At 42.2% G+C, this 57,671-nt stretch carries 46 protein-coding genes, 1 pseudogene and 1 riboswitch (1 of these 48 running past the window's edge); of the genes and pseudogenes, 10 read left to right on the top strand and 37 right to left on the bottom strand.

Features of this window, described 5'->3' with window-relative positions:
• Nucleotides 1-297 precede the first annotated feature (297 nt).
• The 7 genes from F9Y84_RS11705 to F9Y84_RS11735 all read right to left on the bottom strand — a co-directional run bounded on the left by F9Y84_RS11705 (nt 298) and on the right by F9Y84_RS11735 (nt 10,351).
• On the bottom strand, nt 298-882 hold the full coding sequence (locus F9Y84_RS11705; protein ID WP_147390347.1) for a GNAT family N-acetyltransferase: 585 nt from the start codon (nt 880-882) through the stop codon (nt 298-300).
• Between the two features lie 139 nt (nt 883-1,021).
• Nucleotides 1,022-2,233 carry a DUF418 domain-containing protein gene (locus F9Y84_RS11710; RefSeq protein ID WP_147390346.1) on the bottom strand — a complete coding sequence of 404 codons (1,212 nt, stop codon included), beginning with the start codon at nt 2,231-2,233 and terminating at the stop codon, nt 1,022-1,024.
• Between the two features lie 4 nt (nt 2,234-2,237).
• Nucleotides 2,238-3,578, bottom strand: coding sequence for a M23 family metallopeptidase (locus F9Y84_RS11715; protein ID WP_147390345.1), 1,341 nt, complete (start codon nt 3,576-3,578; stop codon nt 2,238-2,240).
• Between the two features lies 1 nt (nt 3,579).
• Nucleotides 3,580-4,905: a M23/M56 family metallopeptidase gene (locus tag F9Y84_RS11720; protein ID WP_147390344.1), complete on the bottom strand. Its 1,326-nt coding sequence runs from the start codon at nt 4,903-4,905 to the stop codon at nt 3,580-3,582.
• A gap of 9 nt (nt 4,906-4,914) precedes the next feature.
• A complete protein-coding gene (locus tag F9Y84_RS11725) occupies nt 4,915-5,298 on the bottom strand; it encodes a BlaI/MecI/CopY family transcriptional regulator (RefSeq protein ID WP_147390343.1) in 384 nt (127 codons plus the stop codon).
• 246 nt (nt 5,299-5,544) lie between these two features.
• Nucleotides 5,545-9,246 (bottom strand): S8 family serine peptidase, encoded by a 3,702-nt coding sequence (locus tag F9Y84_RS11730; protein WP_147390342.1) that lies wholly within the window; start codon nt 9,244-9,246, stop codon nt 5,545-5,547.
• Between the two features lie 253 nt (nt 9,247-9,499).
• Nucleotides 9,500-10,351, bottom strand: a complete 852-nt coding sequence (locus F9Y84_RS11735; protein WP_147390341.1) for a GNAT family N-acetyltransferase — start codon at nt 10,349-10,351, stop codon at nt 9,500-9,502.
• Nucleotides 10,352-10,669: 318 nt separating this feature from the next.
• Between F9Y84_RS11735 and F9Y84_RS11740 the strand changes: the two genes are divergently transcribed.
• A complete protein-coding gene (locus tag F9Y84_RS11740; RefSeq protein WP_225740725.1) occupies nt 10,670-11,236 on the top strand; it encodes a hypothetical protein in 567 nt (188 codons plus the stop codon).
• A gap of 231 nt (nt 11,237-11,467) precedes the next feature.
• Here the strand turns inward: F9Y84_RS11740 and F9Y84_RS11745 are convergent, their stop codons facing one another.
• From F9Y84_RS11745 to F9Y84_RS11765, 5 genes are all read right to left on the bottom strand, one after another.
• Nucleotides 11,468-12,463 carry a hypothetical protein gene (locus F9Y84_RS11745; protein ID WP_147390339.1) on the bottom strand — a complete coding sequence of 332 codons (996 nt, stop codon included), beginning with the start codon at nt 12,461-12,463 and terminating at the stop codon, nt 11,468-11,470.
• Nucleotides 12,464-12,563: 100 nt separating this feature from the next.
• Nucleotides 12,564-13,208, bottom strand: a complete 645-nt coding sequence (locus F9Y84_RS11750; RefSeq protein WP_147390338.1) for a DUF6058 family natural product biosynthesis protein — start codon at nt 13,206-13,208, stop codon at nt 12,564-12,566.
• A complete protein-coding gene (locus tag F9Y84_RS22185) occupies nt 13,209-13,382 on the bottom strand; it encodes a hypothetical protein (protein ID WP_225740727.1) in 174 nt (57 codons plus the stop codon).
• Nucleotides 13,383-13,784: 402 nt separating this feature from the next.
• The gene (locus tag F9Y84_RS11760) at nt 13,785-14,627 is read right to left on the bottom strand and encodes an alpha/beta fold hydrolase (RefSeq protein ID WP_147390336.1); all 843 of its coding nucleotides are present in this window, start codon (nt 14,625-14,627) and stop codon (nt 13,785-13,787) included.
• Entirely contained in the window at nt 14,624-15,592 is a 969-nt protein-coding gene (locus tag F9Y84_RS11765; protein ID WP_244297305.1) for a calcium/sodium antiporter, read from the bottom strand. The genes F9Y84_RS11760 and F9Y84_RS11765 overlap by 4 nt, the downstream gene beginning before the upstream one ends.
• Before the next feature lie 344 nt (nt 15,593-15,936).
• Between F9Y84_RS11765 and speA the strand changes: the two are divergent.
• Together speA and speB are read left to right on the top strand one after the other, a co-directional pair.
• A pseudogene (speA, locus tag F9Y84_RS11770) lies at nt 15,937-17,849 on the top strand (biosynthetic arginine decarboxylase).
• A 3-nt stretch (nt 17,850-17,852) separates the two neighbouring features.
• A complete protein-coding gene (gene speB, locus F9Y84_RS11775) occupies nt 17,853-18,773 on the top strand; it encodes an agmatinase (RefSeq protein WP_147390334.1) in 921 nt (306 codons plus the stop codon).
• Nucleotides 18,774-19,162: 389 nt separating this feature from the next.
• Here the strand turns inward: speB and F9Y84_RS11780 are convergent, their stop codons facing one another.
• The 3 genes from F9Y84_RS11780 to F9Y84_RS11790 form a co-directional block, all read right to left on the bottom strand.
• On the bottom strand, nt 19,163-19,606 hold the full coding sequence (locus F9Y84_RS11780; RefSeq protein WP_147390333.1) for a GNAT family N-acetyltransferase: 444 nt from the start codon (nt 19,604-19,606) through the stop codon (nt 19,163-19,165).
• 164 nt (nt 19,607-19,770) lie between these two features.
• The gene (locus F9Y84_RS11785; protein ID WP_125254106.1) at nt 19,771-20,181 is read right to left on the bottom strand and encodes a GNAT family N-acetyltransferase; all 411 of its coding nucleotides are present in this window, start codon (nt 20,179-20,181) and stop codon (nt 19,771-19,773) included.
• A 128-nt stretch (nt 20,182-20,309) separates the two neighbouring features.
• Nucleotides 20,310-20,792: a MarR family winged helix-turn-helix transcriptional regulator gene (locus tag F9Y84_RS11790; protein WP_147390332.1), complete on the bottom strand. Its 483-nt coding sequence runs from the start codon at nt 20,790-20,792 to the stop codon at nt 20,310-20,312.
• Between the two features lie 116 nt (nt 20,793-20,908).
• Between F9Y84_RS11790 and F9Y84_RS11795 the strand changes: the two genes are divergently transcribed.
• Nucleotides 20,909-21,796, top strand: a complete 888-nt coding sequence (locus F9Y84_RS11795) for a DMT family transporter (protein ID WP_192503263.1) — start codon at nt 20,909-20,911, stop codon at nt 21,794-21,796.
• A gap of 71 nt (nt 21,797-21,867) precedes the next feature.
• On the opposite strand, the gene F9Y84_RS11800 is transcribed toward F9Y84_RS11795, so the two are convergent.
• The 4 genes from F9Y84_RS11800 to F9Y84_RS11815 all read right to left on the bottom strand — a co-directional run bounded on the left by F9Y84_RS11800 (nt 21,868) and on the right by F9Y84_RS11815 (nt 26,525).
• A complete protein-coding gene (locus F9Y84_RS11800; RefSeq protein ID WP_225740728.1) occupies nt 21,868-22,398 on the bottom strand; it encodes a GNAT family N-acetyltransferase in 531 nt (176 codons plus the stop codon).
• Nucleotides 22,399-22,485: 87 nt separating this feature from the next.
• Nucleotides 22,486-24,072 carry a sensor histidine kinase gene (locus tag F9Y84_RS11805; protein ID WP_147390349.1) on the bottom strand — a complete coding sequence of 529 codons (1,587 nt, stop codon included), beginning with the start codon at nt 24,070-24,072 and terminating at the stop codon, nt 22,486-22,488.
• 30 nt (nt 24,073-24,102) lie between these two features.
• Nucleotides 24,103-24,909 carry a phosphate/phosphite/phosphonate ABC transporter substrate-binding protein gene (locus F9Y84_RS11810; RefSeq protein ID WP_147390348.1) on the bottom strand — a complete coding sequence of 269 codons (807 nt, stop codon included), beginning with the start codon at nt 24,907-24,909 and terminating at the stop codon, nt 24,103-24,105.
• Nucleotides 24,910-25,661: 752 nt separating this feature from the next.
• Nucleotides 25,662-26,525, bottom strand: a complete 864-nt coding sequence (locus F9Y84_RS11815) for a LysR family transcriptional regulator (RefSeq protein ID WP_147391216.1) — start codon at nt 26,523-26,525, stop codon at nt 25,662-25,664.
• Nucleotides 26,526-26,631: 106 nt separating this feature from the next.
• Here F9Y84_RS11815 and F9Y84_RS11820 point away from each other — a divergent pair, with 106 nt between their 5' ends.
• Nucleotides 26,632-27,309 (top strand): FMN-dependent NADH-azoreductase, encoded by a 678-nt coding sequence (locus tag F9Y84_RS11820; protein WP_147391215.1) that lies wholly within the window; start codon nt 26,632-26,634, stop codon nt 27,307-27,309.
• A gap of 163 nt (nt 27,310-27,472) precedes the next feature.
• Here F9Y84_RS11820 and F9Y84_RS11825 read toward each other — a convergent pair whose 3' ends face one another.
• The 6 genes from F9Y84_RS11825 to F9Y84_RS11850 form a co-directional block, all read right to left on the bottom strand.
• Nucleotides 27,473-30,157 carry a DUF349 domain-containing protein gene (locus F9Y84_RS11825; protein ID WP_147391214.1) on the bottom strand — a complete coding sequence of 895 codons (2,685 nt, stop codon included), beginning with the start codon at nt 30,155-30,157 and terminating at the stop codon, nt 27,473-27,475.
• On the bottom strand, nt 30,147-30,428 hold the full coding sequence (locus F9Y84_RS11830) for a YeaC family protein (protein ID WP_125254388.1): 282 nt from the start codon (nt 30,426-30,428) through the stop codon (nt 30,147-30,149). Before F9Y84_RS11830 ends, F9Y84_RS11825 begins: the two co-directional genes overlap by 11 nt.
• A 2-nt stretch (nt 30,429-30,430) precedes the next feature.
• Complete coding sequence (locus tag F9Y84_RS11835) at nt 30,431-30,757, bottom strand: hypothetical protein (protein WP_125254389.1); 327 nt, start codon at nt 30,755-30,757, stop codon at nt 30,431-30,433.
• Nucleotides 30,758-30,865: 108 nt separating this feature from the next.
• Complete coding sequence (locus F9Y84_RS11840) at nt 30,866-32,536, bottom strand: alanine/glycine:cation symporter family protein (RefSeq protein WP_128732238.1); 1,671 nt, start codon at nt 32,534-32,536, stop codon at nt 30,866-30,868.
• 129 nt (nt 32,537-32,665) lie between these two features.
• Entirely contained in the window at nt 32,666-33,793 is a 1,128-nt protein-coding gene (locus tag F9Y84_RS11845) for a M14 family metallopeptidase (RefSeq protein WP_147391213.1), read from the bottom strand.
• Nucleotides 33,794-34,251: 458 nt separating this feature from the next.
• Nucleotides 34,252-35,697 (bottom strand): glyceraldehyde-3-phosphate dehydrogenase, encoded by a 1,446-nt coding sequence (locus F9Y84_RS11850; RefSeq protein WP_125254392.1) that lies wholly within the window; start codon nt 35,695-35,697, stop codon nt 34,252-34,254.
• Between the two features lie 188 nt (nt 35,698-35,885).
• On the opposite strand from F9Y84_RS11850, the gene F9Y84_RS11855 reads away from it, so the two are divergent.
• Nucleotides 35,886-36,686 carry a DUF2989 domain-containing protein gene (locus F9Y84_RS11855; RefSeq protein WP_125254393.1) on the top strand — a complete coding sequence of 267 codons (801 nt, stop codon included), beginning with the start codon at nt 35,886-35,888 and terminating at the stop codon, nt 36,684-36,686.
• A 281-nt stretch (nt 36,687-36,967) separates the two neighbouring features.
• On the opposite strand, the gene F9Y84_RS11860 is transcribed toward F9Y84_RS11855, so the two are convergent.
• The 4 genes from F9Y84_RS11860 to nhaD all read right to left on the bottom strand — a co-directional run bounded on the left by F9Y84_RS11860 (nt 36,968) and on the right by nhaD (nt 41,992).
• Nucleotides 36,968-38,293 (bottom strand): sodium-dependent transporter, encoded by a 1,326-nt coding sequence (locus F9Y84_RS11860; protein ID WP_128732240.1) that lies wholly within the window; start codon nt 38,291-38,293, stop codon nt 36,968-36,970.
• A gap of 79 nt (nt 38,294-38,372) precedes the next feature.
• Nucleotides 38,373-38,903 carry a DUF924 family protein gene (locus tag F9Y84_RS11865; protein ID WP_128732241.1) on the bottom strand — a complete coding sequence of 177 codons (531 nt, stop codon included), beginning with the start codon at nt 38,901-38,903 and terminating at the stop codon, nt 38,373-38,375.
• A gap of 91 nt (nt 38,904-38,994) precedes the next feature.
• The gene (gene lysC, locus F9Y84_RS11870; protein WP_125254396.1) at nt 38,995-40,341 is read right to left on the bottom strand and encodes a lysine-sensitive aspartokinase 3; all 1,347 of its coding nucleotides are present in this window, start codon (nt 40,339-40,341) and stop codon (nt 38,995-38,997) included.
• Nucleotides 40,342-40,429: 88 nt separating this feature from the next.
• Nucleotides 40,430-40,600: riboswitch (Lysine riboswitch) on the bottom strand.
• A 144-nt stretch (nt 40,601-40,744) separates the two neighbouring features.
• The gene (nhaD, locus tag F9Y84_RS11875; RefSeq protein WP_125254397.1) at nt 40,745-41,992 is read right to left on the bottom strand and encodes a sodium:proton antiporter NhaD; all 1,248 of its coding nucleotides are present in this window, start codon (nt 41,990-41,992) and stop codon (nt 40,745-40,747) included.
• 156 nt (nt 41,993-42,148) lie between these two features.
• Here nhaD and F9Y84_RS11880 point away from each other — a divergent pair, with 156 nt between their 5' ends.
• From F9Y84_RS11880 to F9Y84_RS11895, 4 genes are all read left to right on the top strand, one after another.
• Nucleotides 42,149-43,393, top strand: a complete 1,245-nt coding sequence (locus tag F9Y84_RS11880; RefSeq protein WP_125254398.1) for a hypothetical protein — start codon at nt 42,149-42,151, stop codon at nt 43,391-43,393.
• A gap of 4 nt (nt 43,394-43,397) precedes the next feature.
• Nucleotides 43,398-43,946 (top strand): condensin complex protein MksE, encoded by a 549-nt coding sequence (locus tag F9Y84_RS11885; RefSeq protein WP_125254401.1) that lies wholly within the window; start codon nt 43,398-43,400, stop codon nt 43,944-43,946.
• A complete protein-coding gene (locus F9Y84_RS11890) occupies nt 43,943-46,720 on the top strand; it encodes a coiled-coil domain-containing protein (RefSeq protein WP_147390902.1) in 2,778 nt (925 codons plus the stop codon). The genes F9Y84_RS11885 and F9Y84_RS11890 overlap by 4 nt, the downstream gene beginning before the upstream one ends.
• 108 nt (nt 46,721-46,828) lie before the next feature.
• Nucleotides 46,829-47,380 (top strand): DUF4136 domain-containing protein, encoded by a 552-nt coding sequence (locus tag F9Y84_RS11895; RefSeq protein WP_147390901.1) that lies wholly within the window; start codon nt 46,829-46,831, stop codon nt 47,378-47,380.
• Between the two features lie 899 nt (nt 47,381-48,279).
• Here F9Y84_RS11895 and F9Y84_RS11900 read toward each other — a convergent pair.
• The 8 genes from F9Y84_RS11900 to F9Y84_RS11940 all read right to left on the bottom strand — a co-directional run.
• Nucleotides 48,280-49,251 carry a transposase gene (locus tag F9Y84_RS11900; protein WP_168756762.1) on the bottom strand — a complete coding sequence of 324 codons (972 nt, stop codon included), beginning with the start codon at nt 49,249-49,251 and terminating at the stop codon, nt 48,280-48,282.
• Nucleotides 49,252-49,950: 699 nt separating this feature from the next.
• Complete coding sequence (locus F9Y84_RS11910) at nt 49,951-51,129, bottom strand: cystathionine beta-lyase (protein WP_147390301.1); 1,179 nt, start codon at nt 51,127-51,129, stop codon at nt 49,951-49,953.
• Between the two features lie 2 nt (nt 51,130-51,131).
• The gene (gene nudC / locus F9Y84_RS11915; RefSeq protein WP_147390310.1) at nt 51,132-52,034 is read right to left on the bottom strand and encodes an NAD(+) diphosphatase; all 903 of its coding nucleotides are present in this window, start codon (nt 52,032-52,034) and stop codon (nt 51,132-51,134) included.
• 147 nt (nt 52,035-52,181) lie between these two features.
• On the bottom strand, nt 52,182-52,976 hold the full coding sequence (gene nagB, locus F9Y84_RS11920) for a glucosamine-6-phosphate deaminase (protein ID WP_147390302.1): 795 nt from the start codon (nt 52,974-52,976) through the stop codon (nt 52,182-52,184).
• A 282-nt stretch (nt 52,977-53,258) separates the two neighbouring features.
• The gene (gene nagX / locus F9Y84_RS11925; RefSeq protein WP_147390303.1) at nt 53,259-54,392 is read right to left on the bottom strand and encodes a transmembrane glucosamine N-acetyltransferase NagX; all 1,134 of its coding nucleotides are present in this window, start codon (nt 54,390-54,392) and stop codon (nt 53,259-53,261) included.
• A 414-nt stretch (nt 54,393-54,806) separates the two neighbouring features.
• Nucleotides 54,807-55,934, bottom strand: a complete 1,128-nt coding sequence (gene nagA / locus F9Y84_RS11930; protein ID WP_147390304.1) for an N-acetylglucosamine-6-phosphate deacetylase — start codon at nt 55,932-55,934, stop codon at nt 54,807-54,809.
• Nucleotides 55,934-56,845, bottom strand: a complete 912-nt coding sequence (gene nagK, locus F9Y84_RS11935) for an N-acetylglucosamine kinase (RefSeq protein WP_125253194.1) — start codon at nt 56,843-56,845, stop codon at nt 55,934-55,936. Before nagK ends, nagA begins: the two co-directional genes overlap by 1 nt.
• A 317-nt stretch (nt 56,846-57,162) precedes the next feature.
• Nucleotides 57,163-57,671: the 3' portion of an isopenicillin N synthase family dioxygenase gene (locus tag F9Y84_RS11940; protein WP_125253195.1), read on the bottom strand. It continues 334 nt past the right edge of the window; 509 of the gene's 843 nt are visible here — the last part of the coding sequence; its start codon lies beyond the right edge, outside the window; it ends in the stop codon at nt 57,163-57,165.

Raw genomic sequence — 57,671 nt, forward strand, 5'->3', positions numbered from 1 at the left:
TAATGAATATGCTCAAGCAGTGTGAATGCGGCTTACCGAGTCAACGCAGCAAATTGAAAACCGCTGGCTGGAACGACAAATTTAGGGCACAGGTATTCTTTGGTTTATAAGTAATCAAAGTATGCTCTGCCCCTGCTCTAAAGGACATTCAACATATAATCAATACAATACTGACGCTCACTTTGTGAACTAGGCTCGTTCAAATTGTGAAACTAATGACCCCCACAACTAATAACAGTGACTAAAGAACAAGTTACTATCTTGATCTCAGGTTAATTTAATAGCCAACCTCCATACTCAAGGCCGCCAGTGCATTGTTGTTGCGCCACTAAAGCCAACTAACCACTCAAGATAAGAAAAGTCGTCGTGGTGGGAAGCAACAAACCCCGTTCTTAAATACAGTTGTTTTGCTTTTGGATTGTTATCAATGACATCGAGCCGTAACGTCTTGAAACCATTTTCGCGCGTGTAATTTTGCACTGCATGCAGTAAAGCCGTGCCGATCCCCTTACCTCTCGCTTGCTTGGATACCGCAATTCCGTCCATTACCAACTCATGTTGTGCAGGTGCTCTATCAAATAAAGAAAAAATAGCAGCCGCTTTTATTGCGCCGAAAAAGCCAAGCTCCTCTTTTAACACAGCAAAGTCTATGTTTGAGGTAAAACCTTTTTTCGCATCTTGAAAGCCTGCGATACCCAGCAGGTTTTCACCTTCAAAAGCCCCAAAAGCGTACTCTGTCACAAAGCTCTTGGCGATGATTGCAACCAGTTTATCCCTGTCTGCAACAGCTGCCTTGAACTTGCGACCAAACGCTTCAATATATAGCTCTGCCGCGGCCTGCACATGTCTACTATGCCACCCTCTTACTATTTTTAATTCCATACTTTTTATTCATGCGTTACAAAGCTTTATATTAAATTTAAAACATTAGAATTAATAAGTTTAAGTTTGTAAAAAATAGTATAACGCAGTTTATGAGCCACCATGTTCAGAGCACAGTTTTACGCCCTAGTATCGTCATTCAATTTCTGAGCTTAGCAGTGAGTGTACGCCATACTTTCTCTAGTGGGCCTTGGGTAAAGAAACGTCCGTATATCATATTTAGCACAATTTGGCACAACACCATCAGGATCCACAGGACTAATAGCTCACTACGACTATAGGTATTATAAAGGTCAAAGCCATAGAATATGATCACCAGTACAATCGATTGTAGAATATAGTTACTCAGCGCAAATCTTCCGACTAAATTTATTGGCGTGAGCCACCGCAGCTTGCAGAGGAAACGATTATAAAGCAAAGATAAAACAACAATGTAAACTAGCGCCTGAAGTTCTCTATTTAACACAACCAACATTTGCTTTGAATAGGATAGTATTGGTATATGAGGGTGTAATAACCAGTGAAAATAGCGTTGCTGAGAAGCATATATTGACACTACCACTAACCCAGTAAAGGCAGCTACCACGAGCGGGCTTAGCTTTTTGGCGCTAAAGAATCCACTTTGAAACAACAGCGCTCCTATCAACATCATCATCAATGTTGACCAAAAGATACTGGAATAAAATAGCTTACCTTTATGAACTTGCGGTGTACTGAAATTATCAAGCCAATGTGCTTGCAGTGTTGGCTGGTGTTCAAGTTCACTATGCCTTGGGAGCTTTTGTTTGACTCTATTTTCCCAACGCAAAATACTTCTATGCTGCTTGCTTGAACGCTGCGCCTTTTCAACGCTTTGTGCTACTACATATGCTTGATACTGTGCGTTAGTTCGCTCTGCTTTGGCATAACCAAAAAGCAATATAAAGCTAATACAAACGACAATACTGACTTTTATCACCGCTGAGCCAAGCAAAATTATCATTAACGCCACAATACCAATCACAGCATAGTGATAAAGGATATCTCCACTCCAAATAAAATAAGCATGCGTACAGCCAATAATAAACAGTACCAGTAATCGCGAGGCGCTGAGTGTTATTGCAGATCCTAGCGGCTGTTTTTGAATTATCATTGTCAACCCAACACCAAACAAGGCAGCCAATAAACCATAAAACTTACCTTGAGCAACAAAATAGACCCAATACCGCACCTTACTGTCAAGTTCCGTCATAAAGCCATACTGATAGCTGCCCCAAGGGCTTGGATAAGCAAAGCTTTCTATGTTTATCAGTAAAATGCACAGAATAGCTACGCCACGAAGAAAGTCTAAACTATTGATTCTTGTCGTCATTTTATTATTCACCGACTTGTACCTGTTCAACATTATCTATTTGACTAGCAATACGAGAGTCCTTGCCATTAAGCGGGTCGGAAACCTGTGCCACATATGCAATAAAGCGCTTGAGCTGTTTACCTTCCAACTTGATATATTTTGGCTGTTTGAGAGTAAGCGGATTAATTGCCTTGCCATCTTTGTGCACCTCATAATGTAAGTGACGTGCTTGTGAAAGACCGGTATTTCCCAAGTAGCCAATCACCTCACCTTGCTTTACTTTAGCCCCGGCTGTAATCCCTTTGGCAAACCCTTTTAAGTGAGCATAAAGCGTTTGATAACCGTTACCATGTGCCAAAATAATGCGGTTGCCAAAGCTTCCTCCCCAGTTGGCCTTGATCACCTCTCCTGATCCAGCCGCCATAATAGGCGTGCCAATCGGCGCACCAAAATCTATGCCTTTGTGCATACGTGTATAGCCAAGCACGGGATGGTGACGTTTACCAAAACTGGAAGATAACCTTGCTCCATTGAGTGGTGTTTTCATCAAAAAGCTCTGTGCGAGCCTGCCGTCTTCATGGTAAAAAGCAGACATTCCTGACTCATCAGAAAACTGATAAAGTCGATACTCTTCTTTTCCTGATAGCAGCGCAACATGCTGTAGATGCGTGGCTATGTCGCTTTTCTCTGCAAGCCTAGAGGTTAATAGCAACGATTTTTGCTGATAAACAAAGTCAATTTGATCACCTGCATATATTTCTCGCTGGAAATCAACCAGGTGTGACAGCGCAATAATACTCTGATTGATAATATCGTTAGGGACTCCTGCTTTGCTTGCATCAACAAAAAAGCTGGATTCAACTACTGTTGAGAGTCGTTTGGTACGCGTAACGGTTTCAAGATTCTCAAGTGATGCCTGCCACCCATCTTTAGTTCTTTTTATTTCTATTAGCTTTGCAAAATCGAGCTCAAAACGGATGAGTTCAACCTGACTCTCGCGCAATGCAACTTCAATTGCCTGTCCAGTCTTGAGCTTGGTTAAAGAGGTCCAAGTCGCGACTGACTGTTCAACTAGCCAACTATCTCGGTCACCAAATGCGAATGGCGCAAGCAAAGTAGTTAAGCTCTCACCTGACTTGAGCTTGAGAAGCAACCACTGCTTGTCATTTTTGTTGTCGCTCGTCGCTTCTGATGAGGTAGTGCTTAAATTGGGGGTATGTAGCTCACCGACGCTAGTTGTAACGGTAGGAACTGCTGCTGTTTTACTAGACTGCACTGACAGGCTTTCATTTGATGAATTAGGTTGCTTTGAGCAGCCGGATACCGCCAACAGAATGATGGCTAATAAGTATTTTTTTGACATATTAAATTTCCAACCGCTTTAGGGGATCAATGCGAGTATTCTGATGAAGTATTTCCAAATGTAAGTGCGGTCCGGTTACTCTGCCAGTTTCACCAATTGTGCCTATCATTTCACCTTTTAACACCGTTTCACCTACCGCTACGTCTATACTATCTAAATGCGCATATAAACTTTGATAACCGTTATCGTGCTGGATCAATACAACTTTTCCATAATTCTTCCCCAGCGTGGTATTGTCAGAAACCGTTACAATACCGTCTGCAACCGTCATCACTGAGTCGCCAGTACTTCCTGCAAAATCAACACCTTGGTGTGCTTTATTGTGACGAAAGCTAGAAATATGACCAAAGTGTGATGTTATCATTGGACTTTCTACCGGCCATTGCCACGTTGTGCTGTTTGATATTGTTACTCTCGCCCATTGCAGGTTGCCATAGGCCAATACAGAACAAGACAAGATAAAGAAAGCGAACAAAGGCCAATTATTAGGCTTGCTCTGAGGTTTTAAAATAACGGTAAAACGCTTTTTATAATCATCAAGCGTGAGTGAATTTGATGCAAAGCTGGCGGCAATATCTACTGGCGTCTGCATCTTTACACGCTTTAGCGAGTTAATCAAAGCCCGGCTGTATACCAGCGGTTCAATCTGGTACCGAGCAATCGTCAACTCATCACATCGATATTCCATCGCTCGAATAAAGCTTTGCTCCATCTTGGCAATAAATGGATTAAACCACGCTATCACACAGCACAAACGCCACACCATAACCGCAATATGATCGCCTTTATTGACGTGTGTTAGCTCATGAAATATCAACGCTTCTTGTTCATCATTAGGTAAATCTTCAAACTCCATTGGTAAATATATCTTTGGTTTTAACAAGCCAAACACAAACGGTGAGCAGGTGATTGGTAACTGATACAACGCTTGGGAATAAGACTCAACTCTTGATGCGCTGAGACAAAGACATTTGATACGTCTGTACTGTGTGAGCAGCACCCCTAAATGGAAAATCAGCCCCACACAATATACAATCGCTAAAGTCGTGAATAATACTTCTAACCAAGGCAGTGTGACTCGTACGTTTCTTGTCATTGCAATTAACGGCTCGGCATATTGTTGTAAATTGTCATGTAGTAGCACTGACGGTATCGCTTCTTGTTGCTCAAGAAATTCAAAAGGCAAAAAAGGTACAAACGTGACGGCAAGCAATCCCCACCATAGCCTTTTGCTCTGGAAGTAATATGCACAAAGAGATACCCCTACCACATAACTCAATCCAGTTAAGGCAACCCACAACAATACAGAAAGTAATATTAATTCCATTTCTGAAGCCTACTCTGGATCGCGCTTGTCATTATTTGCCAATGAATTTAGCATCGCTTCCAATTCGTCGAGCTCATCAGCTTCAATTAGGTTGCTGTCAGAAAACATAGCAACAGGAAGTGGTGCGTCGAGCTCCATCACTTGCTTTGCAAATTCTTGCGCATACAAAGCAAGCGTTGGTACTTTAGCTAAGGTTGCGGTATAAATTTTTTTGTTACCTTGTTTTTGCTCCGCAAGGTAGCCCTTCTCACACATTCTTTCCAGTGTCTTTCTTGTCGATGAATAGCTCCAGTTTAGCTTTGACTCTATTTCAACATGAATTTCCTTGCCGGTTCTTGGTGCTTGACGCCATAAAATCTTCAAAATTACCAACTCGGTAGCATTTGGTTTCATGCTCCCTCCTATGTAGTGCGACATTTATCACAGAATACCAAAATAAAAATGCGACACAAGTCGCACTTTTTATTTTGGTATTCTGTATTTATTATTTTTATAAGCAAAAGTAGATGTAACCCATTGATAGAATTTACAAATGAAAAACCCCGAGCTTTGAACTCGGGGTTTAAGTTGGATAATGACTTATCTCTACAAATCGGTGTGGTTATTTCTAGTCACACACTTTTGCTGAATAATGACATTTTATTTACGCAAAGAAACTGAGCTTTTGCGGCGAAGTAATGCAAATGGTAATGCTAATAGCGATAACCAACCAAGAGAGCCCGAAGAACTCGATGGCGCTTCAACTGGCTTGTCAACCACAGCAGGAGGGGTTGGCTCAGCCACATCAGCAACATTAATTGTCACTTTAGTCGGCGCTAGCATAAGTGTACTCTCACCAGCCGCTTTTGCCGTGTACGTGAAACTATCAACGCCAAAGAAGTCTGCCTCAGGCTTGTAGACTACTTTACCTTCTTTGATTTCGACGGTGCCATTTGCAGGAGCATCAACAAGTGCAAGTGTTGCTGGGTCAAAGCCGCCTTCAGGGTTAGTAAAAGACACACTTTGCACTGCACGTTGATTTTCACCGCCTCGAGCAGTCAAGGTAACAGGGATAAGATCAATGTGCTGAGCATTATCGTTAGCTAAGACATCAATGGCTTCAGATGTTGTGTCTTCGTCCATTTCAACCATATCTGCAACACCAGCTTTAATCTGTGCATTGTCCGCAAGTTTAACCTTTACACCAAGGTTTACAGAGCCACCATTTGCATAATCATACGCAATCAGTTGTCCTGCCGCTGGCGCTGTACCTTCACCATTGTAGTATGTTTGTAGGCCAACTAACCCATTCGAGTTTTCAATACCAACGGTCGCTTTACTTGGCATTTTTGGCACTTTAACGTAGTTAAAGAAGTGTTCCTCATCACCATTTAGACGGATCCACGATTGGAATGTAAACTTATCGCCAGAGTTATCTTGATATAACTGTGCATCAGCCCACTCAGTAACAAAGTAAGTTGTTACATTATCTGCATCATCGGTAAAGGATAATAATGCAACGTACACTGCTCCGCCTTCGGTTTCACTTGGGCCTTGTAGATCAAAGTCAGCCCAAAGTGGTGCAATTAAGCCATTTTGACCATTTGCTGATGGGATAGCTTCGTTTGTGCCTGTGCCACTTGCAGAGCCGTCGCCTGCAACGATAAGACCGTTAGTTGTTACAGTAATATAGTTATACTCTTTGCCCGCTAACTTAAATGTATAACCATCGCCGATTGCGCCTAAGTTAAATTTGAAATCAGCATCATCACATGTATCTTCACACCCTGGACGATACTCATCTCGAGCTTTAAGATCGATTGCCAAACCATTTTGAATTGCGCTGCTGATTGATGCCTTACCTAGGCTACCTGTCCATGCGATATGACGAGTAGGCATATCTGCACCAGCTAAAATTTGAGTACCGCTTTGCACATCGACGGTAAAGCTATCTTCAACTAGTTCAAGAGAGCTAGGTAATACTGAGTTGATTGCAACTTGACCTTCAATAGTTTCGTTCATGTAACCAACATTTACGTCAAATGCAGCTGTGTTTGACGCTCCAGAAGTCGAAACTGCCAGACCAGGTAGTGACGTCGACGCTGCAAATGCAGCTAATGGAACATGACCAACGCGCTCACCAGCTTCATTGTAAGCTTCTAGTCGACCGAACTGCCATGCCTCAAATTCAGCACCTGTAATATTCAGTGTGATTGACGTGGCTTTTGCGTCGCCCTCTTCACCATAGGCTGCAAGCTCTACTGATGAGTTGATATCACCCACTGTGACACCGTCTCCAATCGCGACACCTTTAAAGTGCAGTTTCATGGCTTCGTCAGTCATATTACGAACCGTAACACTGTAATCACAGCTATCAACACACAGCGTTTCTGATAAGCCCATTTCAGAGAAAGTAACTTTAGCATCGAATGCCTTATCAAGATCTACACGTCCTGCACCCACATCAAAGCCATCAGCAGGCGTTACTTCATCTTCTTTTTTCAAACCATCTGTTACACTGGTATTCGTCAGTGCAGACTTAATTTCTTGAGGCGTCCACTGCGGGTATTGCTGCTTCAATAGTGCGGCAGCACCTGCAATATGAGGGCCCGCCATAGATGTGCCAGAAAGTTCTGCAAAGCTTGCCATTCCGTCTACATCCAAGTGAGCTGACAAGATGTTAGTCCCTGGAGCCGCCACATTTGGCTTAAAGATGGACGGATCGCCATTTGGCCCTCTTGAAGATGACTCACGCATCGAGTCGCGCGCTGCTTCACTGATTGCGGTACGATTGACGCCATCAATAGCTAGTTGACCAGCAAAACCCTCAGCTGAGATTGCAGTAATAATGGCTTCACCATCATCTTGACTGACCATAAACGCAGGGGTTGCCTCGCCTGCTGTGTCCATAATAAATGGAGTACCTACACGGTTATTATATATTAACACCGCTTTAGCGCCGGCATCCGTTGCATTTTTTACTTTAACTGAGAAGTTACATCCACCGCGAGAAACCACCGCGAAAGCGTCGGTAAAAGACCCAGCAGGGAAAGGTTCACAGCCTTCGACGTTGTCAGGCGAGATAGTTTTAGCTGCGACAGGCTTTGCCGAGATAGCCGTGTTATGCGGCGTATCTGAACTGCTTACATGTAAGATATTCTCACCACCATCCAATGCCATACCAGTGGTGAAGATACGACCATGATTGGTGTTAGCTACTGACAATACTGACGCTAAGTTTGCAGGGCCACCGATAGTATTAGCACCGGCACCGCCATTACCCGCTGAAACAACAGCGACCACGCCCGCTTCTTGGATATTTTCAAATACTTCTGCATACGCACTGTTCGTTGGGTCAGAGCCATAGCCACCACCCCAAGAGTTGTTGATCACGTCTGCGCCATCTTCAAGCGCATGCTCTAGCGCCTCGATCAACATGATGTTCGAACCGCCACCTTCGTACAAGGCTTTGTAACTCATTAAATACGCGCCAGGTGCAACACCACTTAGCTCTAAGTTATAACCGTCATAATCTGCTGTTACTGCCGAGCCTACTGCGGTACCTGCTACGTGCGTGCCATGGCCGTCTTTATCAAGCGGGCTAAATGTTTGAAAATCAGGTTGTGAAAATGTAGGTGTTGAATAACGAGCAACAATCAGCTTGTTATTACAAAATGATGAATCTACAGTTCGACAGTAGTCATCTGATGGCAATGCACCTGTTGGTGCTTCCATACCAGCATCATCAAACATTGGGTTAGTCGGCACAATACCAGAGTCGATAACTGCAACTCGAATCCCCTTACCTACGCTACGGTCTCCACCAAGCTTCTCCCACACTACAGGGGCATTGATAAGAGAGAGTGAAGCGTCCATTTGCGCCTGGTAGCGCTCTTCTTTAAACACTCGCGTGACGCCAGGTAACGCCTGTAGTTGCTCGTAAATGTCTTTGTCTGACTTCACCACAACAGCATTCATTGTCGCATCAAAATGGCGGTCTACTTTTGCGCCTGGTATTGATTGAGCGAGCTTATTTGCAAATACATTACGCTCTTTTGCAAGCACTTGTCTTTGTGATTTCACGGCCTGAGACTGCATCATAAGACCGTTGCCATTGCGCTCAGCGTCAACCGCACCTTGCGTCTTGACTAACGCGTTACTTTCTAGGCGAACAATATAGTAATGTTTGCTCAATGCTTTAAGGGGGTTTGTTGGTTTAGCGTGACTGCTTTGTGTATGCTCGAACCCATTGATCCCATTCGGAATTTCTGCATTTAGGTTGACGCTCGCTTGTACACTTGTCATCGCCAACGCGCCACATACGGACGCCGCAACCATTGACAGTTTTATTTTATTTGACATTTTTTCCCCTGATTTTTTCTTATGGTAATATCGTTGCAATGAATGCAAAGGAGAAATCAATATAATGTAAACCTTAAACAGTTATCAACCGTTCAACCCTCAACTATTTTACATTCACTGTTGACAAATACAAAACAAGTCATAACTTATTATTATATAAGGAAAAGTAGTGAACTAATATTCGTAAACGAACGTAAACAAGCAATCAAAGTGTCATCTAATACTGTTTTACTTTCACCTTTTTGTTAATTTATTAGCCTATTTCGAATGAGGTTACACCAAACACTTTCTCCAGTGGCAGCTCTGGAAATTGCCCTGTGTACATTCGTGCAGTTTCAAATACAGCCGACAATCGGAATTTTTGAGCCAGCGCAATTGCCGCAGCATTGACTTCGGGCACATCTAAATAGATAGGTGAAGATTGTGGTACTTGAGATTTAAGCGCTAAAAACATTTGTTCAGCCAATTCTGGCGACTCTGCATACAACGGTGCAATTTTATAGCCAGTATGGCAAGGACGAATAACGCCGCACGCAAATAGCTTTCCCTCCTCGTAAATACCACATGCATAACTGTTTGGCTGATGGATCCAAGCTTGCAAAAACTCCGTTCTGGGCGCAGGGAAAAACTTTTCTTCATAGGCTTTAAGTACGTCAAATGAGATATCTTTTAATGAAACAAGGTTTGTAAGGTGTGGCTTATCTCCTCCTCCTATGCCCTCATAACGTATATTGCGATAAGCTAATTTAAACCCAGACTTTTCATAATTTTCTTGTTGCGCAACAACACCATCTAGGCCAATATTACAGCTTTTTAGATATTGCATTGCGGCATGCCACATTTTTATGCCATAGCCACGACCACGATATTCAGGCTTGACGATATAAAAGCCTAAAAATCCAAAACCGCCATCATATTTAACCACAGAAATCGTCGCAATAGGCTCATCACCTAAGTACCCCATCAAAAAACCATTTGGATCTGCGTGAAAATAGCAATACGCGTCGTTTACTCCAGGGTTCCAGCCCTCTTGCTGCGCCCACTGCACTGCCGTCTCGAGCTCTGCCAAACTCATATTTTTAATCTTAAAAGTCCCCGCCCCCATGATATTTCTCCTATCACGTCAATGTTGTTCTAATACTGACAAATCTTTAGAGAACTTTGAACTAAACATCAATGACTTGTCAAATATAACGTCAAACTCTAAGTAAAACCCTAATTCATTGATTTAAATACAAAAAACACTTATCCTCTGCACTAAATCTACGCTTAGTTTAATCAAACCATAAAAAGGAATTGCTTTATAGCACTACATATCAAAGACTCAGCAGTCACTTATTCACCTACCCGTATTACAAAAGAAAGCAATTTTTACACGCCATTTCCCAGTAATGAACAGGTTACCTTTAACGAAAAACAACTATTGCCACTTGGGTTGCTTTCAACTACGAAGCTTGCCCAAGATGATAAAGATAACATACTGATTGCAATGCCAATTTCGATGGCAATATTTGATGGTGACGTTCCCTATATAGTTTATTCATTAACTGACCATGGTTGGCAAGTAGACGCTAGCTACTTGGAGAGTCTCAGTGATGACTTTGAAAGCTATCGTGAATATTATCAAAAAGCCGCTAGTTTCTATAAAAAACACGCTTTTCTGAATATGTCACTGAATGAGGCTGAAGATGGTGAACCGTTATTTGAATTTGGTGGACAACCTGAGCTAGGTTGCAACTGGGATGCCTACTTGTGGGATGAAGAGAGTGATGATGAGACTCGCTATTTTGACGCCATAGATGAAGAGAGTGGCGATAATTACGACCACTATGCTACCCGCGAAATTGGCTTTTTCGACGAACAAAGTGGTGTTGACTTTAGCTATCTTGGCACCTTCAGCTTTTCAATATATGTCGACGGTGGCGGAGAGGGTATTGTTTTTTATAGCGCCAAACATAAAAAAGTATTAATCATTGCCGAGTTCTCCTAGCTAACCTGCGGTGATGTTTAATTATATATTTTTTCAATTATAAGATTTATACATGGTGATAATGTCTGATTTCAGATAATAGTTAGCATTCAAAAGAGCGCTAACTTAATACTCACCATTTTTCTTTCAGTTGACGTGCTAGGCAGTGAATTAAACACAGCTAGCACTACAATTGTTCATTAGAAAAACTTCATTATCCGAGGCTCAAGTTTGTCATCGCCCACCTCCCCGTTACTGCATCACAAGAAAAGCCTCAGAAACAACATAAGTAGTATTTTTATCTTTTATATAAACCCAGTTTCTAGAAGCTTCCATATCTAAATATACATGGTCACCAACACCATAGTCTCTTAAAACAGTGATTGGTGTAAAAGACTGTCGTAATAGCTGATTATTGTGGGCGATTATTGTAGGTATATCTCGGCCCATTTCGATACCAATAAGTTCAAAAATATAGGTGACCACAAGGGCAAACCTCTCATACATACTGTCAAATATTCCGGGCGTTAGTTCATCTATCAACCTAAATAACCAAGGTAGTTGTACATCAACGTCTACACTTGGCTTATACTGTACGAAGTTAGGTATCCCTGTGAAGCGTTGGTCAAACACATTATATGTTCCTTTCACACTGATATTTTTATAGCTTAATTTTACATAAACATTTATAGGCAAACCGAGTTGATATTTTCGTAAATGTCCCACCGTTTCGATATCAAAGCCGGTTATAAACACAGGGACATCCCCATGGGCGTTAACAATTCCATCAATGAATAAACGCATCGGACTTTGAACTTTCGATTTAATATTGCGCACACGCGTGTCTGATTCTGCCGCAATCTCGTTTATTGCATCAGTGGATATTTCGCTAAAGTTATGTTCTACAACCTGGAAATGCTGATCAACTTCAGCACCCAGTTGTGCTCTTAACTCGTCAGGGAAAGTACTCTGTGTTGTTAATCCGCGAACATAGCACTCATTTTCATGTATTACCATTGGTACATTGACTCCCTCCATATTGTCGTTATGAGGTAATCCGTACGAATGACCTGCGACATAACGGCATGAATCTGACTTGTCTTGCCATCGTCTGTCTATAGTGGGAAGTGAGGGGAAGCTATTTTGTGTGAAAGCAGCAGGTGTGCTGAGAGTGTGACTTTCAGCCGATACCAAAAGTGGAATATTAAGTGAAACACTCAACAATAGCATTGATAGTATATTTTTCATCATTATCCTTGATTTGCATTATGTAAAAACCAAGAATATAGAGTATGCTTTTAAATGATAGTATAAAGTTACAAATGTAACTTTATTGCTCAAGAAGTTATTATAACTCGGAAGGAACAGGAAATTTTGCTCTCACATTTTCAATTAAACGTTTTCGAGAGCTCTGTTCACGCTCATGGGGGGCAAATTGCGTACTTGCGTCATCCAACAGGTTAACAGCTTGATGCAGCTTCACTAATTCTGTTTTGCTGAGGTCATGCTCTAAAGCGAGATATTCATTAATGATGATAATGGCAGCTTCTTTGTTGGCAATATCTTCGGGCAGCCCCGTTTTAGTACAAAGTCCATAAATACCATCGAGAAAATACTGCCATTCGCTACTAAGATGGCTATCAATATTCCCGTTAAGCTTCGTATTTTTCGTTGTAAACCCCTGTGTTTTTAGCCTATTAATTTGCCCCTTATAACGGTGACTAAAGACATCAAATGCCTGTGCTTCATCTCTTAATTGTGAGACCACCCCAAGCCATACCAAAGCGCCTTGTGGATAAAACTCGAGGTTACTATTATCACAGTGCGCACCAAAGAAAGAATCGCATTTCAAGTTTAAGGCTAATCTATAAGCGGCTTTTGGCATCAACCGCTTTTCAATTAATTCATTTAACTCAGTTTGTGATAGCCGCGATTCGCGAAGTAAGTGTTCCTTTGTAATGAAATAGCTTTGTAGATAATGAATTAATTCCATTTACCTTTCCTCTACATTGTCGAGTTTAACTTTTGCGGTGAGTGCTGTTGCTATGATTATAAAACCGAGTAAATTGATATTAACTGAAATGTGCTCTAGGTTTAATTGAACAGTTAATAATAACCCTGATGTAAACTGAATTAAGGTATCTTCAACTTTAATGCCTATTGTCATTAGCCCCCCCAGTATCAGCGCCCACATCAATGCCTTATATTGCTGTTGATAAAGCTTAAACGACACCATTATACATATAATACTAGTTGCAAAATCAAATACTAAGATGGGAGTAGGATGAATAAAAACCCCCAAGACTGCGAACAATGATCCGCTTAGCCCGGCTATCGCTAACAGGTAAAGAGTAATTTTTGAACTAGTGTTATGCTGAGGAAATATCATTTTTATTATGTAGAGTTGGGATTTGTTAATCTTTACGGTTTAATTCTTGTTCTACTAAAAGGGTTTATCAGCACTCAATCTCTCAACTTATATAGACAAAACTAGGTGCCAGAATACAATACCCCTTTAAGCAAACCCAAGGGGTAGCAGTATAACCACTCCCCCAATGAGTAAGAAGTATTATTTTACTTTATTTACCATTTCTTCAATATATTTAATGGCAATAAATGGATCTGTCTCATCAAATAGGTGAGAAGCATATTTCATGGTAACAGCGGTGACATTGTCACCAATTTCTTGCAGTTTTATCTGGGAATCTTTTGACGTTTGCGTGTAAACATCAACATCAGCATAACTCATACCGGTAGAGCGGATAGTCACATGAGGGATCCCACGCGACAGTATCGTAACTGGCATTTTCCGGTTGATTTTATACATCTCTGTATGGGCAGAAGCTTCTTCCAAATCTTCTAATGAATGAGTATCTCGCTCCCAGTTGACGATCCAATCCATGATCTTCCATGCTTCTTTGGACATCTTACTTTTCATATTGTGATACCAAGACTCATGAGCGATATCAATAAGTACCATCCCTTTCACTTTTTCAGGGTTTCGGTTGGCATAGGCTCTTGCAACAAAACCACCAAATGAGTGAGGCACAAGTACCAAATTATCCATTTTAGTGGCTTGAGTAAATGCCTCAAGCTCTTGTGTAAGCTCCAACATAGTCCGTACTCGAGGCTTTGCAAAAGTGCTTTTTCCGGTGCCCGCTCTATCATAAAAACATAAGCGATAGCCTTTTGGATTTATGTTATGAATGGTGTTTTTGTAGGTTTCATGAGCATCAAGGCCCATTCCAGCAAGTAAAAGTGCCGTTGTTTCGCCCTCTCCTTTGCAAGCATAGGCAAGTTTGTTGCCGTTTATTTCCACATATTGATAATTGTGCTCATGAGCTGATTGGTTAGCGCTGGCCACTGAACTACAAGCGACGAGCCCCAGTACTGCTGATGTTATTATTTTCATTGTCCTTTCTCATTTATTGTTTGCTCCAAAAACATACTAAGCAATTCCCTTAATGAATATAATAAAGCGTAAACAAAGTATGCGACGTAGCCTATAAATAAGATGCCTCCCTCTTTGCGACTGAGTATTAACCCAGAAATGAGTAATGGCGTACAAAGTATCGTTGCAACGATCATGACTGAAATATCAACATTCAGCATACGGCTTGTCACTTCTAAAGGGGTTGAGCTGATAAGTCCGCTCACGCCAAGTACACCCAATGAATTGAATGAATTACTACCAATAACATTGCCTACCGCAATATCAGCATGCCCTTTTATACTCGCCATGACGGAGGTAACCACTTCTGGTAGCGACGTGCCAATAGCAATAATGGTTAAGCCAATCATAACTTCATCCACTGCTAAAGCACGGGCAAGTTGCACCGCGTTCTCAACCATCAATTGTCCGCCAAATATCAACAAGCTAAGCCCTACGATAAATAGCAGTATGCTAACTGCGCGCTCACGCCAACGGTTTGGTTGTTGTGATGGCGTCGGTTCATTATTCTTATTACTAAGCATGCGGCCTTGGATAAACAAATAAGCGACATAAAATAACAAAAGCGAGCACAATAATGCTGCGTCTAACTGACTGAGCCTGCCATCCCAGACTAATGCAGTAACAATAAAACTGGCGATCACTAGCATTGGAATGTCTCTTTTCACTAATTCTTGTGAAACCACCAGTGGTGCAATCAGGGCAGATACTCCGAGTATAAAAAGAATATTAAAGGTATTGCTGCCTAACACATTAGCAAAAGCGAGACTACCTTGCCCCGTAACAGCTGACTGAATGCTAACAGTAAGCTCAGGAGCACTGGTACCAAATGACACTATTGTTAACCCAATCAATACGCTTGGAACATTAAAACTTGCAGCTAGCTTAGAGGCACCCGCGACTAAACTGAGGGTAAGATTTGTCACTCTTGACGAGCAAAATAACTCATTAGACTGGGACTCTTTATTTGTGTCTAATGCGCGAAAATTAATTAACCTGAATACGGTATAAAAAGTTGGTTAATCAACCAAAAATATCCATGTTCAAAAGCGTAATAACACGCTAGCCAGATGTTATTTCTTAATACAAGGCAAATTTGTGCGTCAATACCCAGTCTATTGCAAACAAATTTAATGCAGTAGTAAGGGATAGCAGCTGCTAGAGAACAGGTTTTTATGCGAGTTCAGGTTAATTAGACCTTTCACTCAGTGAGTAGCCGCCAATGATGGCGCACTGCAGGCTGAACTCTAACTTATGTTAAGGAACTTGAATGACCAAATTTATCTCTTCTGAGCAAGCACGTGAATGCTACAACGTGCGCCACTGGAGCCAAGGCTTCTTTGGTATTAATGATCAGGGAGAGGTTACTGCGATGCCGAACCAACAGCAACCACAGCACGCCGTAACTCTGACAAACATTGCACAACAAATTAAATCTGAGGGTTATACCCTACCTGCGCTAGTGCGTTTTCCACAAATTCTAGAACAGCGTGTACATAATATTGTTGGTGCGTTTAATCAGGCGATTTCTGATTACAGCTACCCAGAAGATTATTTATTGGTTTACCCAATTAAAGTAAACCAACAAAAAGAAGTCATTGAGGGACTTATTGCAAGCCAAGCGGCAAGTGATAAAAAACAGCTAGGCTTAGAAGCAGGCAGTAAAGCTGAGTTACTTACTGTATTGGCGCTCAGTGAAAAAACCAGCGCAGTGATTGTATGTAACGGCTACAAAGACAGAGAATATGTCCGTCTTGCGCTTATCGGTGAAAAATTAGGTCACCAAGTTTATATCGTTTTAGAAAAGCGTTCTGAGCTCGACATCGTGATGGCAGAAGCCAAAGCACTAAACGTGAAACCACGCTTGGGCTTACGCGTTCGTTTGGCATCACAAGGTAAAGGCAAATGGCAAGCAAGCGGCGGCGAAAAGTCCAAATTTGGCCTATCTGCATCGCAAGTGCTTACGGTTATTAACCAATTAAAGTACGCTGACATACTAGACGCGCTGCAACTGGTGCACTTTCACTTAGGCTCGCAAATGGCCAACATTCGTGACGTTCGCGTTGGTGTGGGTGAAGCCGCTAGATTCTACTGCGAATTACGCCGTTTAGGTGCAAACCTGTTGAATTTAGACGTAGGTGGCGGGCTTGCAGTGGATTACGATGGAACTCGCAGCCAGTCCTCCAACTCGATGAACTACAGCTTAGCTGAATATGCAAACAACATCGTTTACACCATAGGCGATACCTGTAAGCAATACAATCAGCCAATGCCAAAGATCATCTCTGAGTCGGGACGTGCGTTAACTGCCCATCATGCGGTATTAATCACCGATGTGATTGGCACCGAAAGCTACCAAGTAGAAGAGATAACTGCACCGGTAAGTGACGCCCCAAGACTGCTACACAATATGTGGACGTCTTGGCAGGCACTCAACGAGCAGAGCGATGACCGTGCGTTGATTGAAATTTTTCATGATACGCAAGGCGACTTGGCAGAAGTACACGGCCAATTTGCGATGGGCCTATTAAGTCTTGAGCAAAGAGCTTGGGCGGAGCAAGTAAACCTGCGTGTATGTTATGAGCTAAACAAGCGTATGGATAACAAAAACCGTTTCCATCGCCCAATTATTGACGAACTCAGCGCTAAGCTTGCAGATAAATTCTTTGTGAATTTCTCGCTATTTCAATCTTTGCCAGACGCTTGGGGTATTGAACAGGTATTCCCTGTACTGCCACTTAGTGGATTAACAGAGGCACCAAAGCGCCGCGCGGTATACTAGATATTACCTGTGATTCTGACGGTACGGTGGAGCATTATGTGGATGGCCAAGGTATTGAAGCAACATTGCCTGTACCTGAGTTTTGCAAAGATAAACCCTATTTATTGGGGTTTTTCTTGGTGGGTGCATACCAAGAGATTTTAGGTGACATGCACAACCTATTTGGCGACACCCACACTGTTGTAGCCACATTAGACGATCAGGGCGAATTATCGCTGGGTAATATCGATGCAGGCGACACCGTTGCCGATATGATGCGTTATGTACACCTTGATGTTGAACAATTTAAGCGTAACTTTGCCAACCTTGTTGAAAGCAAACTACCGCTTGAAGAGCAAGCAGCCTGCCTAGCAGAGCTTGAAACCGGCCTTGACGACTATACTTATTTGGAAGATTTTTAACCCATGAGCCATTTATTCGATCACACCGATCATTCTCTGTACTCCAACGGCATGACGTTTTTACGTCAGCCAATGGTACGCAATATCACAGATATTGATGCAGACGTTGTGGTACTTGGCTTGCCATTTGATTTGGCAACCTCTGGACGCCCAGGTGCACGCTTGGGTCCAGATGCGATCCGTCGCGCATCCGTGCATTTGGCTTGGGAAAGTAAAAAATACCCTTGGTCATTTGCATTGTGGGACAAAATAAAACTACAAGACGCTGGCGATTTCACATATCCAGTTGGCGATCCTGAATATTTCACTGCGCAACTCGAGCTAGCTGCTCTGCAAATTTTGCAACAAGGCAAAACGCTATTAAGCCTAGGTGGCGATCACTTTGTGACCCTGCCATTGCTGCGTGCTCATCAGCAAATTCACGGCAAAATGGCACTCGTACATTTTGATGCGCACACAGACACGTACAGCCAAGGTTCACGCTATGACCACGGTACTATGTTCTATCATGCTCCAATTGAGGGCTTAATAAGCCCAGAGCATTCAATGCAAATTGGCATTAGAACCGAGTACACAGAGCAAGGCCACGAGTTTGGCGTGATTGGTGCGATGGCAGCAAATGACTTAAGCGCTGAAGAAATAGCAGCGCAACTCAAAACACGCGTCGGCGACTTGCCGGTGTATTTAACCTTTGATATCGACTGCCTAGACCCAGCATTCGCACCCGGCACAGGCACACCAGTATGCGGCGGTATAACCAGCAACAAAGTGCTGAAGATTTTACGCGTACTGCAAGGATTAAATATGATAGGCATGGATGTAGTAGAAGTCTCTCCTTCCTACGACCAAAGCGAGCTTACCGCAATCGCCGCCGCCACCATTGCGCACGAACTACTGCATTTGTGGGCAGTAAAGCATAAATAATCGGATGCAGATTTAGATTAAGCCACCCTAACAAGGTGGCTTTTTTGTTTAGGGTTTATACCCTGTTTTACTTATAAAGTATGCCAGTTATCTTATACCAATTTGCTTAATTAAGTGGTCTATTTTGAGGCGAGCAAATCTTGTCGATAACAGCGCTATTGCTTCATGCTAGCACCAAGATACCTGCATATACTCAATAATGGCGCATGCGACGCCGTTTGCACTTCAGATGTTCGTCTCATTATCTATGTAGGTAGGGCAAAAATAATGCTATTGGGTTGTTCTAAATAAGAAGTTTCGAACGCAGTTAGGATCAGATTTACGCCTTCAAATGGTGCAAGTATTAAGGCCAATTGGCATGGTAACTAGCAACTGTGTAGTGTGCCCCACTAGGCTTTATTTCTTACCATTTTATCTACGGTTACGGCAACAGAGTTATAAGTGGTTTCAAATGTTTCAGTAACCACAAAGCCAACACTTTTATACACTTCTTTAGCAACACAGTTTGAAGCGACAACGTATAGACTTGCTTCTTGCGAAGTAAGAGAAAGTAAGTACTTCAGTAAGTCTTTGCCAATTCCTTTTCCTCGATGATCCGGATGTACAAATAGTGCCCTGATTTCTGTATGACAGATAGCGCAAAATGCTGCTATCGACCCCAGTTCATAAACAAATATTTGAGATTCGAATAGCTGCTCATTCCGTGGTATATCTTCTGACAACGGTAGTAAAGTAAACTCAGCATCTTCCTGTGCCAGCTCATCTAATTTGGATAGATTGTAAATCTCTTCTATCGACTGAAAGTCGTCTTCTGTATATGTCCTTATCGTCAATGTTCACTCCTAGTGGCAAAGTACATGATATGTAGCAGAGTCGCAGGCTAGATAAGAATTTGCAAGCTAGAATATAACCTGCACTTGAGGCTTTATTACTTACTTTCAGCATCTCACCAAAAAACTTTATACTAAACAGATAGGTACGAGCACTAAATACTTTATTAAGCGTTAGGTCTGAACTTTTTTGTCATGCCTTGACTCGCGGGGGAAACCAACTTGTAACCGAGTTTTTTATAAAACTCAGGTTCATCAGCGATCATCGATACGTAAGAGCCTTCTAACACAACGGACGATAAATAGTCATCTATATATTCCATGACTTTACGACCAAGCCCTTGACCTTGATAGGCAGGATCAACCGCAACATCTACAACCTCGAAGTTACAAGCGCCATCCCCTACCACTCGCCCCATGGCAATTAAGTTATCGTGATCTCGCACAGTAATAATGTAGAGACTATTTGGCAATGCGATTTCTGCTGCTTTTATAGACTTGGGAGAAAGACCTGCTTTTATTCGCATTTCACAAAATTCGTGTGGACTGGGAGCTTGAGATTGATACGTTATTGTCATTATTTTCACCTTTGTTATTCTCATTGGTAAGCTTATACAACAAAACTGTATAAATAAACAGGTATTTACACGTTTTAAATTTCAGCCAATAAGTCACAGTAAATAAATTTGCTCTTTATTTTTAGCATTCACTCGAACTGCTTTAACCACCCTTTTAGTAATTCATTCAATAATACTCGCTGTTCGGGCTTCAACTCCTGCACTAATTGAGCTTGTAGCGCGATATGCGGCTCAATCAGCTTTTCAATCAAGCTTAGTCCTTCAGCTGTCAACTCAACAGTCACACTGCGGCGATCTTCCTTACAATGTTCTCGTTTAATCAGTCCTTTTGCCGCCAGCTTATCTAAGCGATTAGTCATAGCGCCAGAGGTCAGTAACATGGTTTTAAATAACTCTGATGGAGTTAAGCGAAAAGGCTCGCCACTACGACGTAGGGTAGCTAGTACATCAAATTCACCTAAGTTTAAGCCGTATCGCTTGTGTAGTTTTTCTACTTCGGCTTCCATATGTTTAGCGATGCGCACCAAGCGACCCATTATCGCCATTGGTGTTGTCTCTAAGTGTGGTTTTTCACGAGCCCACTGCTCTTGTACTCTGTCAATTGCGTCCATCAATAATTGCCTCAACAACAAACTTTGTAAATAAATATCTTAACATAAAGATACTTTACAAAAAGTGTTTTTAGTAATACCTTAGCGAGAAGTATCTCAATATAAAGATAATTAACGTGAATATACTTCTCGCAATGATCCCTGCATTTTTATGGGGAACTACGTATGCGGTAACACAATACACACTTGCAGACTGGCCTCCTCTCTTACTGGGTGCTATTAGGGCACTTCCCGCTGGACTGATTTTGTTGGCTATAAAGCCCAGTACACCAAAAAAAGAAGACTGGCCGATACTGTTCGGTCTCGGTGCAATTAATATCGCCATCTTCTTTGGCATGATCTTTATAATGGCGCTAACACTCCCATCAGCCATATCTAGTGTTGGCATGGTATCTGTCCCCGTGTTCGCTATGTTTTATCATTGGCTTGTTCACAAGCAGCGGCCGGGGTTAGCACAAGGGTTATGCGGGGCTGCACTCATCTTTCTGGCTTGGTTGCTTTTTGATCCAAGCTCTCTTAGCTTAAACCCGCTTGGCTTAGGGGCAATGCTTGCAGCAATAACCTGTATTGTGATTGGCAGCGCCATTACTAAATCTCTTGGCGGCCGTATGCCTTGGTGGACTGTGCTAACTTGGCAATTGATTATTGGTGGCACGATGCTAACACTTGCCGCTGCGTTTCAAGGTATTATCGCTCCAACTAGCTATATTGCAGCTTTTGATAGCTTTTCTGTGGTCAATTTCGTCGGTATTGTGTGGGTAGTCGTACTTAATACGGCACTTGGCTACAGCTTGTATGTATGGGCTTTGCAACGAATGTCGGTAGTAGAGTTTGCTTTTGGTGGTATTGCCAACCCGCTCGCTGGCATTTTAACGGGTATGATACTGCTGGGTGAAGCGTTCTCGCTATTTCAATATATGTTAATGTTCGGCATGATCATGATGCCTCTTCTTCCTGCATTGCTAACTGCAAGGGTACGAGGCAAAGCATTAACCGCAAGCTAGCAAACCATCACTGTGTTTGAGCAATAATGGCTCAAACACTTACCACTGAACGTGCCATGTTGTAAACAAGGTTAAAGCCATAGGCGATACACGTATAGTGCCTCGTCACCACTCGTTTTTGTCTGATCCGTGACAGAACCAATAAGCTGGCCTCCCGCTTTTGTAATGATCCGTTGGCTGGCGGTATTAGAGGCTAAGCACTGAAACTCTATCGACTTAATATCTGTTACCGCACGTAGCTTGGCTATCACCTGTGTCAACACTTGACCAATAATGCCATGACCGCGCGCGTGCGCTCCAAGCCAATATCCGACTTCTGCATTTTGCGCTTTAGGGTCAACATATTTTATGCCAAAGACGCCACAAAACTGTTGCTTGAACTCAATTGCCGACCACAGTCCACCCACCGAATTATTTATTCTCGTTTCAATATACCGTCTAGCATCAGATTCTACTTGAATATCGTTTACCCATGGCAGTACAGCCTCTAAGCTCGTGCGACTGTCTTGCACACAGCAAAAGAGCATTTTTGCATGCTCAACAGATAAACTCTGAAGCTTTATATCCGAGCTAATATCCAACTCCACCTTGGTGTGCTCCAATTGTTCACATTTTATGTAAAACTTAATTGATCGCTAGATAATTTACAATATCTGAATTTGAAAAATAGAAGTATCACTTTTTTATATTCAGCTATTTTGTAATACAGGTAAATTGATAGTAAAACAGCTCCCAACTCCTTCTTCACTCTGCACGGTGAGTTTTCCCCCATGCTCTTTGATGATGTCATAACTTACTGATAGCCCCAGCCCAGTGCCTTTGCCAATTGGCTTAGTCGTAAAGAATGGATCAAATATTTTATCGATACTTTGTGGTGAAATCCCCACACCATTGTCTTGTATTCGAATGATAACTTGGTCATTCTCCATACTTGTCGAAATACTCACTTCCCCATGTCCATCAAGTGCTTGAGAAGCATTAATCAATAAATTGGTTAGTACTTGTATCAGCTTGCCCATGTTTGCCTGTACAGGGGGGAGCTGACTCAGTTTAGTCGACACATTAGCCTGATATTTTAACTCACTCGCGACCAAATTTAAGGTCGTTTTTATGCAAGCGTTCACATCACATGGCTGTAAATCTAGACTATCTGCACGCGAAAATTGTTTGAGATCTTTGACAATTGTTGACACTCGCTGTAAGCCCGACTCAGTCTCTTCAACTAGTGCTTTGCTGTCGCTGTTTAGAAATTCAAAATCCTTGCGGTCAATAAACTCCGCCATGTTTTGCACTGAACCTGTATTTTTCGCCTCCATTGCATGCTTTGCAAGTGTCACATAGTCACTATGGTAGCGCTTCATTACATCCATATTGCTGGTAACAAAGCCAAGTGGATTATTAATTTCATGAGCTACCCCTGCGGCTAACACTCCGATAGATGCCATTTTCTCTGAATGTATAAGTTGTTGCTGAGCTGTTTCTAATTCTTGGTTTATTTTTTCAAGCTGTTGGTTTTTGTGGTGCAGCTTTTGCGTTCTTTGCGCAACTAAACGTTCTAAATCTTTGTTTAATTGTATCAGTTCACGCTGATACTGTTGGCGCTGCTGGTGTTCTTCGGTTAGTGTGTGGTAGAGTTCGTCAAAGGCAGCAGATAACTCTTGTAATTCATCCCGGCTTTGAATTGGTTGCCATTTGAAATCAAATACTTCATCTTTTACACTTTTAGTTATCTTTTTCGCTTGGCTTTTTAGTCGATATAAATTGGTAGTCAAGTACACTCCCAATATATATGAAAAAATAGCAACCAGTGCCATCTCAAATAATGCAATCGAAATTGTCCAACGCTTTACTTCCGACATGGCACGGTTAATCGCGCCGATATCGATTCCGATATGTATCGTCGCAAAATGTGTCCCACCTTCCGTAATGCTGGTATGCACATCAAAAATGCCGTCACTTACTTCCTCAACCAAGCTATCAGGCTCAGATAAACGCGTTTTAAACTCACTCGAGCCAGCATAAGATAATAAGTTTGATTTAACATCAACAACTTTGACATAAAGAATGTCAGGATTAGTAAGTAACTCGGCTGTAAAAGCATCTAATGTGGCCAAATCATAGGAGAGCACGGCATTTTTAGTCGCGCTGGCAAATAATCTAGAAGTGGTGGTTGCCCGCTTATTCATTGCATCGTTTGCAGACACCATCATAAAGTCAATAACAACGAGTATTAACGCACTGAGCAGTACCGCTTCAATTATCGCAGTACCTATCATTGTTTTTAGCCTCAGCGAGTACCTCATATATTATTCTTTCCCTACTAATATATCTATATTAAGCGCTTCAACATCCTGCCAATGTGCATTGGATGCGGGCATGATGGCTGTAAAGTTAACGGCCGCAAGTAGTGCTCGCCCTCGTTCACTATTTGCCAGTGACGTAAGTGCATGCGTGAGCCTAGCTTTGGCTTCTTGCGGCATATCTTGTTTTACCGCAAACGCATGAGGAGTGTAACCTGGTGTAGTCCACAAAATATCCAGTTGAGATTTTATCTCAGGGTCGGTATTTTCTAATGTTCGGATCACGCCACCTCCGGCTTTAACAAAGCCTCTGGCGACATTAAGATACACGGAGTCATGAGACGAAACATAACGAGGGGTAAAACTGATCCCCTGTTTCATCAACTCACTCCTTGGCAAAATACTCGCCGCAAATGCCGCTGGCGCAGGGAAAGCTAGAACGTGGTCATGTAACTGTGACAAGGTATTAATACCAGAGCCTTTCTTCACCACGATAATCCCTTTTATTTGTTTGTTTTTTTGTCTCGCTATAGCCTCATACCCCGCTTGTTTATTAAACACGATAAAATGATATGGATTCATATAAGCGACATCATACTCTTGATTTAGCAACCGAGATTCAAAAGTGGGAATATCTTTTGCCGTTTTGAAGATGTACTTATCACCGGTTTTGTCGTTAATATAATTTAAAACGGGCTGCCAGTTTTTAGCTAGCTTATTTGCTGACTGCTGAGGTACAAATGCAAAAGTATACTCGGCTGATAAAGCCGATAACGAAAAAAGCAATCCTATAATTAGAAAAAACGATTTCATCATTTACCACCGTGCAACAAAGTCTTAATACAGATCTATTAAAAATTGGTTAGGCAGAAACCCAAGTGGCCAGTGCTTGAATTAATATTTAAGATATTTTGTAAGTTGATACATTTTTAAGCGCGACTAACTGTTTATCCCTATTCCAACTTAAGTATAGAACAAAAACCAAAACAACATTTTTATGTTTTCTTGGCTAAAATCACACCTAAAAGATCAAAAAGGTACGCGCTAATTCTCTTTCGAGCCAGTTTGGGCTATTTGGTGTAAATCCGTTGGGTTTCGTCTGTGGACGTCCTGCCTTAGCCAATGTACACAAAGAGATTAACAAGTACGCCCTAGTTCTCTTTCGAGCCAGTTTGGGCTATTTGGTGTAAATCCGTTGGGTTTCGTCTGTGGACGTCCTGCCATAACCAATGTACACAAAGAGATTAACAAGTACGCCCTAATTCTCTTTCGAGCCAGTTTGAACTATTTGGTGCAAATCCGTTGGATTTCGTCTGTGGACGTCCTGCCGTAACCAATGTACACAAAGAGATTAACAAGTACGCGCTAATTCTCTTTCGAGCCAGTTTGGGCTATTTGGTGTAAATCCATTGGGTTTCGTCTGTGGACGTCCTGCCGTAACCAATGTACACAAAGAGGTTAACAAGTACGCGCTAATTCTCTTTCGAGCCAGTTTGGGCTATTTGGTGTAAATCTGTTGGGTTTCGTCTGTGGACGTCCTGCCGTAACCAATGTACACAAAGAGGTTAACAAGTACGCCCTAGTTCTTTTTCGAGCCAATTTGAAAATTGATGTAATTCTGATGAATTTCGACGGTGAGCTGTCTTTCTTGACCAATAGCTGTATCCCACAAAACTCGATATATTTTTATATTGCTTTAACCAGCCACATTCAACCGCAGATCTAGCCAGCACATTGCTTACTAAGGCAACCCCTTGTCCGGCCAGTGCGGCTTGCAATACAAAGTGCTCTTGTTCAAAGTACTGAACTTCATATAAATTTTCATCTACATGGTTTTTCCAAGGAATATTTTTTAACCCCTCGTCATCACGCCAATGTGTAACAAAGAGTACCGGCTTTCTGCCAACCGGTGGTTGATAATTTAAACTACAATAACCGCCTATTTGTTCTGTGACCAAACATGTTTCTTCGGCGTTAGACTGACTATGCCCATAACGGAGTGCAATATCTATATGCTTATCTTCATTTAAGTTTATGAGTTTATCACTTGCACAAATCACCACCTTTTGGTGCGGAAATAAACTCGTGATGATGCCCATCTTTGGCGCTAGCCACAACGCAGCAAATGAATTACAGCATGAAATAAGCAAGTCCTGCTGGTGAGGACTAAACTCAACAAACGCATTGTCCAATGTATTTAGTGTATCAAAGCATGTTTTGGCCAGTGCTTGACCTTGAGCCGTTAACTTAATTGCACGAGTATGGCGTTCAAATAGTGGTACTCTCAAATGAGATTCAAGGGCCTTGATCTGATGTGATACCGCGGTCGGCGTAACATTTAGTACTTTCGCAGCTTCTTTGAAACTCATCAGATGAGCGGCTATAGCAAAAGTCTTAATGTTGTTTAGTGATGGTAAATTTTTAAGCATAACGAACCTATAGTTAAGTTAACCTCATCTATCTAATCAATCTTCTCATTTGTTAAAAAGCTTTATTAACAAGAGAATAAGCTTAATTAATAAATGGAGATAACTAATGAAAAACATTCTATACATAAGTTCAAGTGCAAGAAAGTATAATGACCATAAACCGCAACATCAGTCTATTTCACGGATGCTGGGCAAACATTTTTTAAATGAGCTATCGGCTGATCTGCCAGATGTAGAGGTAGTGCATCGAGATCTCTCGATTCATCAACCCGCTTTTATCGACGAAGCCTTTCTTGCTGCTGCATTCGAAAAGCATAGTTTGAGTGAGGAGCAACAACAGATCCTTGCGGCATCAGATCTAGCCATAAAAGAAGTCAAAGATGCAGATGTTATTGTAATTTCAAGCCCTATGTACAACTATGGTATGCCTGCTGTATTGAAGGCATGGTTTGATCTGGTCATTAGGGTCAACCAGACTTTTAGCTTTGATTTAGCCAGGGGGGACAAGCCGCTATTACCAATACTCTCAGGTAAGTCAGTCGTCTTGTTAGCATCATGGGGAGAGTGCGAGTTTAAAAAAGGAGAAACACAGCACCATTTAAACCATTTAAGCAGTCATATAGAGCAACTTTCTCCTTACCTAGGTGCTGACAATTTTTACGAAATCGCATCTGAGTATCAAGAGTTTAACGACCAAAGGCATCAAGACTCTAAGCAAAAAGCAATTGAGGATACCATTGAGCTTGCGAAGTTATTAAAAGCAAAACACGTGACAGGTCATTAACCTGTGGTCAGACTAAAAAACAAGCTAATACATTGTTTTTATGTAATAAAGTTTGCTCAGTTAGTTTCTTAAAACTAAGCATGTACTAAGACAATTTCAGTGTGATAAAAGTAAAGCGTACAGAAGACGCCCATTTAACCTGTGGTTAAATGGGCTTTATTGCTCATGCGTTTAAGATTGCCAGTAATCTATCTTTAGCGCTCTTTAAGGTATCTTGGTCTACCTCAGCTAAATAGCTGACCAAATAGGTTTCAAGGCTACATTCCTCTCCCTGCAGCTTAGCATCAAGCATGGCAACTTGTTGCGACATTCTATCATTTTGCCACTGCGCTGGGGTCGGTTGATTTGTTAGTATTTCAAGTCGCAAGATTAACTGTTGAGCAGTCAGTTCAGTTTTATTGCTTCCCTGCCATGTTGCAGGGATCACGTCACCGTTTTCAACAGCACTCACCAACTCGTTAAATTTTTCGCGGCGTTGCGATGAAAATAAGTCATCTAGCTTTGACTTTACCTGTGATAGCAATCGGCTTTTCTCTTGTTTAAGCGCAGCTACCACTGATGTCGCTGTTAACTCCTCGCGAATGTTTATCAGCTCATTTTGTGTTACGGCTTCAATCACTTTACTGTCTAATTCAGCTAACAGCTGACGCTGTTCAGCTTCAAGACTTTTCTCGAGTGCTTTTTGCTCAGCATATTGAGCACTGCGCTTTTCAAATACAGCGTCATTATGCGCACGGAACGCTTTCCATAATGTATGCTCTTGTTTTGCACCTGCAAAGCCAATTTGCTGCCATTGTTTTTGAAGCGACTTAAGTAGCTCACAAGATGCCGCTAAGTCATCCGACTCAAGTTGCTGCTCGGCAATTTCAACAAGTTTTGCTTTTTCAACAGCATTGCCTTGGTGGAATGCTTTTAACTGCTCATAAATTGCTTGATGATGTTGACGGTAAGTGGCATTCAGCTTTTGATATACCTTAGCATCAACATTACCAGCACTCTTCCATGCTTTAGCAAGACGATTAAATTGCGCTTCAACCTCTCGCCAATCATTATTTTCGCTTTGAAGTGAAGTTAATACAGCCTCTACATCATTTATAATTGCTTCACGCTTTTCTTTAGCCTGCTCACGAAGGACTTCTTGTTCAGCAAAATATGCTCTACAAGGAGCGAATAACAATTCTATTTTTTCATCAAATAGCACCGCTTGTGCTTTTTCTTCGTCGCTCTCTACGTGGCCTAATTCATTCCAGCGCGCACGAAGTAATTTAACCTCTTCAGCACGCTTCTGCGGGTCGATATCCTCTTCTTGTAACTTGTTGTCAAGTTCACTCAATAAGGCTTCACGCTTTGGCGTTGCTGCATATTTCTGCCAATCTTTTAAATCATTTAATGCTTTAGACAAGCTGTCATGCTGACTTTCAAGCTGTTTTTTGTAGTGTGGTGTGAGTAGTTCATACTGCTCTACAAACCCATTGAAAACGCCAAATGCCACGTTGAAGCGACCCTGCTCAATGAGCCGTTGTACATCTCGTGCCTTTTTCTTAGCGATTTTCAAGGCTTTATCTTGCTCAGCTTTAAGAGGCTCTATAGCGCTCATAAATGTCTGGCTAACCTCTGCAAGTTGCACTTTAGCTGGTTTTTGTAGCATTTTTGGTAAGGCATCTAGGGACTTTCTTACCACCACATACGCATCTTTTTGAGCTTGCATTTGTGCATCGAGTTGCTCAATAGCAGCTGGTGCTTCGATAGCCTTAAGCGCGCTTAATGCCTGGTTAAACATTTCGTTAGCTTCGATTATGCTTGGCAAGTTTGATAAATCCCGTTCAATATTATTTAACTTACTTTGCAAATCTTTTAGGTCAGTAGTATTGACGTACTGTGCAGATGCCATCTTGCTTCTTAGCATCTCTACGCGCTCAACAAGACCTGCATGTGGTGCTAAATCCAGAGCTAAACATGCAACTTCCACTGACTTTTCAATTGCCTCCAACTCAGCAGTGAACTCGGCAATTTCAAGTGCTTGATCCTGTTTAGCTTTTAGCTCCTCTTGTAAGGCTTGGTGCTTTGCATGTAACGATTTTAAATGACGGTGCAGTTTTTCTGAGACAAGCTGATACTTAGCATCAAGTGTCGCAACCGTCTCTTCGTCAAGCCATTTAAGCTCAATACTTTGCCACTGTGCAAACAACTGCTCTGCTTGTGTATTCACTTGCTCAAAATCGGCCTTATCTCGTAGCGCATTAAGTTTCGCAAGTACAACTCGTGTTTGCTCAGCCACTTGTGCTGGCATCTCTTTAGCTAGCCGCTGTTGCTCAAGCGCATGCTCAATGGCTCCTAGTGCCTTACCTTTAGCGCTCTTTAATACAGATTTTTCAAGACTGTGCTGATAAATAAGATCAAGCATTAATGCTTGAAGTGACTCGTCACCATCTTTAAACGTCTTTTCAATTAATGATACATTTGCTAAGCGCTTTAGCAGTTTAACCTTAGTGCTTGAGTCTGTTTCACGCACAGCAACTTTTTCGAGCGTTTTCACCGGGGCATAACGTTCTATGTACTCTTCACGAATTTCTTGCAGCAGCGCATTATCTTGGTTGATAACAGCACTAGATATTTTTTGCTCTGCCAGTTCTTTAAGCTCACTATCTTGCTTATAAACTTTCCACCAAAGCCCCAGATCATTAACTCTGGTAAGAACCTTTTTCCGGATCTGCGCAGACTCATCTTCGAGCGCTAGAGTGTGGAGCAATGTCGCATCTTTACTTAGATCTAGTTTGTCTACCGCTTGTGAACGAACGTCTACTTTAGGGTGTTTCCATTTCGGTGTAAAAAGGTGTTTAAAGATCATTTTCACTGAACCTAGCTATTTCATTATCGGCTTTGAATTCTTGTTGTAATTCGCGTTTGGATTTTTGCACCATCTCACCTTTTTCGTTTATGGTGAATTGTTCGTTGGATTTGACTACCTTTGCTTGGTATAGCATCACCAACTGAACCGTTTGCTCTTTTTGGGCTTCACTAAGAGGCGTACCATCAGGCCACTTCCCCGTCGCTGCACCATATTGCAAACGTTCGAATATTTCTGGGGTAATATTTTGAACTAAGCTATCTACATTCATTACTACTTTTTCTTTTTCAAAATAACGAGTATTACTCGATTAATTAAGTACCAAACCGTGCCAATACCTATCGCGCTTTTACTTGCTATCATTTCGAAGGAGTTAGGCGCAGGCTGTTGCCAATAAATATATAAGAATCCGCCAAGCACTAGGATCAGTGCAATAAATGAATAATTCATCACTGTTTGTTGACGCTTGACGCGATTTCTAGAGGCTGCTCTTTCTCTGTCTTCTTGAGAAAAGTCTGCTAAATTGGTTTCACAATGAGGGCAGGACTTGTGTTTGGAGGAAATAGATTTATTGCAGCTGGGGCACTGTGCTATTGCCATCGTGTTACTTCTCCATTATACAAAAAAGGGCACCTGTGAAGTGCCCTATTCTACTACCTTTGCGATGCCTTGTCCTTAGATGACAAGATAATTTTAATTAAAATTCGCTCACTGTTTGTGTTCTTTGTTGAAATCTTCCCAGTAATCTTTCACCGAAGATTTCATTTCTTTTCGTAGCAGGAAAATACCAAACAGGTTAGGTAGCGTCATCACAACAATTGCTACCGCTGCAAGTTTCCAAACCAGAGTTGTGTCTGCAAACGACGCCCAAAAGAAACCCGCCACATAAAATACTCGATACGGCATCACAGAGCGGCTACCTAGCAAGTAAATCATAGCTCGGTCACCATAGTAAGACCACGCAATTGCTGTAGAAAATGCAAACAACAACAAACCAATAGAGACAATATATTTACCATTTTCGCCTAAATAGCCTCTGGTAAATGCTTTAGTTGTTAATTCAGCAGAATGAACCAGCGAGTGACCAATCAAGCTTATGCTATTGTCTGTTGGTAACCCGTTTTTCACCTCAACAATTCCAGTGTATTTGTGACGCTCAGTAATACCAAAACGTACTTTCTCGCCAATGGAGCGCGAATGGATAACCGTGAAGTTTTCCGTTACTGCTTTACCCTGTACAACTTCAATTTCGCCATTAAATGGTTTTACATTGTGCTCTTTTTTACCATTTAAGTAAGCATATAGAGCTTCTCGGTCTTGCTGGTTAGACTCGTCATATTTACCATCGAGAATAATCATTGATGAACGCTCGAAGTGAGTTTCGAATTTTTCAGTCCACACACCTGAGGACAAGATAACAAGTCCAGTCAAGGTACAGATAATGATGGTGTCGATAAATGGTTCTAAAATAGAAACCATCCCCTCTGACACTGGCTCGTCGGCTTTTGCCGAAGCATGCGCGATGGGTGCAGAGCCTTGACCTGCTTCGTTAGAAAATAAGCCACGGTTTACGCCACGATTAAACGCATAGGCAAAAGAAGCTCCCAAGAAGCCCCCTGCAGCCGCTGAGCCCGTAAACGCATCAGTAAAAACAGAAAGAAACGAAGGAACAATATTCTCAATGTTGTAGAAGATAACTGCAAAAGATCCCAAAATATAGATAGCGGCCATCAGTGGTACAATACGAGATGTAATGGCTGCAATACGCTTAATACCACCTAAAATAACAAGCGCTAGTAGAATTGAAAGCACTGCACCTGTGGCCATCGGAGCAAAACCGAAGGTCGCTTCCATGCCCTGTGCAATATTGTTTATCTGCGGCAAGCTACCGGTACCAAATGAGCTGATAACAGTCGCGATTGCAAATAACACCGCTAACCATTTCATGTTCAGGCGGCGATCCATATAATACATAGGACCCCCTGCCATTGTGCCATCATCTGTTTGCACGCGATATTTGTGAGAGAGGGTCACTTCCACAAATTTGGTTGTCATACCAAAAAATGCCGTCATCCACATCCAAAAGAGTGCCGCGGGTCCACCAATTGAAATCGCCAGAGCCACCCCTCCAATATTACCTGTTCCAACCGTACCAGAGAGTGCTGTTGCCAGTGCTTGGAAGTGCGTGGTATCCCCTTCTAGGCCTTTTTTATCGTATTTTCCCGTCACCACCTTACACGCATGTTTGAAATATCGTATTTGTGGAAATTTCAGGTAAATGGTAAAAAATAAACCAACCCCCAGCAACACATACGGGAACCAAGGTGAACCACCTAACATCCCATCTAAGCTATCTAATAAGCTGCCTAACGCATCCACGATTATTCCCCTTTATTGTTGTTATTACACCCTGTTGAGGTGTTTTAAAAACGTCTTTATGTTAATTATTTGTTTTTACAATCATACAAAAATAAGCGGGTAATCAATCATGATTACCCGCTCTTGTATTTATCTTAAGTCATCAACTATGTTTAGGATTGCCGCTAACGTGTCTTGACCGAATTGATATGAACGTCTGTCTGACCAGCCAAAGTACGGGTCTGGTAGATTTGCATTGTCCTTAAACGGCATTTCAACAGTATAAGCCAACGCCTTGAACGTTTCACCCACAGCACATGAGGCCACGGTAAGGTTTGCTTCTCCCGGTGCATCTTTATCGTAACCAAATTCATCTTGGAACTCAGGTGTGATGGTTAACAGTGCCGCCTTAAACGATTCTTCTAAACGCGCTAATCGCTCGTCGTAACTTGGGATACCTTCACTACCCGCAACAAAGTTATACGGTAAAGCTTCATCACCATGAATATCTAGGTACATATCCAGCCCTATTTCACGCATTTTATTAAGCACGTAATAAACTTCTGGTGACTGTTCTAGAGTTGGTGTTTGCCATTCCCTATTTAAGTTAACGCCTTTTGCGTTGGTGCGAAGGTGGCCACGTACACTGCCATCTGGGTTCATATTTGGCACGATATAAAAAACGGCTTTTGATAAAAGTGCAGCGGCATGAGAGTCTTCGTCATCAAGTAGTTTGTGAAGTAGTCCTTCAACAAACCACTCTGCCATTGTCTCACCTGGGTGCTGACGAGCGGTTATCCAGATTTTTTTCTTCTCTGGTGATGGTTCGCCAATAGTCAGCAAACTCATATCTCTTCCGTCTAACGTTTGACCCAATGTCTCAACGACACAGGCATCATGTGACTGCGCCCAATAAACGAGGTCCAGGTGACGCTCATAACTATAAGGCGCAAAATATGCAAAATACGTGTGCGCGCACTCTGGTTCAAAATCAATAGTCAATGTGCCATTTTCATAGCGTGTTGGTACACGGAACCAAGTTTGACGGTCATAAGATGCAACAGCTTGATAGTCATCCCAACCTTCTGGGTAAGCAGAATCCAGTAACTGATTAATTTGAATTTTATGCTCTATGAAAGGTGTAGACTCAAGTCTAAAATGAAACCACTGGAAAAAATCAGATTCATTGTCTTTATTGATTTCTAGTTGGATATCTGTAGGTGATGTCGCGTTAATTACCTTGATATTCCCACTATCGAAATTGCTCGTAATGCGCATAGGTTTCCCTAAGTAAGTTAAAAATTGTTGTGTAAATACACAGTTACCAAACTAATACCAATTATCTTAACTAAGTGGTCTACTTTGAGGCGAAAAAATCATGTCGATAACTCCGCTGCCACATCCTGCTACTGCCAAGATACCTAAATCCAAGTAGGCAAGGCAAAAATTTTGCTATTTCAGTTGCTCTAAATAGCAAAATTTTTAACACAGTTAGCGTCAGATGTACCCCTTCAAATTGATCAAGTATTGTTGCTAATTGGTATAACTTCTATCCACCTTCAAGAAAGTAAATCACGGGGTAGTGTGACGAAATTTTCTCTTTCGTGTTCAAAATTAGCAGATAACATTTTGTTAGCTAATTGTAGCTAGCCTATTTTTGCAAGCCTACCACAACCAACTTATTTCAAAAACTAAAAAAGCCAGCTGGTGCTGGCTTTTTATCGCAAATTGTTATGTTAGCGAGGTAGGCTTGGGAATTTAACCTCTGCCATATCCTGCATTACACGTACAACCTGACAGCTATAGCCAAACTCATTATCGTACCAAACGTAAAGTACAACACGGTCACCATCAACGATAGTAGCCTGAGAGTCAACAACACCAGCATAACGGCTGCCTACAAGGTCTGTAGACACGATTTCTGTTGACGCAGTGTAATCGATTTGGTCGCGTAGCTCTGAGTAAAGTGAAGATTCGCGAAGGAATTCGTTTAACTCTTCAGCTGTTGTCTCTTTACCTAAATTAAGGTTAAGAATAGCCATTGATACGTTTGGTGTAGGTACGCGAATTGCATTACCTGTTAGCTTACCAGCAAGCTCCGGAAGTGCTTTAGCAACCGCTTTAGCAGCACCCGTTGAGGTAATAACCATGTTCAATGCCGCACTACGACCACGACGTTCAGCTTTGTGGTAGTTATCAATCAAGTTTTGGTCATTAGTGTAAGAGTGAACAGTCTCTACGTGACCATTCTTAATACCAAACTTGTCGTTAAGTGCTTTTAATACCGGTGTGATTGCGTTAGTTGTGCAGCTTGCTGCTGATACAATCTTGTCTTCAGATTGGATGTCTGAGTTGTTAACACCATAAACGATGTTTTTGATGTCACCTTTAGCCGGTGCTGTAAGTAGCACTTTAGACGCACCGATTGACTTGAGGTGTTTACCTAAGCCATCTTCGTCTTTCCAAACACCTGTATTGTCTACGATAAGTGCATTTTCAATACCGTATTTTGTGTAATCCACTTCTTCAGGTGAGTTTGCGTAGATAACTTGAATGTAGTTACCGTTTGCTTTGATCGCACCTTTTTCATGGTCTACTGTGATTGAACCATTGAAAGGACCATGAATTGAGTCGCGGCGCAATAAACTTGCACGTTTCTCAAGATCACCATCGCGGCCACCGCGAACAACGATTGCACGTAGGCGTAAATCAGCGTGAGAGCCGCCACGTTCGATAAGTAGGCGTGCTAATAAACGGCCAATGCGACCAAAACCATAAAGAACGACGTCGCGAGGTTCTGGACGTGCGCCTTGGTTTAGTAATTCTGCAAGTTCTGCATTTAAAAACTCTTCGATTGAGCGTCCTTCACCTGCATTTTTATAAATGTAGGCATAAGCTAGCTTACCAAGGTCAACGCGACCCGGTGCTAATTCCATTTTGCTGATCACTTCTAAGAATGGAAAGCTTTCACGAAGACGTAGTTTACGCTCTTCAAAACGCGCTACTGTTTTGTGTGCTTTGATAACATCAATGGTGCTTGCACTTACAAGAGGACGACCGTATACAGAGATTTCAACGCCTTTGTTACGGTATAGACGACCGATTAGGGGTTGCATGCTTTCTGCATAATCTTGACGCTCTTGCCAGCTATTTTGATATTCTTGCTCGTGAGATAAGGTCATTTTTTCTGCCTAATAAACAATTTTCTTTGAACGGATAGCCCTTTTGGGCACAGCTATTCTAATTTAAACTGTCGCGATTCTCCACTGTTACCGAACAATTCATTGCGCTAAACTAGTCGACCATTAGCTCTACCCTGTTTATTTGGGCTGCAAAGCCTATAATTATAAAAAATCATTGAGGTCAAACTATGGCGTTTAAAAAGTCGCTAGTTTTTGCAGCATTACTATTGGCTGGTTGCGACGATACCTTAACCTTGAAACAAGTGTGTAGTGAAACACCCGGGTTTTGTGAGGATTTAAATAAGGATAGTCATTGTAAAGATGAACGTGCAGAAGTGATTTATGCCCGTTATCATGAATACAAGTCTCCTACCGACGATAACAAGTATAAATTATTGAAAGATTTGGAACGCTACAACCAATGTGTTGCGCTCGCAGCCAAAATTGAACATATCAAATTAAAAGAAAAGACGACCTCACGCGTTGAGGGACACCTTACAGCATTAAAAGAAATGACCCGCATCTACCAGGAAACAAAAAATAGTAACCACCCTGGGTTACTCTACTACCAATGGTCCAGAAATAATGATCGTGCAGCCATGAACAAACTACTCAATATGCAGGATGACCCTAGGGTGCAAAATGATGCAGAGATCCAGCTATTCTTAGCTGAATTTTATGCCAAAGTAGATGATAACAAAACGGTCGATATTCTGTATCGAGTATTAGAGTTAAACAAGCGAGGCGAAACACCAAACCCTGAGGTTTACTCGTCGCTTGTGAGCATTTTTTATAAACATGAAAAGTACAAACACGCTTACACCTTTGCCCGGGTTGCCCAGCTATCTGGCGTGGAAGAAATAGACATTATTCCGGTAACGAATCAATTAGCAGCCATGGGTAAAGAGTTAGGTAATCTAGATTCTCTCGCGCAAAGAACCTATGAAAGTATTCAAGCTGGAGAGTTTGTCTCTCCGCGAGACTTTTAACTGACCTGAGGTTTGGATAAGGCATGTTCCAACTCTTTGTAGCTAGAGCACAACTTAGTTTTTTCCTTGTCTAGCCATAGAGTTTTAGCGAAAACACCGCTCCCGCGTCCTGCTCCCGCTAAGGTAACTACATCCTATAGGCAAGGCGAATTTATACCAATTTTCTTAATTAAGTGGTCTATTTGAGGCGAGAAAATAGCTCACTTAATTGAGATGACGTATTACACAGATAAAATGGGAAGCTGTTGCTTCCCGTTTTTAGTTATAGATTACAAAGACTACTACTTTGCTATCGCCACGTTTATAAACACAGCTGTCATTAAAATTGGGCAAACAAACCTAACATACTGCGCAAACCAGTAATGTGCACCACGAGATTCAAGGTGAAGTTGGTTCCCTCGCTTCCACACCCAACCAACAGTAACAAAGTAAAAAAGTCCCATTAGCGGCAACTGATACTGAGTAAACAAGCTGATCACAAGCTCAAACAACCAGTCAAAGTTCAATATAATGGTGCTTGAGGCTATAAAAATCACCAATGTGACCAACCAAGTTGCCTGCTTGCGTTTAAAGCCGTGGTTTTCAACCAAAAACGAAACCGGGATCTCCGTAGAAGAAATGGTGGACGTAACTGAAGCAATAGACATCAGTACAAAAAAGGTGAGGCTGACCAGTAATCCAACTTGTCCCATATTCGCAAATAGCTCTGGTAAAATCGCAAAAATTAACCGACCTTCACCAATCAACTTGCCATCTTGAAAAACTTGAACGCCATTTTGCTGCGCTACGAAAATAGCGGGAATAATCAATAAGCCTGCCAAAAACGCAACGCTTGTATCTAACATTGCAACACTGAAGGTCAACTTGGGAAGATTTTCATTAGGCTTTAAATATGAACCATAAATCATCATGCAGCCAACACCCAGCGATAGTGAGAAAAACGCCTGCCCCATTGCAGCAATGATCAAATCGGGATCGCTAATTTTAGCAAAATCAGGGATAAGATAAGTTCGAAACCCTTCTGCTGCACCATCAAGCGTAGCCATATACGCTATCAAACCAACCAAGAGTAAAAGCAACAGTGGCATTAACCTGCGCGACCACGCTTCAATACCAGACTTTACACCTTTGAGGATAATACTAGCCGTAAGTAGAAGCATCAGTGGTGTGAACAGGAAGTTTCTAAGTATCGAATCGCCACTAAGAAACGCATGCACACTATCCAGTTCAGCCATTTGTGCTAATGGATCAAGAGAATGAGACAACATCCACCCTGCCACAATAGAGTAGAAGCTTAACATCACGATAGCACCGCCAAGACCGATATAACCGGCTGCAGCGCCAACCTTTGGGCTGCGCTCACGCCATGCAGTTTTGAGTGCTTTAACTGGGTTTGCTTGCGCCTGGTGGCCTAAATACAGCTCAGTATAAAGCGCAGGTAATGCGAGTAGAAAAATTACCGCAAAGTAAACCAACAAAAAGGCGCCGCCCCCATGGTTTGCAGCCTGAGTCGGGAAACCCCAAATATTTCCAAGTCCAACAGCCGCACCAGCTGCTGCCAACACAAAGCCAAGCCGGCTTTGAAATCCATCGCGCGTATGAGCCATGTCTTAAATCAATCATTATTTTTGTAGACGGCTGATTATACGTACTTCCATTAAAAATGCGAGTGTAATGGGGTTGAGCTTAAAAACTCGAGTTTGGTGTATTGAGAAAGGCTAGCTCGGCCTCGGTTGATGCTCGCTTTAAAATTTCATTGCGATGCGGATAGCGTCCAAACCTGTCGATTATACGTTTGTGCGCCAATTCAAAGTCGTAATTGGGCAAAGGTTTAAAATATTGCTGTGCTAATGTATGTATGCTCGCGCTTTCACTGTGCATTAGTGGCATATATAAAAACATTAATTCAGTGTCATTAAGTTGTTGGTGATAGCCTTTTTCGATAGCATGTTGAGTTAAGCATAATGCTAATGGATCGCTGGCAAACGCTTCTGGAGTATTCCTAAAGATATTGCGGGAGAATTGATCTAATATAATGATTTCACACAGTGCCCCAACGGGCGATGTACGCCAACTTGAAAGTTCTCCCTGCTGCGCCATATGATGAAGGATACCAAAGCGATTTTTGATGATGCGATCAAAATCTGCTGACTTTTTCCACCAATCAGCTTCTGTACATTCAACAAACCAGAACTCGTAGACGTCTTTATAATTCATAATGGCACTCCCAAGTATCCTGTTGATAAAGTGCCATCACCGAGCAAATATTGCAACTTTTTTATTAGTGCAGTACAGGCAATAAATTTACTTATGCTACTTCTAATAATTTGGCATGAATTGATTGTACCACTTGATCAGACTCCTGCTGTTCCACCAAGAAACACAAATTGTGCTTGCTTGCACCATGGCATATTAGTCGAATGTTAAACTGAGATAACACATCCATTAAATTCAACTGGCATTGTCGGAGCTGGATCTCTGAGCCTATCATTGCAACTAGTGTTAGATTGTTTTCAACTGTGACATGACAAAACTCCCCTAGCTCATCTAGACACGCTTGCTCCAGCTCTGGACGAGATGCGTTTGGGGCATTATCAAGCGTCAGCGCAACGCTTATCTCTGAAGTAGTGACCAAATCAACCGAAATGTTGTAGTTACTTAAGATTGTAAAAATACGAGCTAAAAAACCACTTGCCAATAGCATCTCGGGACTTTTCAGTGTCAGTAAGATCTGGTTCTTACGTTGAGTTACTGCACGGATCCCCGCTTGAGCAGTTTTTTCTTTTTCAATCCAAGTTCCTCCTGCTTGTGGATCGCGGCTCGACCCGACAAACACTGAGATCCCTTTGCGGCTGGCAGGTAAAATAGTTGCTGGGTGTAGCACTTTTGCACCAAATGTCGCCATTTCAGCAGCTTCATCAAAACTCAAACGAGGAATTGGCCTCGCTTTTTCACACAAGCGAGGGTCTGTACTAAAGATACCAATTACATCGGTCCAAATATGCACACTAGAAGCATCTATCGCTTCTGCTAACAGTGCAGCACTGTAATCCGAACCACCACGACCTAGTGTGGTTGTTTGACCGTATTGGTCGCAGCCAATAAAGCCTTGCGTTACCTGAACACTATCATCCAGCAAATTAACAAGGTTAGCCTTCGCAGCTTCACGTGTGGCAGCTACATTAGGATTCGCTTTACCAAATTGATTATCAGTTTTGAGTACTTTTCTAACATCAAAACGAGATGCTTTGACATTGTGGTTTCTTAAAATTTGCGTGAACAGGTAGGAAGAAAAACGCTCGCCAAAACTCAGCACCTCATCACATTGTTGCCGACTCAAGGCAGGCAAACTGGCTAAACTCTCAAATTCAGAAAATGTTTGTTTGTAACCTTCAGCAAGGTCAGCATCCAAAGATACTTTGTCGATAATCGCTTGCTGTATGTTTTCAACCGCTGCAACAACTGCTTTGCGCCCGGCTTCATCTTCCTTTTGTTGAGTTAGCGTTACAAGGTGATTGGTTACGCCAGCACATGCGCTAACAACCACAACTCGAACATATGGATTGTCACGAACAATGTGAGCACAACGAGACATAGCTTCAAAGTCAGCGACACTGGTACCGCCAAATTTGGCTACAACATACTGCGAATTCATTTTCTCTCCTCTCGACCGATGGCACAGTCAAATTTTATAAGGAGAACTCGGCATGGGATTTCTAGAAAGACGAACGCTTGAAATGACCTTTGCCAGAAGCTCTCCACCAATACGGTGACAGTTCCGAGGATTCAGCCTCGTAAACCGAAGAATCGTCGCGACGAGCAACGCTTCTCCTCGGCGAATACTTCCCTCACTAGTGGTCATTGGTCTCGTCACCTCACACTAACTACCTAAGCATCGCGCCTCTTCTGTTTATTTTGCCTTTGCAAATATGAATAAAAGCAAAATAAAAGCCCGCAATAAATGCGGGCGATGTGAGAAAATTATCTTTTAGCCGTCTAGGTGTCAAGTAATTTATAAAAAACTTGTCCCAAAAGGGTGAAAATATGTGTAGCTCAAGTTAAATAAGTTGGCCTGCGAAATATGCCCCACTATAACCGACAGTGTAAGCAATAAGCAGATAGAAGCTCATTTTGAGATAACTTGAAAAAGTCAACGCTTTGACCTTACTCATCGCAATGATCCCTGCCGCAGAGCCGATGATAAGCATGGAACCACCTACCCCTGTTGCATAGGTAAAAGTCAACCACTGTGAAGGGGTCATGGTAATATCTGCTTTTAATAATGCAGCGGTTAATGGCACGTTATCGACCGCAGCACTCATCAAACCAACCAAATAGTTTGCATACTCTGGCGCAAGGTATAGATATAAATCAGTAAACTTAGACAGTACACCAACCTCTTTTAACGCACCAACTAAGAGCAATACACCAACAAAGAATAACAAGGTGTCGTATTCAATTTCACGAATATAGTCGATGATTTTTTTATTCACGTCCTTTTTGCGCATTAAAAATTGTGCCATTAAAAACATCAAGGACAGGCCAAATAGGAAAGTCAACATTGGCGGTACATGATATTGAACGCTCAAGAACAATGTTGCGAAAATCGTCGATAAGAAAATAAGTGCAATGGTAATGTCGGTCTTTTCAATTCTGCGTAATTCAGCCTTTTCAAAGGTAATTTTTTCATTCATACCAATAGAAAGCATGGCAGCCAGCACGAATACACTCAACATAGACGGCATGATCAGCAATAAAAGATCAGGGATTGTGACTTTGTCAGCCAAAAATATCATCAAAGTAGTAACATCCCCAGTGATCAAAGACACGCCGCCGGAGTTAACACTAAATATAATTAAGGTCGCATATTTTATTAGCTTTTTCGGGTCTAGTTTTAAAGACATGACTACAGCTAATGAAATAAGCGTCGCGGTAATATTGTCCGATATTGAAGAAAACACAAATGCAAAGGCACCAACTAAAAACATTAGCTTGCGTTCGCTAATATGGGTTGGCATGATCCGGTGAACAATATTTTGGATGAATCCTTTGGAGTTTAGGTAGGCAACAAATGTCATCGCCGCCATCAAAAACAGCCATAATGTGGCAATTTCTAGGATGTTATGATCTAGCTCAATTTGTACAATTTCTGGGCTTTGACCATGAATTGGAGAGATAAAGGCGATAATCCAACATAAAGTACCAAAAAAAAGCGTGGTTTTGGCCTTGTTTACATGAATAATATCTTCTATAACGATCAGTATAAAAGCGATGGCTATCAGGGTTAGAATAATGGGCGTAACCATAATGCGTAAACAACCTGTAATTAAATGTAACAAAGGGTGGGTTCGTTTTCGCGGCGGATTCTAGCACCATCATAGTTCCCATGCTACGTACGATAAACATTTTGTGACAAATTGATGAAGTAGTAATGTAACTTCTCTACTACCTACTGGAAAGTTATGATCCCAGCAAAAAAATTATTAAATACGATAAATGAGCACTGGAGCGTATTGGAGCTACTTTTTAAACGATTTAAGCTCGCTGATTTCAGTCTTAAAGATGTACAAAACATCCTAAAACAGAAAAACCCTAGCTGGTCTAGTGAGCGAATTTATAAAGAAACCAATCGATTACTCCAACAAGAAATAATTATTCCACTAGCAAAGTCTTCCCAGCTGGAGATCAATCGGGCGATTGCTGATTTTGCAAGCTTTTTACTGCAAGAAGAGAGCCTAGGCTTAGCGGAAGAAATTACCGTTTTGATAAAAGACCTAGAACGTCTGGGCAACCGCATAGCGCAAGCTGGTGAAGAAGCCGATTACTCTGAACTACGCCGTTTTAGTCGAATTATGGACGAACGCGTTCGTAAAATTGTTAAGCTGTTCGAACATAACGAAAGCGCTATCATGAACTTGGTTGAACAAGCTAAGTCTGATACCTCCACGCTGTCTCTTGGCATGAGGTATAAAGCCGTATTGGAAGCGTTTGACGAATATATCGAGCCGATGTTGGAAATGGTCGATATTCATGGTCCGTTCCAACGCTGCTTTGATCAGATAGAGCTTCAGGTCAGTGAACAAATTGACGAGATTGAACAATTGGGCCGTGGCGCTGCAGATAAACGTATGCTGGAGCAACTCAGAACACGAATTTTAGATATGCACCTCATTGGTAGAGAGAGCTTAAGCCGCAGCGCCGACCTACTAATGCCACTGAGAGAGGAGCTGCGCCGTAATACACTCATTACAAGACAAGCCTCTAAAGTCCTTGGACAAATTAGAAAACGCGGCGTTGACCGATTACTTTCACCAGTTCAACCAGAATTTGTTTCAGATATTCAACGTTTTAATCTTGGGCAAAAGCGTCACATGGTGGCTTATATGGCAAGTCTTGTTGAATTTGAGCATGAAGAGTATCAGCTGCCCGATCACGACGATGTACCTGCATATCAAAGCCCAACCATCCCAGATTACCATGCAGTAAAAACAAGATTTCAACAAACAGGTAAAAAGCGCCAAGCACTTCTGGGCTTTTTAAGCGATAGCTATCCTGATCTTGAAGCAGACGAAATGCTATTCCTTTATCAAAAGCTGATCAACGAATCAGATTTGACCTTAAGTCAGGAGCAGCAAAAAAGTAAGATCACTATCGCATCACATACTTTTTCTTTATATCCATTTAGTGCCAAAGCAAAACAAGATTAGCATGATGACAACAATTAATTTAGATATGCTCAATGAGCTCCAAGCCATCAACAAGAAACTGGTGAGCGGGTATCACATTAGCGAACAAGACACGACTCTTTGGCAAGAGCTAGACCAGCAAATAGAAAGCTATCAAGCGTTATTTGCTGCACTAGGCCATGACTTACAACATGATGCTAGAGGCTTTTATTACCTAGCAAGTGATGAAAGCACGCCAAATATGGGGAAAATCTCCCGGGCGATTGCCCTAACCATTTATATCTTGATCGAGCACTACGCCAACCAAGGTAAAGATCCGCTTCGCGTACTATTTGATGAAAGCTGTGATTTGGAGCTAATGCAGACCATAGTACAACTCAATAAGCACCTGTTTGATCAGCTTGAGATTTTTTCGGGTTCAGATCTTAGAAAGGACGTATTTTTGCGTATGGTAAGACTGGGTCTTGCCCGTGAGGTTGAGCAAGGCTTTATGCTACTTGCACCGATTTATCGCTACATTGACGCACTAATGGAAGTAAACGAAGAACAATATGATATTGAGGACGAGCTATGAGCGAGCAGTTGTACGGCTTAAGTAAACTAGCGTTATTAAATACCGCCGGATATGCGAAGTGTGTCATTCCTCTGAATAAAAGTGCATCTATCTGTGCGCCTAATAACACTGGTAAAAGCTCAGTGATCAATGCCTTGCAGTTCCCACTTATCAACGATTTAAGGCTGACAGAGTGGGACGGTCACGATTTAGAGGAAACGCGTAAGTTCTATTTTTCGTCAGATCAATCCTATATACTGCTAGAAGCTAACCTCCCCCACGGCGATGTCGTTATTGGCGTTGCAGGCCTTGGCAAAATTGCCGGTTACGCACACCAGTTTTTTTGCTATCAAGGCAAGCTGAATCTTGATGATTACACCCAAGGTAAAAGTATCATCAAGTACACTAAGCTATTTAATCATTTGCAGGAAAAGCAGCTAAAACCTGTAGAGCTAAAAGCACAAGAACTCAATGCCCTACTCACAGGCGGAGCCACGCCATTTGATGGTGATATCAACCTGAAGATGATCCCACTGAATAATGTCCAAGATGCGCCTGTATATAAAGAAATATTCCGCCGTATTTTGAATCTGCATAAACTCGGCGCGCAAGACGTAAAACGCTTTATGCTCAAGGTGTTCGAACGCCATATGTCGAACTCGAAAGTCGACTTTTATGAAGTCTGGCGTCGCGCTTTTGATAAGGTCAACCGCGCTCGCCGTGAGCTAAATGCGCTGGAGTCAATGCAAGAGCCAATTTCAGCCCTTGAGAAAATGCTTGAAAATGAGGCTGTGTTAAAAGGTAAATTGGCGGCATACGCACCAAAACTAGATTTAGCTTTGGTCGAATATGATAACTATCACAACGAGCAAATTGCGGAATTAGCTACACAGCTGGAAGATATCGAAGCAGAGAAGCGTGAATTTGAGTCTAAGCAGCAGCTGTACGTCCAACAGTCTCGCGATATCGAGCGTAAGCAAACCCAAATAGAGCAATGGTTTACCGATTTCCACGCGTTAAAACGTGAATTTGAACTGACCAATCATGCAACGCTTAAAACCAATTTAACGCTGTTGAAAAAGGAATATGAGCAACTTTCCTTCTCTATCAATAGTGCACAGGGGCAAAGCCTGCATACTCTTGATTTCCGTATCAACGAAACGCAAAAGCAAATTAAGAGTTTGAAACTGCAACTCAAGAATCTTGAGTTCAACTTGTTTACTCGTATGCGTGAAGATCTGTCTTTAAAAGAAGTAGAAGAGATATCACGAATTTTAAATCCAGATTTGTTATCGTTTTCAACCACCTCTCAGGGTGAAATTAGCATCACCGACGAAGATGCCTTTGGCGCGTTTTTAGAGTCACTGTCTAAATCAGTTCAAGGTGGAGAGCTTAAAGTACCTGGCGCTACTGTTAAGTTGAAAAAGCTCAGTCCAGTGCAAATGCAAAGCGGTGAGAATAAAGCCCAGCTGCAAGCACAGCTAGAGTCACTGCAACAATCGCTTAATGACTTAAAGCAACAGCGTGAAGTAGCTGCAAACGTCGCTGAAAAGCAAAAAGAACGTGATGCGCTTTATGATGAGCTCATGGCTACCGAAGCGGCCATGAAACGCTTTGAGCAATATCAAACCATGTTGCAATCGGTCGATGCTCAACAAGCCCTCAAAGAGCAGCTAGAGATGGAACGAGAGCAAGTTGATGAATATTTACATGATATTCAACGCAATGCAGGTTCAATTTCAGACCGCCGCTCTATCATTAAAAGCAAGCAAGACTTGTTGGTGCGCCAAGCCGACCGCCTAAAGCAAGTAAAGTCAGAGCGTATTGACCACACACTAGACCTATATTCGGGTAAGTTGGCACCGTACGAAATCGAAATTACGCTGGATTTTGATAACCTGTCAGAGGTGATCCATCAGTTTAACAAAGAATGTAATGAACTTAGAAACTTAGACGTTAACGTGCGTAATACCTACTTGCATATCTACAATGCGGGGATCACTAAGTTTGAAAACGAATCTGACGCTAACACTAAGTACCAAAAACTGATCAGCGCGTATCACAACCTCGATAACGAGCGAGATGCCGTCGATAAACAAGCACGTGTCGCGCTCACTGAGGTGGCTGCAACCATCAAAGGACTGCGTCAAGACTTAGAGCGCTTACGTCGTGAAATGAACAGTTTTAATAAAGGTATAAGCCAGCATCGGATCTCTAACTTGCAGGCGTTTAAGATCAATGTGATCCCTCGTAAAATGTTAGTCGATAGCATAGATACTATTATTAGCACGTCAGATTTATACGAAAAAGGCGAAAGCTTAGACCTACTGAGCGAGCAGCCGAGCTCAGAAAAATCGGTTAACGAGGCGAAAGATCACATCATTAAACTTGCAAGTGATAAAGCGGGATTGACACTCACCGATCTCTTTGATATTCGCTTTGAAGTCGTCAACCGTGCGGGTGAAACCGAGCACTTTGATAAAATTGACTCGGCAGGTTCAAACGGTACTCGGATCACTATCAAACTTTTATGTGGCATGCTATTTATTCGCTACCTATTATCTGATCAAGAGCAAGCGATGTATCGTATCCCTATTTACATAGATGAAGCCGCAGATATAGACCCACAAAACCAAAAAGCCATCATCGAAACTGCGCTAAGCTTTGGGTTTGTACCTATTTTTGCTTCGGTTAAACCACAGATCAGCTGTGACTACTTGGTACCTATCCGAAGTGTTGCACATGGAAGCCAAAACTGGGTAGACGAAAAAGATTGGATAGAGGTGGAACATTAATTCCAAGTTAAGGTCTTAGAGGCAATGATCAAGGGATGCTTTGTCTCTATCAATTAACAGCTTAACACGTTAAGGTAGAGTAAACATCCCACTAAGGAGTAAAGACACATGTTTAAGAATATTGTTATCGCCGCTTTGGTGTTAATGTTAGCGGCCTGCGCCAAAACCCCTGATTGGGATTATGACAAGTCTGTACAATTCGCTAACTACAAAACCTATGCCTGGTCGCCCGAAGCCGATCTGAAAAATGAAGGCCGTGAGTATCAAGTGAATGACTTAATGGAAAAGCGGATCCGCAGTGCCATTCAACAAGAAATGAGTAAACAGGGTTTCACCCTCACCGATCCGCAGTCGGCTGACTTATTGGTTAATTACCATGCTTCAGTGGATACCAAGATTGAATCGGACTCTTTACACACCACCTATGGTGCTCGTTGGAGTTACTGGGGATTTGGCTGGCAAACACAAACTACAACTCGTGAGTATGAAGTGGGCACATTAGTTGTGGACATGATAGATAAAGCGTCCAACCAGCTGATATGGCGCGGTGCGAAAGAAGGCCGTTTACGTAGCCACCAGTCACCAGAAAAAAGAACGGAGTCGATAAACAAAACCATCTCGGAGTTACTGGCTAACTTCCCACCACAGCCACAACACTAAAAGAATTAGGGTCAAGCCTTGGCTTGATCCTAATTACTCATCTTCATTCTGAAGGATATTAAGTCTTAGCTTTATCTACTAGGGCTTAATCAGATATAAGTGCCAAACTCGGCCATTCAACAGCAATGTCATATCTTAAATCCAATTGCGGCAACAGGTGCTCACCTAACTTGTATTTAGACAGAAACGTTTTAGGACGTCGGCTGTATTAGACGAACTTCGTATAAAAACTTCTATGGGCAAACAAGCAAGTTAAGGTGTGAACAGCGCTTGGCCATACTTGAGCGAAACGAAGCTGCCGAACATTGCGAGTCACTATAAAACGCTTGTTATGAGTAAGTTTCTAACTCGACCAGTGCTAATAGTTTACGCCCTAGATTAGTTACATTACCTGAGACTACGACGTTACCAATAGCTGAGTTATTAGCAATCGACTGACTTATATTAGTTACAACATGCCTTCCAGATGCTGCCCACACTATTAATATCCTAATATCCTGACACCCATTAATATCCTAATATCCTGACACCCATTAATATCCTGACACCCATCACACTATTAATATCCAAGCTGAGGACGTAAAGTAAAAATGTATGAAAGCACTTCCATCACTTTGGTCTAAAGCGTGTATCGATAGGTTATTTTTTAGCACTGAATAATATCCTGATGAATAATATCCCATGAATAATATCCTGACACCCATTACTATTAATACCCAAGCTGAGGACGTCAAGTAAAAACGTATGAATGCACTTCCATCACTTTGGTCAAAAGCGTGTATCGATAGGTTATTTTTTAGCACTTGAGCGTATCTCTACACTAAAACCGGGTTATCGCGCACAACAAAGCGCTGTAAATGCAGCTGTAAGAAATTCGAGAATTGAGAATGTGAGTTTTACTAAGTCAACAAGCGCTCACAGTTTGTTAGGTTTGTTCGTCGTCGCTTTTGCAGTGTTTCACAGTAGGCGGTTACTGTTCGCTCTCGACCAACCGCGCCGTGAAATACCCGAGAAAACTGCGTAGTGAGTTTTATCCAGTTCTCAGGCTCTATATTTAGTCGAGTGAGTATGGGCTGAGATTCAAAGATATAGCCTCGCTTGTCGTCTCGAATACAACGGCCTGTGAGTTCAACCAATTCGATATAAGACTTGAGTTCAAAAGGCAGGCCTTTTGGCATATGTTTTCGTGGGCTGCCCACAAAGCGTAGTAGGTTTTTTGGTTGCTTTCCCAGCTTAGCGTGGTCGATGCGTTTTTTGATGCTGGTGTAGTCTGAGGTTTCAGGCGTTGTGGCGATGTTGGCTCTAATGGGGTTTAAGTCTACGTAAGCGAGGCAAGCGGCCAATGCAGCCTCGTCCAGTAATGCTTGAGACTTAAATCGTCCCTCCCAAAAACGGCCTGTACAATTATCTTCTCTATTTGCTCGGCGGGCGATGTCTTCGTTAAGTACTCGCATAAACCAGCTAATATCGGCCAGCCTTTTCCTGTACTTATCAACTAGCTCATCTAATATCAACTGCTCCGACTCATTGAGTGGCTCACCTTCAGTAAATTTTTGGCTTATCCAATTACCTTTAAACAACTTGTGCCATCGTATCACTATCGCTTCATCGGACAGACGTTTCGCCTTGTTGTCATCAACATATAAAACAATGTGAGTATGATTGCTCATCACGGCATAAGCACAAACATCAATGCAAAATACGGAAGCCAACATCAAGAGCTTTTCTTCAACCCAATCTCTGCGATGTTCGTATGATTTTCCGGTAAATTTATCTTCGCCACAGAGAAATGCGCGCCTGACGCAACGGGAGATACAGTGATAATATTTGGTGTCAGTTAAACTGATTTGTTTTTTACGGGCAGTCGCCATCGTTTGGTTTCCTCAATCCATTGAGTATAGATTCAAAGCTTAGGCGGTATCTCATCAAGGTGCAAAATTAGTGGTGTGTGTCTGGTTTAAATAGGTGGGTGTCTGGTTTAAATAGTTTCTGGTTTAAATAGTTGGAGCATTGCGCAGTGCTTAAACCAAAACACAACGCAACAATTATACAAGTCTGTAGTTACTTTTAAGATTTGCTTTCGCATTTTATCGTCTCTTCCCCAAGACGATAGGTATTATTTATCAGCATATAAGTCCCCGAAAGAATTGCGGTAGTAGGAACGAGTATTGGCGTTAAAATAATTCCACTCACGGAATAATACGTATTAGTTTCGTCTGCAACATCTACTATCTTTAGGGTTTTTCTATCCGATGAAATCTCGCACTTGTTGGTGTGACCAGTATCTTGAACAGGCATTACTACACAAGCGCTGAGTGAGATTATCGGTAACATAATCAGTCTGTTTAATTTCATCACCTTTCCTTGAATTCAGTTTGCAATACTTTTATGACGTAGCTCTTAGACATATCCACCCTCTGAAAGTTCCCTGTGCTTTACGCTTAAACTGCACCAAACTGGTATTGCTCTACACAGTTTTCAGTCTTGATCCAAGAGTTATTGTGGCTCAATAAATCCAAGGTACCTCTTTTAAAATGAAGTACCCAATACTGATAAGTTGAGCCGAGGTTTTAAGGTTTACCAAGATTTTGTTCGTAGACCTTAAGTGCGTGTTCTAAATCTTCTATCAAGTCTTCTACGTCTTCAAGACCTATGTGAAGGCGGATAACGGGACCAAGTGTCCAACCTGTGGCTGATCGCAAATACTCCATGGTTTTATTGGCTGTAACCAAACTCTCGTATCCCCCCCATGAAAAGCCCATTTTAAAATGGGATAAGGCATCCAAGAAACGGTTAATCGCTTTTTGGCTACCTTCTTTCATTACAATTGAAAATAAACCATTACTGCCATCAAAGTCGCGCTTGAAAAACTCATGACCGGGGCAAGTTTCAAAAGCTGGGTGTCTAACGTGGTCGACAAGTGGATGTGCGTCAAGCCATTTGGCCACAGTCATTGCCGACTGTTCATGTTGTTTTAATCTCGCGGGCATAGTGCGTAATCCACGCAGCGCTAAATAAGCATCATCTGCGGAGGTACATTGCCCCAATAAATAAGAGTGTTCTCTCAATTCGGGCCAATAACGCTCGTTTGCAACGGCTACGCCCATCATTACATCCGAATGTCCAACAATATATTTTGTTGCTGCTTGAATACTAACATCAACACCGTGGTCAAGTGGCCTAAACTGCCAGCCATTACCCCACGTATTATCAAGCATAGTGATAACGCCACGGCGCTTTGCAACTTCAACCATCGCTGGCACATCTTGTACTTCCATCGTGATTGAACCTGGAGACTCTAAGAACAACACTTTGGTATTGTCTTGAATTAACGCGCCAATACCAGCGCCAATCATTGGATCATAGTAGGTGGTCTCTATTCCGTAACCCTTCAGTAACTTGTCACAGAGATCTCTGGTGGGTTCATAAGCGGTATCCACCATCAGTAGATGGTCTCCGGCTTTCAAGAACGACAAGAGCGATTGTGCAATTGCTGCTGCCCCACACGGGTACAAGGCACAACCCGCGCCATTTTCAAGCTCTGCAATGGCATCTTGCAAAGCAAAATGGGTGTTGGTGCCTCGCCGACCATAAAACAGTGTACGATGGCCACGACCTTTTATTGCTTCTTGCATTTCAGCAACGCTTTCAAACACTACAGTCGAAGCGCGCTGAACGACTGGATTTACCACCCCTGCTGTATATTCTGCTTTTCTTCCAGCAGCAACAATTTTTGTATGCTTTTTCATAATTACTCTTCTGGTTGTGCACGCCAGTATTCAACTAAATATCTGGAGATAGAGTCTTCTCTGGTCAGTTTATAGCCGGGCTTGGTATCGCCCCACTCTGAAAATGTATTAAGCTCCGCCCGTGAAAACCATCTAGCCTGCTCAAGCTCATCTTGCTCCACGAAGATTTCTGTGGTTTTCGCTTTTGCGATAAATCCGAGCATAAGTGAAGACGGAAATGGCCATGGCTGCGAGGCAATATAAGTGGCATCGTATGCTTCAACTCCCGCTTCTTCCATCACTTCCCTTATTACTGCTTGCTCTAAAGTCTCCCCCGGATCCACAAACCCCGCCAGTGTTGAAAATACGCCCTCAGGCCAAATGGCCTGACGACCCAATAAGCAGCGTTCAATACCATCGGGGAATACATGCGTTACAAGCATGATAACGGCAGGATCTGTACGGGGAAACGTCATATGTCGACATTCTGGATTCACACAGCGCCTTGCATGACCTGCTTCAACCATTTTATTAGGTTGTCCACAGCGCCCACAAAAACAGTGGGTTTTATGCCAGTAACATAAGCCCCGGGCAAGCACTCCTATCGAGCCTTGCTGTTTTGGCAAATTGCGACCTACCTGACGCATGTTGATAAACTCAGACTCAGCATCAATAAAATAAAGTTTGTCTCGTTGCTTAGAAACATCAAGAGCAAAGTAACTGTGCGATTCATCACGACCTAAAAATATCGCATCTTGAAGTGCTAAGTCGGAAACATCTGCTCGAGAAAGATAATGTAATTCGTTAGCTTGAGTGTGCACTAAATTTGCGTCGTCTTGAATTAATAGCCAGCGACTGTTATCGCCCATTTGGGACAATAACCAATTTTTATCTTTTCGTTCGTTAGATGCTCTGTCTAACGTCATTTGAGTGTAATACAACAAGCCCCTATTCCCTCATTTTTCGGACCAAATTAGCCATCTCTTAGAGAGATTAAAACTAACACAGCGCAAAGATGCTGGCAAAAAAAAAGCCCATAAATGGGCTTTCGAAAACTACAGTGTGATTTCACACTACAGAGAGGCAAGATAATCCAGCAACTTTTGATTCTCGTTTTCAATATGCTTATAAAATTCAATGTCTTTTAGCTTAGATGCCGCGGCTTCATCAATAACGATCACTGCATCTCGGTGCATTTGTAGCGCTGAGGCCGGACATGCGGCAGTTAACGGCCCCTCTACCATCGCAACAACCGCTTCAGCTTTGTTTTCACCGGTTGCTAGCAACACTACCTTTTTAGCATCTAAAATAGTGCCAATACCCATTGTGATGGATAAATGTGGCTGGTACTCATCAGCTTTAAAAAATCGTGCATTATCATCAATTGTTGCTTTCGTTAGGGTCTTTACGCGAGTACGTGAAGTTAATCCTGACGATGGCTCATTAAAGCCAATGTGGCCATTTCTGCCAATGCCCAAAAGCTGTACATCAATTCCACCAGCTGACTTAATACGCGCTTCATACTCACCGCACGCCGTAATTGGATTTTTTGCGTCACCTGGAGGAACGTGCGTATGACTTTTATCAATATTGATATGGTCAAACAGCTGCTGCTGCATAAAATATCGATAACTTTGTGGATGTGAGCCATCTAAACCTAAATATTCATCTAGGTTAAAACTGGTAACTTCAGCAAAACTAATTTCATTTGCTTGATTACGCTTAATTAATTCTTGATACAAAGCAACTGGTGTTGAACCCGTTGCTAATCCCAACACAGAGTTAGCTTTACGCTTTAGTTGCGTTGTAAAAATGTCTGCACCATATGCTGCCACTTCGGCAGCGTCTTTTAAAATGACTACTTGCATACGATTAACCAAATGTTGAGATGATTAGAATAAAATGGGATCTGAACCCTGTCTCGCGTGCAATCAAGACAAGGTCAGATCGAACCTAATTGGGATACACAGCATTAGGTTATTACCATTATGACAACGCTGTCATTATTATCAGAAATAATTCTCTTGTAAAGCAAAAGTGAAAAAAAATATGGATATTTTTTACGCTATACATTCAGCAGGTATAAAAAAGCCCACAATAGTGGGCACTTTTACTAATTAACCTGAGCTGCTGATAACCACCGAGGGCCGCTATACACTTACAAAAATGCGGCGTTTATACATCCAGTGAAGCACCAGAAGCTGCACTGCCAATAACGCAAAAACAGCCATTAGCGGCTGCCATGCAGCCGGTACAGCAGTAATAACCCCACCAAACACACTCTTACTAATAAAGCTCCAGTCCACTAAACTCGACGCCAAATAAATAATAATAGAGTTGGCTCCAATAATAACAAAGGGATACGCCCAGCGCTGAAAATTCAGTATATCTACAACCGCATAAAATACTGCTAACAGGATCGCGCTCCAGCCCACGGTTACGAGCACAAATGAACTCGTCCACAACTCTTTATTAACAGGAAACTGCATACCCCAAATCCAACCTAGTGCTAACGCAACGATCCCAGAGCCTGCTAGAATAGCTACCGTTTTCCACTCACCTTGAGTGTGTGCATTAGCAATTGCACGACCTGCAAATACCCCTGCGATAGCATTAACGATGGCAGGTAAACTAGATAGCACACCTTCTGGGTCAACCGGACGATTTTGATAACTGATCCCTGGAAGTAGATACGTGTCGATAAATGCATTCCAACTACCCACACCGTTTGCACTTAAGTCGCCGGCTTGTCCACCGGGGACAGGAATGAAGCAAAGCAAAATCCAATAGAATAACAATATACCAATACCTACATAGGCCAATGTTCGCAAGCTAGTGTGCCAAACCAGTAAAGCACAAAAGAACCAAGCAAACGCGATCCGACCTAAGACACTCGCGTAACGAACACTTTCTGGATCCATTGGGATCCCCGTACCCCAACCATGATTATATAGCACGCCAAAACCACACAGTAATAAGAGGCGCTTCAGTGCTTTGATATAAAACGGTTGACGCTCTTTAAAAGGTAGATGATCAATACGCTTGGGCGATAAACCCATTGCTACACCTGATAAAAAGATAAATAGTGGAAAGATAAGATCATAAAAAGTAAAACCATGCCAAGGGCTGTGGGCCGTATGTGCTTCGAAAGCTTTCCACCCTTGCCATCCGGTCAATACAAATAGTGCAGCAAAAATTGACTGGCCACCTAAGATCCAGAACATATCCATGCCACGCAAGGCGTCTAAAGACGCAAGTCGTTTTGGTTTATTATTAGTTGCCATAGTTATTTATCCGTTTGAAAACATAACGATGGGTAGCTCAATCAAACTAACCGACTGACTGTAAGGTGTATTCACAATGCGTGTAATCGCTATCCCACCATAAAGTAAATCGAAGCGATACCAATAGTTATCTTAGTTAAGCTTACTATTTTGAGACGAAAAGAACTTGTCTATAACTAAGCAAAAATCTTGCTATTTAGTTGTTCTAGATAAGAAGTTTTAACGAAGTTAGCGACCGATTTACGTCTGCAAACTTAGTAAGTATTAAGACTAATTGGTTTACCAGCTCTAGTTATTGAACCATCCATATCGAATATCGGCTAAACACAAAAAACAAAGCCCCGCGATACAGCTGCGGGGTTTTATCAGGGAAATCTACAAGGTCATTTCGACCATGAATCATTTACAGAACAGTTATATCACCTGCCCTGCGATATAGGTCTGCTCAACAAGCAAGTTACGTCTATCGAGTACCACAAAGTCGGCATCAGCACCCGATCTTAGATGCCCTTTTTGTGATAAACCAAGATACTGTGCAGGGTATAGGGAAGCCATACGTAAACTCTCAGCTAGGCTCACGTTAAGCGTATTGACAGTATTACGTACCGCACTTGCCATATCTAATACGCTGCCTGCAAGCTCTCCTGTTGTTGAGTTTAAACGATCGCCTGTACGGATCACTTTCCTACCATCAAAAAAGTCAAACTCGGTGTCATCTGTACCAACAGGTGGCATAGCATCTGTCACAAGCATTACTTTACCGCGCTGCTTAGTACGAATAGCAAGCTGTGCGGACAATGGGTGCACATGATGACCATCAACAATCAAGCCACACCAGCTATTGTCATCCCATAGCGCCGCTCCAACAACACCAGGTTCGCGTGAGGTAAATGCAGACATTGCATTAAAAAGGTGAGTAAATCCATCTACACCAACGTTAAGTGCTGCATTTGCTGTTTCGTAATCTGCATTTGAATGCCCAATACACACTTTTACGCCAAGTGCAATCAAACGTTCAATGTCGCTAAAAGGAACAGTTTCAGGTGCCAAAGTAACCATCTTGATCCCTAAATCTTGACGGCCGTATACGGCAAACTCTTCCTCTGAGATTGGCCGAATAAACTGTTCGCTATGAGTGCCTTTTTTAGGATGAGACAAATGAGGACCTTCAAAGTGGATCCCAAGCACACCTGATTGACCCGCTGCAATAGCCTGTGCAGTGGCGTCGGCGGCTTGCTGCATCACTTCAATTCTATCTGTGATAAGTGTAGGCATCAGCCCTGTAGAGCCAAATTTCCCATGTGCACTGACTATTTTTTCTAGACACTCTGTGGATTGCTCTGCATTAAAAAATGCGCCACCACCACCGTTAACTTGAACATCAATAAAACCAGGTACAACTAGTCCTGATAATGTCAAAGCATCGATCACCTGCGATTCATTAACATGTTCAATTCGACCTTTATTTACACTGAAGTAAACATCTTTCCTAAAACTTTCGCCATCAAAAAGCTCTGGAGCAAAGTAACATTGAGTCGTCATTAGTTCGCCTTTTGTAATTCTTGACCTGCACTTTGAATAGCAAAGTAAATAGCCCCCATTTCAGGCGGCTGCTTAGGTAGTTGGACTTGCTTTGCGATTTCTGGGTCAAGCCAAGCTTGTAATGGTTCAGATAACCCACCGATCATAGACAATCTGGGTGGATTCAGTTCAAGCAGACGCTTCGCCAAGCGGCTGATATATCCTGCACCAGACTTCACTATTGAAAGTGCGATGTCATCGTTTTGCTTAGCCTGATCTAACACATATCGGGCAAGTTTTGCATAGCCACTTGAAGGTTGCCCTGCCATTTGCTCTGCAATTCCCATCGCATCTTTAGCACTGAAATGATCTAATAATACTTGGCTCAACGTTGTTTTCTCACCTAATCCATCAAGATCAAGTAAGGCAGCTTTAACTGCTTCTAGCCCCATCCATGCGCCACTGCCCATATCGCCTTGAGCAAAACCATGTCCACCATAGTTGACCGTTTTGCCATTGACCAAAGCAAAACCACAAGAACCGGTCCCCGTAATAATGACCGCACCATCACTACCTTCATGTGCCCCAATACATGCAGTATGTAAATCAGTGGTAAGAAACATCTGTTTAAATGGATGTTCCCACTGCATAATCTTGTCATACAGCAGCGGCAAGTTAACACCTGCGAGACCAAGGCCGGCATTAAGTTCATGAACCTGCTCAACACGAAGTCCCGCATCTTGTAATGCCATTTGAGTCGATACCATAATAGATTCAAGTGTGCGCTCTAATCCATGTAAGGGATTAGCAGGGCCTCCCAGACCGGTACCCAAAATGCCATGTTGAAGAGAATAAATAGTTGCACGGCACTTTGTTCCACCACCATCGACACCGATGTATAGTTGGTCTTGGTTAACCTGTTTAGCCATCATGTAAAGACCCCTACTCTATTCTGGATTACACCACGTTATTATTTTCGTTAGACGCGGTTTTTTATTCATGTTGAATTGATGTTACACAACAAATGACAGCGTTGTCATTATTTTTTTCAAGAAATTTATTCATTTTGAAAAAATGAATATTGCATAGTTTGAGCAAATTGTCAGGGAAAAACAGCAAAAATTACAGAAATAATATAACCGAGGATGAGAAATTAGAGAAAGAAATGAGTTCAGCCTTTCGAGTAAAAAACCAAAGTGGCACTAGGCAAAGCTAGCACCACTGAGTAGTGTTACGCTCAAAACAGAGGTTATTTAACACCTAGCTCTTTCAAACGTTCTTGTAAGTAACTATCAGCCGTGTATCGTTCTGACAACACTACATCTGGTCTTGGGTGCAAGAACAGTGGCAGTGAAATACGTGACTTAGTCGATGCTTTGCCTGTTGGATTGATCACTCGGTGAATAGTAGAAGGGAAATACCCACCAGATGCTTCTTGTAGCATATCACCAATATTAATGATCAATGAACCAAAATCACATGGCACATCTAACCAACTGCCATCTTGTCTTTGTACCTGTAGACCTGGCTCATTTGCTGCAGGAAGCACGGTTAATAGATTAATGTCTCCATGAGCGGCTGCACGAATAGCACCGGGCTCTTCGTCACCTGTCATTGGCGGATAATGAAGAATACGCAATAACGTTTGCTCTGATTGACTGATCATGTCTTTTAGATCAATCGAAAACTTTGCTCTTACTTCTTCTGGTGCTTCTGATTGAACCCAGCTTAATAACGTTTGGGCAAACTCATTCGCCA

It is taken from the genome of Pseudoalteromonas peptidolytica (assembly GCF_012641745.1).
Lineage (GTDB): Bacteria > Pseudomonadota > Gammaproteobacteria > Enterobacterales > Alteromonadaceae > Pseudoalteromonas > Pseudoalteromonas peptidolytica.

Bases quoted from the DNA above. Each gene is read 5' to 3' on its own strand.
- F9Y84_RS11705 (WP_147390347.1), bottom strand. From the start codon at position 882: ATGGAATTAAAAATAGTAAGAGGGTGGCATAGTAGACATGTGCAGGCC.
- F9Y84_RS11710 (WP_147390346.1), bottom strand. From the start codon at position 2,233: ATGACGACAAGAATCAATAGTTTAGACTTTCTTCGTGGCGTAGCTATT.
- F9Y84_RS11715 (WP_147390345.1), bottom strand. From the start codon at position 3,578: ATGTCAAAAAAATACTTATTAGCCATCATTCTGTTGGCGGTATCCGGC.
- F9Y84_RS11720 (WP_147390344.1), bottom strand. From the start codon at position 4,905: ATGGAATTAATATTACTTTCTGTATTGTTGTGGGTTGCCTTAACTGGA.
- F9Y84_RS11725 (WP_147390343.1), bottom strand. From the start codon at position 5,298: ATGAAACCAAATGCTACCGAGTTGGTAATTTTGAAGATTTTATGGCGT.
- F9Y84_RS11730 (WP_147390342.1), bottom strand. From the start codon at position 9,246: ATGTCAAATAAAATAAAACTGTCAATGGTTGCGGCGTCCGTATGTGGC.
- F9Y84_RS11735 (WP_147390341.1), bottom strand. From the start codon at position 10,351: ATGGGGGCGGGGACTTTTAAGATTAAAAATATGAGTTTGGCAGAGCTC.
- F9Y84_RS11745 (WP_147390339.1), bottom strand. From the start codon at position 12,463: ATGAAAAATATACTATCAATGCTATTGTTGAGTGTTTCACTTAATATT.
- F9Y84_RS11750 (WP_147390338.1), bottom strand. From the start codon at position 13,208: ATGGAATTAATTCATTATCTACAAAGCTATTTCATTACAAAGGAACAC.
- F9Y84_RS22185 (WP_225740727.1), bottom strand. From the start codon at position 13,382: ATGACAATAGGCATTAAAGTTGAAGATACCTTAATTCAGTTTACATCA.
- F9Y84_RS11760 (WP_147390336.1), bottom strand. From the start codon at position 14,627: ATGAAAATAATAACATCAGCAGTACTGGGGCTCGTCGCTTGTAGTTCA.
- speB (WP_147390334.1), top strand. From the start codon at position 17,853: ATGAGCCATTTATTCGATCACACCGATCATTCTCTGTACTCCAACGGC.
- F9Y84_RS11785 (WP_125254106.1), bottom strand. From the start codon at position 20,181: ATGACAATAACGTATCAATCTCAAGCTCCCAGTCCACACGAATTTTGT.
- F9Y84_RS11790 (WP_147390332.1), bottom strand. From the start codon at position 20,792: ATGGACGCAATTGACAGAGTACAAGAGCAGTGGGCTCGTGAAAAACCA.
- F9Y84_RS11805 (WP_147390349.1), bottom strand. From the start codon at position 24,072: ATGATAGGTACTGCGATAATTGAAGCGGTACTGCTCAGTGCGTTAATA.
- F9Y84_RS11810 (WP_147390348.1), bottom strand. From the start codon at position 24,909: ATGAAATCGTTTTTTCTAATTATAGGATTGCTTTTTTCGTTATCGGCT.
- F9Y84_RS11815 (WP_147391216.1), bottom strand. From the start codon at position 26,525: ATGCTTAAAAATTTACCATCACTAAACAACATTAAGACTTTTGCTATA.
- F9Y84_RS11820 (WP_147391215.1), top strand. From the start codon at position 26,632: ATGAAAAACATTCTATACATAAGTTCAAGTGCAAGAAAGTATAATGAC.
- F9Y84_RS11825 (WP_147391214.1), bottom strand. From the start codon at position 30,157: ATGATCTTTAAACACCTTTTTACACCGAAATGGAAACACCCTAAAGTA.
- F9Y84_RS11830 (WP_125254388.1), bottom strand. From the start codon at position 30,428: ATGAATGTAGATAGCTTAGTTCAAAATATTACCCCAGAAATATTCGAA.
- F9Y84_RS11835 (WP_125254389.1), bottom strand. From the start codon at position 30,757: ATGGCAATAGCACAGTGCCCCAGCTGCAATAAATCTATTTCCTCCAAA.
- F9Y84_RS11845 (WP_147391213.1), bottom strand. From the start codon at position 33,793: ATGCGCATTACGAGCAATTTCGATAGTGGGAATATCAAGGTAATTAAC.
- F9Y84_RS11850 (WP_125254392.1), bottom strand. From the start codon at position 35,697: ATGACCTTATCTCACGAGCAAGAATATCAAAATAGCTGGCAAGAGCGT.
- F9Y84_RS11855 (WP_125254393.1), top strand. From the start codon at position 35,886: ATGGCGTTTAAAAAGTCGCTAGTTTTTGCAGCATTACTATTGGCTGGT.
- F9Y84_RS11860 (WP_128732240.1), bottom strand. From the start codon at position 38,293: ATGGCTCATACGCGCGATGGATTTCAAAGCCGGCTTGGCTTTGTGTTG.
- F9Y84_RS11865 (WP_128732241.1), bottom strand. From the start codon at position 38,903: ATGAATTATAAAGACGTCTACGAGTTCTGGTTTGTTGAATGTACAGAA.
- lysC (WP_125254396.1), bottom strand. From the start codon at position 40,341: ATGAATTCGCAGTATGTTGTAGCCAAATTTGGCGGTACCAGTGTCGCT.
- nhaD (WP_125254397.1), bottom strand. From the start codon at position 41,992: ATGGTTACGCCCATTATTCTAACCCTGATAGCCATCGCTTTTATACTG.
- F9Y84_RS11880 (WP_125254398.1), top strand. From the start codon at position 42,149: ATGATCCCAGCAAAAAAATTATTAAATACGATAAATGAGCACTGGAGC.
- F9Y84_RS11885 (WP_125254401.1), top strand. From the start codon at position 43,398: ATGACAACAATTAATTTAGATATGCTCAATGAGCTCCAAGCCATCAAC.
- F9Y84_RS11890 (WP_147390902.1), top strand. From the start codon at position 43,943: ATGAGCGAGCAGTTGTACGGCTTAAGTAAACTAGCGTTATTAAATACC.
- F9Y84_RS11895 (WP_147390901.1), top strand. From the start codon at position 46,829: ATGTTTAAGAATATTGTTATCGCCGCTTTGGTGTTAATGTTAGCGGCC.
- F9Y84_RS11900 (WP_168756762.1), bottom strand. From the start codon at position 49,251: ATGGCGACTGCCCGTAAAAAACAAATCAGTTTAACTGACACCAAATAT.
- F9Y84_RS11910 (WP_147390301.1), bottom strand. From the start codon at position 51,129: ATGAAAAAGCATACAAAAATTGTTGCTGCTGGAAGAAAAGCAGAATAT.
- nudC (WP_147390310.1), bottom strand. From the start codon at position 52,034: ATGACGTTAGACAGAGCATCTAACGAACGAAAAGATAAAAATTGGTTA.
- nagB (WP_147390302.1), bottom strand. From the start codon at position 52,976: ATGCAAGTAGTCATTTTAAAAGACGCTGCCGAAGTGGCAGCATATGGT.
- nagX (WP_147390303.1), bottom strand. From the start codon at position 54,392: ATGGCAACTAATAATAAACCAAAACGACTTGCGTCTTTAGACGCCTTG.
- nagA (WP_147390304.1), bottom strand. From the start codon at position 55,934: ATGACGACTCAATGTTACTTTGCTCCAGAGCTTTTTGATGGCGAAAGT.
- nagK (WP_125253194.1), bottom strand. From the start codon at position 56,845: ATGATGGCTAAACAGGTTAACCAAGACCAACTATACATCGGTGTCGAT.